General features: G+C 41.6%; 50 protein-coding genes (1 of these 50 cut by a window edge). 33 read left to right on the forward strand and 17 right to left on the reverse strand.

Annotation, left to right across the window (positions count from 1 at the left end):
• The 9 genes from hscA to GQS54_RS10695 all read right to left on the reverse strand — a co-directional run.
• Nucleotides 1-1,258: the 5' portion of a Fe-S protein assembly chaperone HscA gene (gene hscA / locus GQS54_RS10655; protein WP_166423967.1), read on the reverse strand. The gene continues 611 nt to the left of window position 1, outside the view; 1,258 of the gene's 1,869 nt are visible here — the first part of the coding sequence; the start codon lies at nt 1,256-1,258; the stop codon falls past the left edge of the window.
• A gap of 21 nt (nt 1,259-1,279) precedes the next feature.
• Entirely contained in the window at nt 1,280-1,807 is a 528-nt protein-coding gene (gene hscB, locus GQS54_RS10660) for a co-chaperone HscB (protein WP_166423968.1), read from the reverse strand.
• A 115-nt stretch (nt 1,808-1,922) separates the two neighbouring features.
• A complete protein-coding gene (iscA, locus tag GQS54_RS10665; RefSeq protein WP_006992096.1) occupies nt 1,923-2,246 on the reverse strand; it encodes an iron-sulfur cluster assembly protein IscA in 324 nt (107 codons plus the stop codon).
• Nucleotides 2,247-2,269: 23 nt separating this feature from the next.
• Nucleotides 2,270-2,650 carry a Fe-S cluster assembly scaffold IscU gene (gene iscU / locus GQS54_RS10670; protein WP_158769132.1) on the reverse strand — a complete coding sequence of 127 codons (381 nt, stop codon included), beginning with the start codon at nt 2,648-2,650 and terminating at the stop codon, nt 2,270-2,272.
• A gap of 62 nt (nt 2,651-2,712) precedes the next feature.
• A complete protein-coding gene (locus GQS54_RS10675; protein WP_166423969.1) occupies nt 2,713-3,936 on the reverse strand; it encodes an IscS subfamily cysteine desulfurase in 1,224 nt (407 codons plus the stop codon).
• A gap of 16 nt (nt 3,937-3,952) precedes the next feature.
• Nucleotides 3,953-4,438, reverse strand: coding sequence for a Fe-S cluster assembly transcriptional regulator IscR (gene iscR, locus GQS54_RS10680; RefSeq protein WP_166423970.1), 486 nt, complete (start codon nt 4,436-4,438; stop codon nt 3,953-3,955).
• Between the two features lie 126 nt (nt 4,439-4,564).
• Nucleotides 4,565-5,368 carry a serine O-acetyltransferase gene (cysE, locus tag GQS54_RS10685; protein ID WP_166423971.1) on the reverse strand — a complete coding sequence of 268 codons (804 nt, stop codon included), beginning with the start codon at nt 5,366-5,368 and terminating at the stop codon, nt 4,565-4,567.
• A 2-nt stretch (nt 5,369-5,370) separates the two neighbouring features.
• Complete coding sequence (gene trmJ / locus GQS54_RS10690) at nt 5,371-6,093, reverse strand: tRNA (cytosine(32)/uridine(32)-2'-O)-methyltransferase TrmJ (RefSeq protein ID WP_166424016.1); 723 nt, start codon at nt 6,091-6,093, stop codon at nt 5,371-5,373.
• A 206-nt stretch (nt 6,094-6,299) separates the two neighbouring features.
• Nucleotides 6,300-6,683 carry a VOC family protein gene (locus tag GQS54_RS10695; RefSeq protein ID WP_166423972.1) on the reverse strand — a complete coding sequence of 128 codons (384 nt, stop codon included), beginning with the start codon at nt 6,681-6,683 and terminating at the stop codon, nt 6,300-6,302.
• Between the two features lie 183 nt (nt 6,684-6,866).
• Here GQS54_RS10695 and suhB point away from each other — a divergent pair, with 183 nt between their 5' ends.
• Nucleotides 6,867-7,646 (forward strand): inositol-1-monophosphatase, encoded by a 780-nt coding sequence (gene suhB, locus GQS54_RS10700; protein ID WP_166423973.1) that lies wholly within the window; start codon nt 6,867-6,869, stop codon nt 7,644-7,646.
• Between the two features lie 215 nt (nt 7,647-7,861).
• On the opposite strand, the gene secF is transcribed toward suhB, so the two are convergent.
• The 6 genes from secF to GQS54_RS10730 all read right to left on the reverse strand — a co-directional run bounded on the left by secF (nt 7,862) and on the right by GQS54_RS10730 (nt 13,977).
• Nucleotides 7,862-8,803, reverse strand: coding sequence for a protein translocase subunit SecF (gene secF / locus GQS54_RS10705; protein ID WP_166423974.1), 942 nt, complete (start codon nt 8,801-8,803; stop codon nt 7,862-7,864).
• 10 nt (nt 8,804-8,813) lie between these two features.
• On the reverse strand, nt 8,814-10,658 hold the full coding sequence (secD, locus tag GQS54_RS10710) for a protein translocase subunit SecD (protein WP_166423975.1): 1,845 nt from the start codon (nt 10,656-10,658) through the stop codon (nt 8,814-8,816).
• 76 nt (nt 10,659-10,734) lie between these two features.
• Nucleotides 10,735-11,073 carry a preprotein translocase subunit YajC gene (gene yajC, locus GQS54_RS10715; RefSeq protein WP_158769124.1) on the reverse strand — a complete coding sequence of 113 codons (339 nt, stop codon included), beginning with the start codon at nt 11,071-11,073 and terminating at the stop codon, nt 10,735-10,737.
• A gap of 30 nt (nt 11,074-11,103) precedes the next feature.
• On the reverse strand, nt 11,104-12,216 hold the full coding sequence (gene tgt / locus GQS54_RS10720) for a tRNA guanosine(34) transglycosylase Tgt (protein ID WP_166423976.1): 1,113 nt from the start codon (nt 12,214-12,216) through the stop codon (nt 11,104-11,106).
• A 179-nt stretch (nt 12,217-12,395) separates the two neighbouring features.
• Complete coding sequence (gene queA / locus GQS54_RS10725; RefSeq protein WP_166423977.1) at nt 12,396-13,436, reverse strand: tRNA preQ1(34) S-adenosylmethionine ribosyltransferase-isomerase QueA; 1,041 nt, start codon at nt 13,434-13,436, stop codon at nt 12,396-12,398.
• 232 nt (nt 13,437-13,668) lie between these two features.
• Nucleotides 13,669-13,977, reverse strand: a complete 309-nt coding sequence (locus GQS54_RS10730) for a DUF6471 domain-containing protein (protein ID WP_166423978.1) — start codon at nt 13,975-13,977, stop codon at nt 13,669-13,671.
• A gap of 186 nt (nt 13,978-14,163) precedes the next feature.
• On the opposite strand from GQS54_RS10730, the gene GQS54_RS10735 reads away from it, so the two are divergent.
• From GQS54_RS10735 to GQS54_RS10775, 9 genes are all read left to right on the forward strand, one after another.
• Nucleotides 14,164-14,553: a YjfI family protein gene (locus GQS54_RS10735; protein ID WP_158769120.1), complete on the forward strand. Its 390-nt coding sequence runs from the start codon at nt 14,164-14,166 to the stop codon at nt 14,551-14,553.
• A 15-nt stretch (nt 14,554-14,568) separates the two neighbouring features.
• Entirely contained in the window at nt 14,569-15,249 is a 681-nt protein-coding gene (locus GQS54_RS10740; protein ID WP_166423979.1) for a PspA/IM30 family protein, read from the forward strand.
• A 140-nt stretch (nt 15,250-15,389) separates the two neighbouring features.
• Nucleotides 15,390-16,439: a potassium channel family protein gene (locus GQS54_RS10745; protein ID WP_166423980.1), complete on the forward strand. Its 1,050-nt coding sequence runs from the start codon at nt 15,390-15,392 to the stop codon at nt 16,437-16,439.
• 1 nt (nt 16,440) lies between these two features.
• Nucleotides 16,441-17,088 (forward strand): YjfK family protein, encoded by a 648-nt coding sequence (locus GQS54_RS10750; protein WP_166423981.1) that lies wholly within the window; start codon nt 16,441-16,443, stop codon nt 17,086-17,088.
• Between the two features lie 28 nt (nt 17,089-17,116).
• Nucleotides 17,117-17,533 (forward strand): DUF350 domain-containing protein, encoded by a 417-nt coding sequence (locus tag GQS54_RS10755; protein WP_166423982.1) that lies wholly within the window; start codon nt 17,117-17,119, stop codon nt 17,531-17,533.
• A gap of 8 nt (nt 17,534-17,541) precedes the next feature.
• Nucleotides 17,542-18,156 (forward strand): DUF1190 family protein, encoded by a 615-nt coding sequence (locus GQS54_RS10760; protein ID WP_166423983.1) that lies wholly within the window; start codon nt 17,542-17,544, stop codon nt 18,154-18,156.
• A gap of 8 nt (nt 18,157-18,164) precedes the next feature.
• The gene (locus tag GQS54_RS10765) at nt 18,165-19,328 is read left to right on the forward strand and encodes a glutathionylspermidine synthase family protein (RefSeq protein WP_166423984.1); all 1,164 of its coding nucleotides are present in this window, start codon (nt 18,165-18,167) and stop codon (nt 19,326-19,328) included.
• A 67-nt stretch (nt 19,329-19,395) separates the two neighbouring features.
• Nucleotides 19,396-19,974 carry a rhomboid family intramembrane serine protease gene (locus GQS54_RS10770; RefSeq protein WP_166423985.1) on the forward strand — a complete coding sequence of 193 codons (579 nt, stop codon included), beginning with the start codon at nt 19,396-19,398 and terminating at the stop codon, nt 19,972-19,974.
• Between the two features lie 113 nt (nt 19,975-20,087).
• The gene (locus GQS54_RS10775; protein WP_166423986.1) at nt 20,088-20,786 is read left to right on the forward strand and encodes a VC0807 family protein; all 699 of its coding nucleotides are present in this window, start codon (nt 20,088-20,090) and stop codon (nt 20,784-20,786) included.
• Nucleotides 20,787-20,948: 162 nt separating this feature from the next.
• Here the strand turns inward: GQS54_RS10775 and GQS54_RS10780 are convergent, their stop codons facing one another.
• Nucleotides 20,949-22,238, reverse strand: coding sequence for an alkaline phosphatase (locus GQS54_RS10780; RefSeq protein WP_166423987.1), 1,290 nt, complete (start codon nt 22,236-22,238; stop codon nt 20,949-20,951).
• A 467-nt stretch (nt 22,239-22,705) separates the two neighbouring features.
• Between GQS54_RS10780 and GQS54_RS10785 the strand changes: the two genes are divergently transcribed.
• From GQS54_RS10785 to GQS54_RS10795, 3 genes are all read left to right on the forward strand, one after another.
• Nucleotides 22,706-24,307 (forward strand): isocitrate lyase, encoded by a 1,602-nt coding sequence (locus tag GQS54_RS10785; protein ID WP_166423988.1) that lies wholly within the window; start codon nt 22,706-22,708, stop codon nt 24,305-24,307.
• A 266-nt stretch (nt 24,308-24,573) separates the two neighbouring features.
• The gene (locus GQS54_RS10790) at nt 24,574-25,518 is read left to right on the forward strand and encodes a LysR family transcriptional regulator (protein ID WP_166423989.1); all 945 of its coding nucleotides are present in this window, start codon (nt 24,574-24,576) and stop codon (nt 25,516-25,518) included.
• Nucleotides 25,519-25,623: 105 nt separating this feature from the next.
• Complete coding sequence (locus GQS54_RS10795) at nt 25,624-27,795, forward strand: malate synthase G (protein WP_166423990.1); 2,172 nt, start codon at nt 25,624-25,626, stop codon at nt 27,793-27,795.
• A 270-nt stretch (nt 27,796-28,065) separates the two neighbouring features.
• Here GQS54_RS10795 and GQS54_RS10800 read toward each other — a convergent pair whose 3' ends face one another.
• Nucleotides 28,066-28,848, reverse strand: a complete 783-nt coding sequence (locus GQS54_RS10800; protein WP_166423991.1) for a serine protease — start codon at nt 28,846-28,848, stop codon at nt 28,066-28,068.
• A gap of 112 nt (nt 28,849-28,960) precedes the next feature.
• Here GQS54_RS10800 and GQS54_RS10805 point away from each other — a divergent pair, with 112 nt between their 5' ends.
• The 20 genes from GQS54_RS10805 (at nt 28,961) to GQS54_RS10900 (ending at nt 55,621) form a co-directional block, all read left to right on the forward strand.
• Nucleotides 28,961-29,977, forward strand: a complete 1,017-nt coding sequence (locus GQS54_RS10805) for an NAD-dependent epimerase (RefSeq protein ID WP_166423992.1) — start codon at nt 28,961-28,963, stop codon at nt 29,975-29,977.
• Nucleotides 29,978-29,987: 10 nt separating this feature from the next.
• Entirely contained in the window at nt 29,988-30,743 is a 756-nt protein-coding gene (locus tag GQS54_RS10810) for a YdcF family protein (protein ID WP_166423993.1), read from the forward strand.
• Between the two features lie 93 nt (nt 30,744-30,836).
• Nucleotides 30,837-31,676, forward strand: a complete 840-nt coding sequence (locus GQS54_RS10815) for a patatin-like phospholipase family protein (RefSeq protein ID WP_166423994.1) — start codon at nt 30,837-30,839, stop codon at nt 31,674-31,676.
• Nucleotides 31,677-31,707: 31 nt separating this feature from the next.
• Entirely contained in the window at nt 31,708-32,517 is an 810-nt protein-coding gene (locus GQS54_RS10820) for a PEP-CTERM/exosortase system-associated acyltransferase (RefSeq protein ID WP_166423995.1), read from the forward strand.
• 350 nt (nt 32,518-32,867) lie between these two features.
• Nucleotides 32,868-33,707 (forward strand): PEP-CTERM sorting domain-containing protein, encoded by an 840-nt coding sequence (locus tag GQS54_RS10825; protein WP_166423996.1) that lies wholly within the window; start codon nt 32,868-32,870, stop codon nt 33,705-33,707.
• A gap of 222 nt (nt 33,708-33,929) precedes the next feature.
• Complete coding sequence (locus GQS54_RS10830; protein ID WP_166423997.1) at nt 33,930-35,555, forward strand: FAD-binding protein; 1,626 nt, start codon at nt 33,930-33,932, stop codon at nt 35,553-35,555.
• 143 nt (nt 35,556-35,698) lie between these two features.
• On the forward strand, nt 35,699-38,455 hold the full coding sequence (gene prsT, locus GQS54_RS10835) for an XrtA/PEP-CTERM system TPR-repeat protein PrsT (protein WP_166423998.1): 2,757 nt from the start codon (nt 35,699-35,701) through the stop codon (nt 38,453-38,455).
• A gap of 181 nt (nt 38,456-38,636) precedes the next feature.
• Nucleotides 38,637-39,629 carry a GNAT family N-acetyltransferase gene (locus GQS54_RS10840; RefSeq protein ID WP_205967716.1) on the forward strand — a complete coding sequence of 331 codons (993 nt, stop codon included), beginning with the start codon at nt 38,637-38,639 and terminating at the stop codon, nt 39,627-39,629.
• Nucleotides 39,630-39,638: 9 nt separating this feature from the next.
• Entirely contained in the window at nt 39,639-42,263 is a 2,625-nt protein-coding gene (locus GQS54_RS10845; RefSeq protein WP_166423999.1) for a hypothetical protein, read from the forward strand.
• Between the two features lie 30 nt (nt 42,264-42,293).
• Nucleotides 42,294-43,250, forward strand: a complete 957-nt coding sequence (locus tag GQS54_RS10850) for a glycosyltransferase family 2 protein (RefSeq protein ID WP_166424000.1) — start codon at nt 42,294-42,296, stop codon at nt 43,248-43,250.
• A gap of 12 nt (nt 43,251-43,262) precedes the next feature.
• Nucleotides 43,263-44,378 carry a glycosyltransferase gene (locus tag GQS54_RS10855; protein ID WP_166424001.1) on the forward strand — a complete coding sequence of 372 codons (1,116 nt, stop codon included), beginning with the start codon at nt 43,263-43,265 and terminating at the stop codon, nt 44,376-44,378.
• Nucleotides 44,378-45,373, forward strand: a complete 996-nt coding sequence (locus GQS54_RS10860) for a polysaccharide deacetylase family protein (RefSeq protein WP_166424002.1) — start codon at nt 44,378-44,380, stop codon at nt 45,371-45,373. The genes GQS54_RS10855 and GQS54_RS10860 overlap by 1 nt, the downstream gene beginning before the upstream one ends.
• 8 nt (nt 45,374-45,381) lie before the next feature.
• Nucleotides 45,382-46,449: a GNAT family N-acetyltransferase gene (locus tag GQS54_RS10865; protein WP_166424003.1), complete on the forward strand. Its 1,068-nt coding sequence runs from the start codon at nt 45,382-45,384 to the stop codon at nt 46,447-46,449.
• Between the two features lie 57 nt (nt 46,450-46,506).
• Nucleotides 46,507-48,408: an asparagine synthase (glutamine-hydrolyzing) gene (gene asnB / locus GQS54_RS10870; protein WP_166424004.1), complete on the forward strand. Its 1,902-nt coding sequence runs from the start codon at nt 46,507-46,509 to the stop codon at nt 48,406-48,408.
• Nucleotides 48,408-49,448 carry an acyltransferase gene (locus GQS54_RS10875; RefSeq protein WP_346766568.1) on the forward strand — a complete coding sequence of 347 codons (1,041 nt, stop codon included), beginning with the start codon at nt 48,408-48,410 and terminating at the stop codon, nt 49,446-49,448. The genes asnB and GQS54_RS10875 overlap by 1 nt, the downstream gene beginning before the upstream one ends.
• A complete protein-coding gene (locus GQS54_RS10880) occupies nt 49,438-50,565 on the forward strand; it encodes a glycosyltransferase (protein ID WP_166424005.1) in 1,128 nt (375 codons plus the stop codon). The genes GQS54_RS10875 and GQS54_RS10880 overlap by 11 nt, the downstream gene beginning before the upstream one ends.
• Before the next feature lie 11 nt (nt 50,566-50,576).
• Nucleotides 50,577-52,448 carry a DUF5672 family protein gene (locus GQS54_RS10885; RefSeq protein ID WP_166424006.1) on the forward strand — a complete coding sequence of 624 codons (1,872 nt, stop codon included), beginning with the start codon at nt 50,577-50,579 and terminating at the stop codon, nt 52,446-52,448.
• 255 nt (nt 52,449-52,703) lie between these two features.
• Nucleotides 52,704-53,630: a polysaccharide pyruvyl transferase family protein gene (locus GQS54_RS10890; RefSeq protein ID WP_166424007.1), complete on the forward strand. Its 927-nt coding sequence runs from the start codon at nt 52,704-52,706 to the stop codon at nt 53,628-53,630.
• A gap of 51 nt (nt 53,631-53,681) precedes the next feature.
• The gene (locus GQS54_RS10895) at nt 53,682-54,653 is read left to right on the forward strand and encodes a glycosyltransferase (protein ID WP_277344132.1); all 972 of its coding nucleotides are present in this window, start codon (nt 53,682-53,684) and stop codon (nt 54,651-54,653) included.
• Between the two features lie 152 nt (nt 54,654-54,805).
• Nucleotides 54,806-55,621 (forward strand): Stf0 family sulfotransferase, encoded by an 816-nt coding sequence (locus GQS54_RS10900; protein ID WP_166424008.1) that lies wholly within the window; start codon nt 54,806-54,808, stop codon nt 55,619-55,621.
• The last annotated feature ends 59 nt before the right edge of the window (nt 55,622-55,680 follow it).

Raw genomic sequence — 55,680 nt, forward strand, 5'->3', positions numbered from 1 at the left:
TAGTGGTATTGCGATGAATAATCTTTTCGACCAACCCACCCATGGTTTCGATACCGAGCGATAAAGGTAAAACATCTAATAGCAGCATCTCACCATCAGGTTTGTTACCCACCAAAATATCGGCTTGTATTGATGCACCAATTGCGACCACTTTATCTGGGTCGATTGAGGTCAATGGCTCACGTTCAAAAAAAGCGCCTACCTGCTCTCTCACGTAAGGAACCCGAGTAGAGCCGCCAACCATTACCACTTCTAACACTTCAACTTTGTCGAGTTCAGCATCTTTAATGGCTCGACGACAGGCACGTAATGTATTTTTGACTAAATCGGCTATCAGTCCTTCAAATACATCACGACTGATTGATATTTCTCTGGTTTGTCGGCTGTCATCTTCGAGCTCAATCGTTACAGAAGTGCTGTCACTTAACGTCTCTTTAGCGATCTTGGCTTTATCTAATAAAACTCGGTGCAAGCGCTTCGATAATTCACCCGTTAAAGAAAGTTGCTGACGAAAGTAAGCGACTATCTTATGGTCAAAGTCGTCACCACCTAAAGCAGAATCGCCGCCTGTTGCGAGCACTTCAAACACGCCTTTACTGAGGCGTAAAATCGATATATCAAACGTGCCACCACCAAGATCATAAACTGCGATTACACCCTCTTGAGCCGAATCTAATCCATAAGCAATAGCGGCTGCTGTTGGCTCATTAAGTAAACGAAGCACTTTTAAGCCTGCTAATTGAGCAGCATCTTTCGTACCCTGTCGCTGTGCATCATCGAAATAAGCAGGCACAGTGACAACCGCGCCACTGAGCTCCTCGCCTAAGCTTTGCTCAGCACGTAAACGTAATGCGGTTAAAATATCAGCAGACACTTGAACAGGATTAACCTTACGTCCACCCACATTCAACAGGGGAGAATTTAGATTTGATTCATCAAAATCGTATGGCAAATCTGGATAGCTGTTGCGAATATCTTTCAAGCTACGCCCTAAAAACCGCTTCACCGATACAACCGTATTGGCAGGGTCTAAACTTGCATCACGTTTAGCTTGCTCTCCTACGATGACACTATCGTCCCTGTAACTGACGACCGAGGGCAAAAGATGTTGATTGTTAGCATCACCTAAGGTTTCAGCTTTACCGCTGCGTACAGTGGCAACTAATGAATTCGTTGTGCCTAAATCGATACCTACCGCAATTTTTCGCTGGTGAGGAGCCGCACTTAGACCTGGTTCTGCAATTTGGAGAAATGCCATAATAAAAGCCGTTTAATTAGTTCAAAAGTCGCTTAGTGCGTCTTCTTTGAGTTCAATTTCGTGACGTAACTTATATAGAAATTTCAGTTTACGCACTCGATTTGCAGCACTTTCATTTGCTGCATCATCTGTCTCTTCAAGCAAGGAACCTAGTTCACTCAGTAGCGTTTTGATATCCTGAGCAACTTCGTCGTCCAACTCTTCTAACGCCGCTAACGGCTCATCAGTGTGTTGGGCATCTTCAAGTTGCTCGCGCCATTCCATTTGCTGCATCAAAAATGCACCATCTTGCATGGTCTTTTGCTCGTGCTGCAATTCGACCCCACGCAATTCAAGTATATGTTCAGCGCGGCTAAGAGGTTTCTTAAGAACTTGATACCCATCGTTTACTTGAGAATTTTTTTGTAACGCAATCAGCTTGTCACGATCACTGGCAGTGGCAAACTTATCTGGATGAGTGAGCTTCTGCAGCTGTTGATAAGTGGCCACTAAAGCGGTGGTATCAATGACAAATGAAGGCGTTAAGTTGAATAGCACAAAATAATTCATATCAATCAGCGTCTTTTGAGTTTGGTCTAGGAAGGTGTCAACAGCCACGCTGTTCAACGTCGTGCTACACTAGTGTGGTATATGAAAGCAGGCTCAAAGAGCCTGCTATTTGTCACTATACGTTGAAACTTTCGCCGCAGCCGCACTCGCCGTTCGCGTTAGGATTATTAAATTGGAATCCTTCATTTAAGCCTTCTTTGGCAAAATCCAACTCAGTACCATCAAGATAAACCAAACTTTTTCCGTCGATAATAATTTTAACGCCATTATCTTCGAAAACATGGTCATCTTCGTTAAGCTCGTCAACAAATTCCAAAACGTACGCTAAGCCAGAGCAACCGGTGGTTTTTACTCCTAAGCGCAAGCCTAGCCCTGAGCCTCTGTTTTGCAGAAAGCTAGATGCCCGTTGTGCCGCAGCCTCAGAAATTTTAATCCCCACAATGGTCTCCTTTTCTGTAACGTTTACTGATGTTTCTTTTTATAATCTTCTACTGCAGCTTTAATGGCATCTTCAGCCAAAATTGAGCAGTGAATCTTAACTGGCGGTAAGGCAAGCTCTTCAGCGATATCGGTATTCGAAATCTTCACCGCTTCGTCAATTGATTTACCTTTAACCCACTCGGTAACCAAAGAACTAGATGCGATAGCTGAACCACAACCATAGGTCTTGAATTTTGCATCTTCAATAATACCGTTTGGCCCTATCTTCAATTGCAATTTCATAACGTCACCACATGCAGGTGCGCCTACCATACCCGTAGCAATACTAGGGTCGTTCTTGTCAAAGCCACCCACGTTACGTGGATTTTCGTAGTGATCGATTACTTTTTCGCTGTAAGCCATGATGGTTACCTCATTAGTGAAGGCATTTGCCTTGCTGTAAATTCTATTGGTTGATTAAAATATTAGTGGTGAGCCCACTCAACAGTACTTAAATCAACGCCTTCTTTGTACATATCCCACAATGGAGACATGTCACGTAATTTATCAATAGCGTTACGTACTACGCTAATAACATGGTCAATTTCAGCTTCAGTGGTAAAACGACCAATCGTGAAACGAATTGAGCTATGCGCAAGTTCATCGTTTAAGCCTAATGCGCGAAGCACATAAGAGGGCTCTAAACTAGCAGATGTACAAGCCGAACCAGAAGATACGGCCATATCTTTAAGCGCCATAATCAATGACTCACCTTCTACAAATGCGAAACTTACATTTAGGTTGGCCGCAACGCGATGCTCTATATCACCATTGATGTAAACAGCTTCAATATCTTTAATGCCATCCCATAAGCGATTACGAAGCATCAAGATACGTTCGTTTTCAGTGGCCATTTCTTCTTTAGCGATACGAAATGCTTCACCCATACCCACGATTTGATGAGTAGCCATGGTGCCTGAGCGCATACCACGCTCATGCCCGCCGCCATGCATTTGCGCTTCTAAGCGAACGCGAGGTTTACGACTAACGTAGAGCGCGCCTATGCCTTTTGGCCCGTAGGATTTATGGGCAGAAAACGACATCATATCCACTTTTAGCGTTTGCAAATCAATGGCGACTTTACCCGTACTTTGCGCAGCATCTACGTGAAAGAGAACTTTATGTTCACGACAGATTTCGCCAAGCGCGGCAATATCTTGAATCACACCAATTTCGTTGTTTACGTGCATTACGCTAGCAAGAATAGTGTCTGGGCGAATGGCCGCAGTAAACTTTTTGATATCAACCAAACCATTCGGTTCAGGATCTAAATAAGTGACTTCAAAACCCTCACGCTCTAACTGACGGCAGGTATCAAGTACCGCTTTATGTTCAGTTTTAACCGTGATGATATGCTTACCTTTTTTACTATAAAAATGCGCTGCACCTTTAATCGCAAGGTTATTTGATTCTGTAGCACCAGAGGTAAAAACAATCTCACGAGGGTCAGCGTTAACTAAATCAGCGATTTGATTACGCGCAACGTCAACGGCTTCTTCTGCTACCCAGCCGAAACGGTGTGAACGAGATGCAGGATTACCAAAGTTGCCTTCGTTGGTTAAACATTCTGCCATTTTGGCAGCAACGCGAGGGTCAACTGGGGTGGTTGACGAATAATCTAAATAAATTGGTAACTTAAGGTCGCTCATTGTTTACTCCGCTTATTTATTGCAAACTCACTTCGATTTCATGGCTGGCAATATAATTAAGATGTTTCGTTTTATCTTGTCTATTTGCGACTAATTTCACGTCATGCTGTGCCATGAGTTCACCAAGGGTGATGCCATCAAGAAAATTACTGATACGCTCACTCAAGTCTTGCCACAAACTATGTGTCAAGCAACGCTCACCACCTTGGCAATCGGACTGTCCTTGGCAACGAGTCGCGTCTACAGACTCATCTACTGCTCTAATCACTTCACCGATAGGTATTTCACTTGGTTGACGCCCAAGCTTGTATCCGCCACCAGGGCCGCGAACACTGTCCACTAGTTTTTCTCTACGGAGGCGTGAAAAAAGTTGCTCTAAATAAGATAACGATATTTCTTGGCGCTCAGATATATCAGCTAACGACACGGGACCGCGCTGTGAATGTAACGCTACATCCAACATTGCTGTAACAGCGTAACGACCTTTAGAAGTTAATTTCATATTGAACACCTAGCTAAAAACTTGTGGCTATTGTCCCAAACCCGACTAATTTAGTCAAGTATTTATCCTACTGTTTTAGTCAAGTATTATGTGCTACTTCAAACATACCATTTTAAACCAGTCCCCCTAAATTTGTGGGTCAAAGGATGCACTTGCAGTTTCCTTTTCGGCGGGTGTTAAATGCTCATCAAAACTATCTATTTCAAGCGTGGGCAACGATTTCCCACATACGCTTCCCCCCATATTGTTAATTTCTTTACACATCTCTTCAACTTTCGTATCAATTAGATGAACATGATCGAGCATCAGCCCAATCGCATTAGCTACCGGGTCTGGGTTTTCGGTAGATACGGCATAAGCATCGAAACCATATTTACGGGCAATTTTTGCGCGGTGTCCGTTCTGCTCAGTCTTTGCAGCTGGCATAACAATGCGTCCAGGGATCCCCACCACGGTCGCGCCTGCAGGTGCATCTTTGACGACTACAGAGTTTGAACCCACCTTGACACCTTTATGCATGGTGATTGGCCCAAGAATCTTAGCACCCGCTCCGATAACCACATTATCTTCTAGGGTTGGATGGCGTTTGCCGGGTGTCCAAGCGGTTCCACCTAAGGTCACTCCGTGATAAAGCGTCACGTCATTGCCTATTTCAGCCGTCTCACCGATCACAACACCCATGCCATGATCGATAAAAAAACGTCTACCTAACTTTGCACCGGGATGAATTTCAATCCCCGTAGCCCAGCGGGAAAAGGTGGATAAACTGCGGGCTAGCCACTTCCAATTGGCTTTCCAAAGACGATGGCTAAGACGGTGGATCCAGATCGCGTGGAGACCAGGATAATTAGTGATAATTTCAAAACGATTGCGCGCCGCAGGATCACGATGAAATACACTGGTAATATCTTCTTTAATGCGTTCAAACATGATTATTTGCTGTCTTTGCTGGTCTTTTCAATGGAAGCTAAAATGCCGCGTAATATGTTCAGCTCTTGTGTTTCTGGGCGAGCTCGATTGAATAGACGCCGTAATTTACTCATGACCATACCCGGATGTTTGGGAATGATGAAATTCGTTTTATAGAGGGTTTGTTCCAAATGGCTATAAAAACCCTCTAGATCTTCCGCTAATGGGTATTCCGCCTGAACTTGTTCGCGACGAGTTTGATCTAAATGCGCCATGCGAATTTCGTAACATAATGTTTGAACCGCAGCCGCTAAGTTTAACGAACTGTATTCAGGATTAGCAGGAATACATACGTGGAAATGGCACTGCTGTAACTCATCATTACTTAACCCATTGTTTTCACGACCAAATACCAGGGCAACAGGATAGTTGGGGACTTCAGCCACCAGCTTTTCGCCACATCCTCGGGGTTCAAGCATAGGCCATGACAACGTGCGAGAACGAGCGCTAGTGCCGACAACTAACCCACAGCCAGCGACAGCTTCAGCAACGCTAGATACAATTGTTGCATTGGCTAACACATCCCCAGCACCAGCTGCGAGTGCACTAGACTTACCATCAGGAGGTGCAACAGGGTCAACCAAAATCAACTGACTCAAGCCCATCGTTTTCATGGCCCGAGCAGCCGAGCCAATATTGCCTGTATGAGATGTGTTAACCAAAACGATTTTAATATTTTCAAGCATAGCGAGCAATTGTCTGACGTTGTTGGGGATTTTAGGGCGCGCATAATAGCACATTTTATCGTCTGCGGTAGCGCAGGCGCGGGGCACAAAGCAACACTTTTAGACACACTGAGGTATTTGGATAAGTGCTAGTTAACAATACACGCGCTTACCTCGCAGGTTTTCCTGCACTACTACCTTAAGAAACTGACGCTCCCGATCAAATGTCAGGCTTGATATAATTCCAACGGTAGTCCGTCGGGATCCGCGAAAAACGTAAATGCCTTGCCGGTATATTCATCTATTCTAATCGCTTCAACTTCTATCCCTTTGGCAGTTAACTTAGCAGCACACTCTTCAACATTATCGACAAAAAACGCTAAATGGCGTAACCCCTGCGCTTCCGGTCGGCTAGGACGAGATGGCGCATCTGGAAATGAAAACAGTTCAATTTGCCCTCCATCAGGAAGTGCTAAGTCTAACTTGTAGGATTCACGTTGGGCTCGATAATTTTCGGCAATAATGGTCAATCCTAAAATGTCAGTGTAAAAATGCTTTGAACGTTCATAGTCTGAACAAATTATCGCAACGTGGTGTATTCCGTTAAACATGTAACTTCCAATCAATAATTATGAAGATAATACGCTAACATAATTTTTATCCAAGACAGATTATCATTGCTAATTATCTGTATTTTGGTAAACTGCGCGGCGATTTTTTGTTCAGCGTTAATGTAATTCTCTAACGCTGGCAAATATGTATCTTAACGTTCTTTTAAAATTGGTGGTTTTACTATGCATCCTATGCTGAATATAGCAGTGCGCGCAGCGCGTTCTGCGGGCAATGTCATTGCTCGTGGTTTTGAAAATCAATCTGAATTGATGATTGAAGCCAAAGGCAGTAACGATTTTGTTACGCGAATTGACAAAGAAGCAGAGCAAGCAATTATTCACAAAATTCAGCAATCTTACCCAGATCACTGTTTCGTTGGTGAAGAAGGTGGCGTAGTTGAAGGTAGCGAAAGTGATTATAAATGGATCATCGACCCGCTAGATGGCACCACCAATTTTATCAAGGGAATCCCCCACTTCGCAGTCTCGATAGCACTTATGCATAAAGGCCGCTTAGACCAAGCAGTGGTTTTCGATCCAATTCGTGGTGAGTTGTTCACTGCAAGCAAAGGCGCTGGCGCGCAACTTAACGGTTATCGCATTCGCTCAAGTAAAGCTAAAGAACTAGGTCAAACCATTCTAGCTACCGCGTTACCTTATAAGAACAAAGAATCGTTACCCACTTACTTAGAAAGCTTCCGTAAGATATTTTTCCAAGCTGGCGATATTCGACGCAGTGGTTCAGCCGCGCTTGATTTAGCCTACGTTGCTGCAGGCCGTTATGACGGTTACTGGGAAAGCGGTTTAAAGCCTTGGGATATCGCTGCCGGTGAATTACTGGTGCGTGAATCAGGCGGATTAGTCACCGACTTTAAAGGTGGCAACGACCCAATCCAAAAGGGTGAGATTGTTGCTGGAAGTGCGAAAGTAGTTCAAACTTTGGTTAAACACTTGAAAGGTTAATTTAGCAGAACGATTTAGTTTAATAAAAGCGAGTCTTATGACTCGTTTTTTTATGTCTAGAGGTTATTGAAGACCTCTCTCCATGCCCAATTTAGTCCTTCGTTCACCATATATCGACGTTAATGTCAGCCCAATAAAAAAGCCGCTTAATCACTTAAGCGGCTTGCAGATTTTGTACTGTAAATCTTTACCAGACGAATCTCATATATTTTAAATTACAGCATAGAATCTTGGTCAGCACCTTCTTTTTCAATCTCGGTTGGCATCAAGTCTTCACGACTCACCCCTAGCCAAAGTGCCACTAAACTGGCGACATAAATTGAAGAGTAAGTCCCGATAATGACACCAAATAATAAGGCTGTTGCAAACCCATGAATGGTTGCCCCACCTAAGAAGAACAATGACATTAACACCAATACAGTAGTCATAGACGTAATAATGGTTCGATTCAATGTTTGCGTTAATGAAATATTGATAATTTCTTCAGTATCGGCATTACGTATTTTACGGAAGTTTTCACGGATCCTGTCAGAGACAACTATCGTATCGTTTAATGAATAACCGATAACTGCGAGCACTGCGGCCAAAACCGTTAAATCAAATTCCAGATGCAAGATAGAGAACAAACCTAGGGTAACAATAACGTCATGGGCCAAAGCAATAACTGAGCCCAGTGCGAAACGCCATTCAAAGCGCATAGCGACATAAACTAAAATACAGAGTAAAGAAACCAGCATAGCGAGTCCGCCCTGCTCTGCAAGTTCATCGCCAATATTAGGCCCTACAAAGGCTATACCGCGTTTCTCAGTGCCTGGTACAGCAGCCTGTAATGCATTGACGACACTGTCACCTATTTCGACATTTTTCACGCCTTCAATAGGCGCAATACGAATAAGTACATCTTGACTACTGCCATAGTTTTGAACAATGGGTTCATTGAAACCAGCCTGAGTTAAATCAGCACGAATGGCATCTAAATCCGCAACGCCTTCATAACGCATTTCAATTTGTGTACCACCAGTGAAATCTAGCCCCCAATTAAGTTGATTAACGCCTAATGAGACTAACGAACCAATGACCAGTAGGGCTGAAAATATCGCCGCAGGAACGCGTAACGACATAAAACCAACTGTATCTTTCATATTTAACAATTGCATATTACGGCTCCTATATTGATAAAGTTTTCAGGGGTTTACCACCACACCATGCATTAACAACTGCACGGGTAATAAAAATTGCGGTAAACATTGAAGTAGCGATACCAATCATTAACGTAATCGAAAAGCCTTTGATTGGGCCTGTACCGACGGCAAACAAAATCAAGCCCGCGATAAAGGTCGTAATATTGGCATCTAAGATGGTAGAAAAAGCACTGTCGTATCCATGGTGAATAGCCTGTTGTGGGCTTCTGCCTTCACGCAATTCTTCTCGAATACGTTCAAAAATAAGCACATTGGCATCGACGGCCATACCGACTGTCAATACGATACCTGCCATACCAGGAAGTGACAATGTCGCCCCAGGGATCATCGACATAATGCCTACTATCATCACCAGGTTTAAGGTCAATGCTAAGTCAGCCACCAAGCCAAATGCTTTGTAATAGACAAGCATAAATATAAGCACTGCAACAAAGCCCCAAATAATGGCTTGTTTACCTAATTCAATATTCTCTTTACCTAGACTAGGGCCTACTGTGCGCTCTTCAACAATTTGAATCGGTGCAATCAGTGCGCCAGCACGCAGTAATAGCGCTAAGTTATGGGCTTCCTGCGGTGAGTCTAAGCCTGTTATGCGAAAGCTACTCCCTAAACGCGCTTGAATCGTCGCTATGCTAATAACTTCGCGCTTAGCTTCGAAGATCAGCTTATCGTTTGCATCACGCTCACCCGTTGCTTTGTATTCAATAAAGACAGTAGCCATAGGTTTACCGATGCTGTCTTTGGTAAACTGAGACATTTTGCTGCCGCCCTTAGAATCAAGGGAAATATTAACCTGGGGGATACCATATTCATCGGCGCTAGAATTTGCATCAATAATATGATTACCGGTTAAGATAATTTTCTTCTTGAGTAGTTGTGGCTGTCCGTCTTGGTTCAACACCAATTCAGAGCCTGGCGGCACGCGTCCAGCGACGGCGTCACGTACGTCGTGATCTAAATCTACCGAGCGAAATTCCAATGTAGCGGTAGCGTTTAGAATTTCCTTCGCTCTTGCAGTATCTTGGATACCGGGTAATTGAACAGCGATACGGTCAACACCTTGCTTTTGAACGCTCGGCTCAGCAACACCCAGTTGATTTACGCGGTTACGGATAATCGTTATATTTTGTTTAACCGCGTAGTCACGAGTTTCCGCCAGTTTTTGTTCTGACATACTTACGACTATGCGCAAATCATTTTTCTCAGTAAAAACTAAGTCACGATTACGATTACGCAAAAAGAACTCTGCTTTATCTAACGTATCTTGATCACGGAAGAATATTTCGACTCCACCTTCTACTTGGCGAACAGTACGATAACGAATACCTTCTTCACGCAAAGCACTTTTAAAATCTGAAACCATGTCTTCGAAAGACTTATTGATTGCAGAATTCATATCGACTTCCATTAGGAAATGGACACCACCACGTAGATCGAGCCCTAATTTCATTGGTTCGCCGCCTAATGCAGCCAACCAAGCTGGGGTATCAGGAGCCAAATTCATAGCCACGTAATAATTATCACCTAGCGCACGCTCTAAAGTTTCTCTGGCAAGAAGCTGACTATCTGAATTGGTTAAACGAACGAGAATTTGCTCGTTGTCCAACACAATACTCTTAGTCTCAATACTCTCGGTGGATAATGTTTCCGTAACCTTGCTAAGCAAAGCATCATCGACGGTTGCGTTACGGCCCGCAGAAATTTGTACTGCATAGTCCTCGCCGTACAAATTTGGAGTGGCATATAGAGCACAAATACCGACGATAAAAATCAGTACTAATAGCTTCCATAGCGGAGTTTGGTTTAACACGTGAAAATCCTTCCATTTTGACTGTCGTAACATAAATAAAGCGGGCAATCGCCCGCTTTATTTAACGTAACTCATTTTAAATCGCTTTCATTGTGCCTTTTGGCAACACAGCTGAAATAGCAGATTTTTGCACGACGATGTTCGTGGTATCGTTTAATGCGATTTCTAAAAAGTCTTTCTCTTCAGAAACCTTCACAATGCGCCCAACCATACCACCTTGGGTCAACACTTCATCGCCTTTACTCAATGAAGTAACCAAATTTTTATGATCTTTTACACGTTTGGCCTGTGGACGATACAACATAAAGTAAAAAATCAATCCGAATACACCAAGCATGATTAGCATTTCGTATCCGCCGCCTGTTGCACCACCAGGTGCCGCCTGTGCATATGCATCAGAGATAAATAAGCTCATAAATTCCCCATATAATGTTAAGTTTTGTAGTTATAGTGCCGGTACCGGCAAATCTTTTTGCGCGTAAAATTCAGCAACGAAGTCATCGAGTTTTTGCTCGGCAATGGCATCTCTTAATCCCTGCATAACACGTTGATAATAACGCAAGTTATGCACCGTATTTAAGCGCGCACCTAATATTTCGTTACATTTGTCCAAGTGATGTAGATATGACCGCGAATAGTTTTTACAAGTGTAACAATCACATTTATCGTCCAAGGGTCCGATATCTGTTTTATGTACCGCATTGCGTATTTTCACGATACCACTGGTAACAAATAGATGTCCGTTGCGTGCATTACGTGTTGGCATAACGCAGTCAAACATATCAATGCCACGACGCACACCTTCAACCAAATCTTCTGGTTTACCCACCCCCATCAAATAACGCGGCTTATGCGCCGGTATTTTGTCTGCAGTGTGATCTAATATCCGGATCATGTCTTCTTTCGGCTCACCTACTGAGAGGCCACCAATTGCATAACCATCAAAGCCGATATCTTCTAAGCCTTTTAAGGATATGTCCCGTAAGTCCTCGTACATGCCACCTTGAATAATGCCAAATAAGGCCGATGGGTTATCACCGTGCTCAGCTTTGCTGCGCTTGGCCCAACGTAAAGAAAGCTCCATCGAAAGACGCGCTTCACTTTCCGTGGCGGGATGCGGCGTACACTCATCGAAAATCATAACAATGTCAGAACCTAAGTCTCGTTGCACTTGCATCGATTTCTCAGGGGTCAACAGTATTTTTTCACCATTGATGGGCGAACGAAATGTCACTCCCTCTTCAGTTATCTTACGCAAATCACCTAGGCTGAAAACTTGAAAGCCACCAGAGTCAGTTAAGATTGGTTTTTGCCAATGCATAAAATCGTGCAAATCACCGTGAAGCTTAATCAGTTCGGTACCTGGACGCAGCATTAAATGAAAGGTATTACCTAAGCATATATGGGCTCCCGATTCATCGAGCTCTTCTGGAGTCATTCCCTTAACTGTACCGTATGTGCCTACAGGCATGAAGGCTGGGGTTTCAACAACGCCCCGGTCAAATTTAAGACGACCGCGGCGCGCCTTTCCATCTGTATTGTCTAATTCAAATTGCATAAATACTTCCTGCTGATAGGTCATGCCCATCAGCGTTTTCTCGTCTTAGGTGATTTTCAATGCCTAACAAGCGAGTTGCTGACAAAAAGTGGCCGGATTATATACGAATTGCGCTAACGAATAAAAACTAATAACGCACTATTTTCTGTCGTGACCTTGTGATGCTATCGATTGATACCTTATGCCTGATTTTTCTCAATAAACATGGCGTCTCCATAACTGAAGAAACGATACTGTCGATCGATCGCTTGTTGATAAGCGTCCATCACATTCTTTTTACCGGCAAACGCACTGACAAGCATAATAAGCGTCGACTCAGACAAGTGAAAATTGGTTAACATGGCATCAATCAATTGGAATTGATAACCTGGATAAATGAAAATATCGGTATCACTGAAAAAGGGAGCCAGCTCAGTTCCATTTTTTACAGCAGCTTGTGCCGCTGACTCAAGGGACCGTACAGACGTGGTGCCTACTGCTATCACTCGCTTACCAGCCGCTTTAGTTTGAGCGATGGCGTTGATAACACTTTCGGGTACCTCAGCATATTCAGAATGCATCTTGTGTTCTAAAATGTTGTCTACACGAACAGGCTGGAACGTACCGGCACCAACATGCAGTGTCACAAACTCGCTATTGACCCCTTTGTCTTTTAATTGCTTGAGTATACCTTCATCAAAATGTAACCCCGCGGTGGGTGCCGCCACAGCTCCAGGCTTCTGGTTATAAACCGTTTGGTAGCGCTCTTTGTCGGAATCTTCATCAGGTCGGTCGATGTAAGGAGGCAATGGCATATGTCCATATTGCTCAAGGATCTCAAGAATAGGTTCAGGATTGAGCAATTTCAGTTCAAACAAGGTGTCTTGACGGCCTACCATCTCCATTTCAACGCTGCCTTCAAGCAATAATCGCGTTCCTTCCTTTGGAGATTTACTCGCACGAACATGCGCCAGCACATGATGCTCATCAATAATCCGCTCTATTAATACTTCAACTTTCCCCCCCGAAGCCTTTTGCCCTAACAGACGCGCCGGGATCACACGGGTATTGTTAAATATCAGCAAATCACCAGGATTGATCAAATCGACCACATCAATAAATTGTAAGTGCTCAAGGCCATCGGCAGTTAAATGCATTAAGCGGCTAGCGGTGCGTTCCTTGGTTGGGTAACGTGCGATCAATGCTTCAGGTAAATCAAACTGGAATTCGGAAACTTTCATATATTGTCCTGGGAAACGTAGCCCGTTATTTTACGTATAATAATTAATACCTGCAATGGCCTTGGTATACTCAAGTCCCCTTGTGACTTTGACTAAAGCGATTAAAATAATATCAACAGTTTAAACATTATTGACGTTTCTCCTAACTGTTCTTTTGCCCAACGATTATTGCGTTGGGCTTTTTTTTGCCTGTTTTTCAGACATTGTCGCTATTAGCGCCCAAATAGATTTTCTATTGTGGGAGATCTTGCCCCATGTCACTGAACATATCTACGATATCGTCGCGTTCGATACGACGCATATTCAACACATACATGATTTGTAACAACAAATCAGCGCCTAAAATTCCCTTATTAACTTTATTGCGCAGGTTATCCGCGCTTTGATTCACACCAATTGTCACTAACCGTTCACTGAGATCTTGATACTTTACTCCGCGCTTAGACATTTCAGCTTTCACCAGACGCTGTACCACTTGCCGCCAATCTGCTGAGGCACTATTGTTCTGTTTTGCTGTCTGACCATCTACGATATTTTGCATAATTGCTCCGTCGACACAAATGTGACGTATAATTTACATTAGTAATGAATAGACTTCAAATGTTGAAAATAATATTTGACTATTTGTTTTCCAACTGACTACACTAAGCCCGTGTTTCGTCTTCGACCACAAATTAATTTTGTGCCGTATTCGGAAAATGGTCATTAGACATACAGGAGAGTAACCATGACATGGGATCTTAACCAACTTGAGACCCTTTTTAGTGACAACCAAGATCTCGTTGTTACCCGTGAAGAAAATTGTTTATTAATTGCCAACAGCGACGGTGTTGATGCGTGGTTAGCCATTAGCGGCGAACAAATACTTGTAGAGTCTCTATTGTTTTCATTAAGTGAAGTGAAAGATAAGCATGCATTAAATGAAGAAATTTTAAAGTCTCACATGATTTTTCCATTAACCACAGTGGGTATTTCAAATGTCGCGGGCGATGAATATTACACAGCATTCGGTTCACTAAGCTCACAATCCAAACCTGAGAGCGTAATGATCGAAGTGCAGACATTGTTTCAAAATGTAGAAGCATTTTTAGATGCTTATGCAGAACATTTACATTAATCGAGGAGTGACAATATGTCAGTTTGGAGAAAATTAGTGACAGCCGTTAAAGGCGGTGCCACAGAAGCGGCGCAATCAGTTGTAGATAGCCAGGCCATTCGTATCCTTGAGCAAGAGATCCGAGAAGCAAAAGATGAATTGCGCAAATCAGACCATGCTCGCACGCAAATTTTAGCCAAGTGTAAACTCGCTCAACAAAAAGTGACTAGTTTGCAATCTTCTATCGAGCAGTACGAGGCCCATGCGCGTAAAGCGATAGATTCTGATCGCCAATTGGCACTAGATTGCGCACAAAAGGTCAGTGACTTAAAAGCCGAGCAAGAAGGCGAACAAAAATATCTTGATCAATTTAAGCAATCTGAAAAGCAACTGGCCACCAATATTGGTCAGGCTAAAGGTAACTTACGTCGACTAGAACAACAGGTTGACATGGTAAAGGCCACTGAATCTGTGCAAAAAGCGCAAGTTGCGGTTTCTTCACGCCATTTAGGTGCCAACAGTAAGATGAAAACGGCTACTGAATCATTGCAACGTATTCAAGACAAACAAACATTGCGTGATGCAGAATTGCAGGCGGCACAAGAATTAGCCACCGAAGAGTCAAGTGATGATTTAGAAAAACGTCTTTCTCAAGCAGGCATTAAGGGCGGCCAAACGTCAGCAGATGATGAGCTTAGCCGTATTTTAGGTAAATAATACAACGCTATACACAGATCCTCAAACTGCTTTGAAAGATTGGGGATCTGTTAATCCTTTCCATACATTCAGACTTACATTGGCTAATGGCCATGGGTATGAAAGAATATCCGAAAATAACAATAACCTGAATTTACGCCATGTTTTTAAAAATACGTAAAATGCTGGCTCAGTATTTTACTGAAATGCGCTGGTACACTTTACTGCTCTCTTTGAGTATATACGCCGTTTCAACTTGGTGTTTAATGACATTGGCGGGTGAAAACGCATTAACCAGCTCCACTGATTTTATCTACTGGTTAGTTGTGACTGCTTCAACCGTTGGTTATGGGGATTTATCTCCCACCACAGCGGCTGGCAAATACATTGTTTCTTTGTATGTTATTCCTGTCGGGTTAAGCTTTTTCGCGTTAGTCATTGGCCGGGTGGCATCGTGGGTATCATTTCAGTGGTTAAAAGGAGTAAAAGGTTTGCAAAGTCTATCGGTATCGAATCACATTCTAGTGCTTGGGTGGAATGAGCAGCGCACATTAAGGCTATTAGATTTATTGTTGCGGGAACGCGACGCAGTCGATGAGCGCCCAGCAATTGTATTGTGCGTACGCGCCGATATCATTAATCCAATGCCTGATAAAATTGAGTTTGTTAAAGTTAACAGCTTTAGTAATGATAAAGACATGGACCGAGCCTGTATTGCAGACGCAAAAGTCGTGTTAATGGATAACCCTGAAGATGACTTGACGATGACCACAGCACTGTATTGCAGCCAACGAAATCCAAATGCACAAATGGTCGCGTATTTTACTGATGAAACCTTAGCTAATTTACTTCGGCGTCACTGTCCAAATGTAGAATGCACTCCTAGCGTAGCGATTGAAATGCTCGCGAAATCCGCATTTGATCCTGGCTCGAGTGTATTACATCACGACTTACTCAGCGTGACAGAGGGTCAAGCACAATATTCAAGCACCCTGCCCCAAGATACAACCCCCGTTGATGTGCGAGCGGCGTTTAATCAACTAAAAGCCCTTTATAATGCCACTTTGATAGGAATAGCTAAAAGCGATGACCGATTGAATATTCAGGTAAACCCTGATTTGGACGGACAACTGTTCCCCGGAGATAAAGTATTTTACATCGCCAAGGAACGGATCAAAAAAATCGCATGGCAACGTTTTTCTAAGGAATAACATGTTTAGCAAATTATTTGGTAAAAAAGACAGCCCTAAAACTCCTAAAGCGCCTGAAATCATGGGGTTATACTTAGGCGGGTCGTTTCAAATAGATCCCCTGAAACTAAAATTAGTTGAACCTAGTCTTATTATCGATTCAGCGGCCACCTCGCATATTATTCAGGCGGTTGGCGAAGTAGATTTAGACACAGGCGGTAAAATTTTACGTTTTTACACCGATGACGATGCCTTCTTACAAGTCGTGCTGGACGGCGGTATGACTGAAAATCATATAACAGACGTTAAGTTGTGGTATTTCTACGAGACCAAAACAGTCGGTTCCGATTCCCAGTGGCAAGAGTTGATTAAAAATCAAATATCTCAAACACAATATTCATTGGAAGGTCATATCTACCAACGCGTATGGGATGCCGTTGGGGAATTATCACCTGCAGTGGCGATGACAGAAACAACTTACGAAGAAGATGGCGATACGAGTGAGACGGATCAGTTCGTTATGCTGTATGAGCGTGAAATTGATGATAATAACGTCGAAACCTTGCTCGTTAGCGGCGAAGAGAAACTAGTCGGACAAAATCTTGATCGCTGCTTTGTAATAAGCAGTGGTTTTAATATTGAACAAGCTGACATTAATATTAATGGTTAACAGCACGCATTAAACCTGAGGAAATAAAATGGAAACAATTCTAAATTCAATCGCTGGCCTTGGTCACTTTGCTGCTTACTTTGCGGTGTCAATCGTATTACTGTTTGTATTCAAAATTGTATATGCCTTTGTTACTCCGCACGATGAGTGGAAATTGGTCAAACAAGAAAAAAACTTAGCTGCCGCGATTGGCTTTGGAGGCGCAATAATCGGTTTTGCGCTAGCGCTTTCTAGCGCAGTGGCGAATTCAGCCTCTCTTGTTGATTTTGTCGTTTGGGGTGTAGTGGCGATATTTGCTCAGGTAATAGCCTTTTTATTATTGCGCTTTACCTTTATGCCAAAAATTGCCGAGCGCATTATTAATAATGAAATTTCAGCGGGTACAATTTTAGCGGCCATATCTATTGCGGTTGGCTTATTAAACGCCGCTTGCATGACCTACTAGGAGGGAATATGACTCAGCGTAAACGCTCATCAAATATTAACCTAGCATCAATGCGTAAAGGCTTTTCTGTTAAGCCTTTAGCCCTAGGTATTGCCGCCGTTATGCTCAGCGGGTGCGGTGAAGAAACCGAAAAAGCCACTGTTTATACTGGGGTAGACGACTGTATTACTAAAAATCCTGGACAAGCAGAATTATGTAAAACAGCGTATCAAGATGCGCTTGACGAAGCACAGCGGACGGGCCCGAAATACGCTTCTAGGCAAGTTTGTGAAGAAGAGTTTGGGGCAAATCAATGTAATTATACGCGCAGCGACAGCGGTTCATTTTTCATGCCCTTTATGGCCGGTTACATGCTCAGTAACTTGCTATCACCAAGGGGTTACAACACACAGCCCATGTTTACTTCATTTTCACCTTACTCGTCGTATCGCCAACGTTGGATGGGCGCAGATGGCAGTGACTATGGAGACACCCGCCGTCGCAATATGGACGTCAGTAAGAATGCGTTTAAATCTAAACCCGCCGTTACCAAAACCATGAGCAGAGGTGGTTTTGGCAGCAGCGTTCGCGCCAAATCGAGTTGGGGCAGTTCCACTAGAAAATCTGGCGGTTGGGGCGGTTAGCCCTTCTTATGTTCCGTATTCCAATTAAGCCAAGGCCAAATTGGCAGCGCAAAGCAGCTGATTTTGGTTTTAAATTTCATACCATGCACGGCGAGCCCTACTGGGACGAATCTGCCTATTATCAATTTACCTTGGCCCAAATAGAGAATGATATAGAGCAGCCTACCGCAGACATTCACCAAATGTGTTTGGCTGTGGTAGAGCGTGTTATTCACGATGATGCCCTGCTTGAACGTTTTCAGATCCCCCAATCATTTTGGCAACCGATAGCCGATTCTTGGAAGAATCGCGATCCTAGTTTGTATTCACGGTTGGATTTCAGTTATGACGGCAGTGGTCCTGCCAAACTATACGAAAACAATGCTGATACGCCCACCTCGTTATACGAAAGCGGTTTTTGGCAATGGTTGTGGCTCGAAGAACAGGTCAACAAGGGCTTGATCCACAAGGGTGCAGACCAGTTCAATTCATTACAGGAGAAACTGGTCGCTCGCTTAGGTTACATAGCTAAGCATTATCAGCTCGATTTTATGCATTTCGCCTGCTGCAAAGACACAGATGAAGACCGAGGTACGGTTCAGTATTTACAAGACTGTGCGCGCGAAGCGGGCATTGCCGACTATTTTGTTTATATCGAAGATATCGGTTTAAGTAAAAGCGGTGCATTTACAGATCATGATGACCAAATAATCGAGACGCTATTCAAACTGTACCCTTGGGAGTTTATGCAGCGCGAAGAATTTTCTGAGCATATCGGTCCTTCTGGTAGTCATTGGATCGAACCCATATGGAAGTCGATATTATCGAATAAAGCATTAATGCCCATGTTGTGGAAGATGTTCCCACAACACCCAAACTTACTTGCTGCGTATTTTGAAGACGAGTTACATTTAGCCACGGAAAGTAAGCTTGTTAAGAAACCGATATTTTCTCGTGAAGGAGCAAATATTAGTGTGCTTGAAAATGGTAAAACAATACTCGAAGCACAAGGGCCTTATGGAGATGAAGGTTTTATTTATCAGGCCTATTCTGCGCTACCTAAATTTGGCAGCAATCACACATTAATAGGTTCTTGGTTAGTAGATGACCAACCTGCAGGGATTTCGGTGCGTGAAGACACCTCACTTATCACCCAAGATATGTCTCGATATTTACCGCATATTATTTTGTGACAATTTGACATCTCATTTATCACAGGTTTAGGTCAAAATAGATATCCCACTTTACTAACGCAGTTTTATGAATAGCAAAACCATTTTTTCGTCTTCTTCTCGATTGAGTCAACAGCTTAAAATCGTCAGCTGTATATTTGTTGTAATTACCGTAATAGAAATTATTAATCTATTAACCGGTCGAGTATTGAACCAATTTGGCAATATCCCTCGTTATGTACCTGGGCTGATTGGCGTACTGATAGGGCCGTTTTTACATGGCAGTTTCAGTCACTATCTATCGAATATCGTACCCCTGTGTGTGCTCAGCTTCCTGATGCTGCAATACGGGAACAAACGCTTCTTCGGGGTCACCTTATTTTGCATCATACTAACCGGCTTATTGGTGTGGTTATTTGGGCGTTCAGCCAGTCATATCGGTGTGAGCAGTGTTATCTACAGTTATTTTGGGTTTCTGTTGCTTGCAGGGTTTTTGAGCCGTAAATTTAGTCTCATTATTATCTCGTTATTGGTGGCATTTTTTTATGGCGGTTTAATATTTGGTGTATTACCCGCTCAAACATTCGTTTCGTGGGAAGGACATTTATTTGGTTTTATTTCGGGACTTATCGCTGCAAGATTGTGGGCGAAAAACGCCCGCTTGTAAGTGTTTCATGCAGTAACCCAATATGTCGCTAAATTAACCAAAGGTAGTGCTAGAGCACAAGGGGTAACTCCCCTATAATCAAAACTGCAGTTTAAAAACAGATCAAGGCCAAAATGAGTAAGCAAGCCCCAAAAAAGCAAAATGGTTTTTTCGGAAACCTCGCATTTAATATAATTATCCCCGTTGTGATCATGAGCAATTTAAGCTCAGATGAATACCTTGGTCCAGCGTGGAGTATTGTCGCCGCGTTAATTTTCCCTATTGGCTATGGCCTTTGGGATCTAAAAGAATCTGGCAAGGTAAACGCGTTTTCAATATTGGGGATTGTTAGCGTTATATTAACCGGCGGAATAAGCCTGTTAGAGCTGCCAGCACAATATATCGCCATAAAAGAAGCGGCAATTCCTGCTGTGATCGGTATTGCCGTACTCATCACCCAGCGCACGGCTAAACCACTGCTGAAGGTGTTGGTATTAAACGAGCAAATCGTCAACTGGGAAAATTTAAATCAGGCGCTCGAGGCCAAAGGCACTAGCAAAGATTTTGAAGCGAAAATGGCGATTAGTTCTTATATAGTCGCGGGGTCGTTTTTTCTCTCTTCATTTTTAAATTACGTGCTAGCAAAGGTGATTTTGGTTAGTCCGCCAGGTACTACCGCTTATACCGAAGAATTAGGCCGCATGACCGCCCTTAGTTATCCGGTGATTGTAATTCCAAGTATGATTATGCTGATGGGCGCGCTGTGGTACTTATTTGCCCAAATCAAAAAATTAACAGGGGAAGAGTTAGAAAACTTCCTTGCTCAACAGTAATGACAACATTTATGTTGGCCAATACGCTGGCTTAAACAAAAAAACGCTGACAGATTTCTCTGTCAGCGTTTTTTTATTACTGAAATTTACACTTCAGTCGATTCAAGCAACATGCTCACAAACAATATACTCAGGTGAGTAACACCGAGCATTTAAAGCCTTCTATTCCCGCCCAAGCAGGGTAAATATATTGTCTGCCACTTGGGTATTATTAATAGAGCCTCGAAATTTATCACTGCCCGGCCCTTTAGCAAATACAGGAACATCCACACCGGTATGCCCGCCTGTTGTCCAACCAGTGTTAGTGCGCAAGTCGAGCAAGGTTTTCACGGTTTGATAAGCTACTTCTTCATCTTCAGTATCGATACTTTCAATTGCCGACTTTTCTTCACCCGTTAGTGTGAAGCCTAATAAGTCACTGGCCAACGGTGCCTTATCCTTAGCTTTCATTAACTGTTTAGCAATAGAAAATGGTGATGCTTTAAGATTCTGCACCCATTGTGGCTCCCACTTATAGACGGTATTCGCCCCTATCGTAAAACCGCCTGTGCTGTGATCTGCTGTTAGCACAACCAAAGTATCAGGATGAGTATCAACATACTCTTCTAGCCATGTCATGGTGCTAGCTAAATCTTGCATTTCGCCCATAGCCGCGCCCACATCATTAGAGTGACCCGCCCAGTCAACCTGACTCGCTTCAACTAATAAGAAAAAGCCTTTGTCATTTTCTAAATGTTTAACCGCTGTTTCAGTTAATGTTTGTAGGCGTTGTTTATCTGGCATATCCAGTGCCCAATTCAAACCTTGATCAGCAAACAACCCTAACAATGGCTTTGTTTCATCGGTGTCTTTTAAAGCAGCGATGTTATCAACGTACTCGTAACCAGCAGCGGTAAATTCAGCGATAAGATTACGATCGTCTCGTTTAAAATACTGCCAGCCTCCCCCCAACATAACATCGAGAACAAAGTCATTAGCCACTTTACGATCAAAGTAGCTATCGGCAATTTCGTTATAATTTTTTCTACTTTCGTTGTGAGCTGAATAACCAGCAGGCGTGGCGTGATTAATTTGCGAGGTCACCGCAACCCCCGTTTTCATGCCATGTTCTTTAGCCCATTCAAGTACCGTTTTCACTGGCTCTTTATCAACATCGACGGCAATAGCGCCATTGTATGTTTTGATGCCCGATGACAAAGCTGTCGCGCCCGCAGCGGAATCAGTCACATATCCCGACACAGGTGCTGGGTAGGTACTTGCCATTCCAACCATCAAACGATCGAAAACAGTTCTTTCAACTTCAGGCGTATTACGGTCGTCCGAGAAATAACGATACGCGGTGGTATAAGCCGGCCCCATGCCATCACCAACAACCATGATGACATTTTTAGGTTCTTGCGCTATTGCTCCCATACAGATGGTTGATAGCAATACAGTACTCACAAACTTCATTTCGATCCTATATTTTGCTTTATATTCAATCAATCGATTATACGCAGGGTTTTGTGACAAGCAGTAGCACTGTAGTAGGAATTTTGTAAATTCGAAGGGCTAATATGTAGCAAAATATGTGAGGGAAGTACGAAAGAGTGACGAAATAATTATTCACTTTTAGACAGTGAACCTGAAACAGCACGCTTCATCACGCAATGAGTAATAAGATGCGATTAATTTTCTTACCATTAATAAAAGACCTTCTAGAATATTAGCCTCAGCTCTCCAGTGAAAGACTCGCTTAATGACGCTTTTTCAGAAAATGAATAAAGCACACCAACTCGCATTCACAAAGTAAATACCAAGTATAAATAGCATTTCCTTTCGTTATTACATTTCTCCCAGTAGGATTCATTCATCGGTTAGCAAGCGCAACAATGCAAATGCTAATCAAACTTTACCCTACAAACATAAGGAACACCGTCATGTCTAATTATACAAATGACATTCAAGCCGCTCAAACACTAACGGCTGACAATAGCCAAACTTGGAACGCAATCAACCCAGAATACGTTGCCCGTATGAAGGCACAGAATCGTTTCAAAACGGGTCTAGATATCGCGAAATATACCGCAGGTATTATGCGTAAAGACATGGCGGATTATGATAAAGATTCAAGTTCATATACTCAATCTTTAGGTTGCTGGCATGGATTCATTGGCCAACAAAAAATGTTAGCCATTAAAAAGCACCATGGCACAACCGATAAGAGCTATTTGTACTTGTCTGGTTGGATGGTAGCGGCGTTACGTTCTGAGTTCGGACCTCTTCCAGACCAGTCAATGCATGAGAAAACGTCTGTTCCTGCACTAATTGAAGAGCTCTATACTTTTTTACGTCAAGCCGATGCAAAAGAACTAGGTGAATTGTTTAGCGCGCTTGATAAAGCGAAAGAAGCGGGTGAAAGCACACAAGAAATCCAAGATAAAATAGATAACTACCAAACCCATGTAGTGCCTATTATTGCCGATATCGATGCAGGCTTTGGTAATGAGGAAGCAACTTACCTACTTGCTAAGAAAATGATTGAAGCTGGCGCATGTTGTATCCAAATCGAAAACCAAGTGTCAGACGCAAAACAATGTGGTCACCAAGACGGTAAAGTAACCGTTCCACATGAAGATTTTTTATGTAAGATTAATGCCGTACGTTACGCGTTTCTTGAGCTGGGTGTAGATGATGGTGTCATAGTTGCGCGTACAGATTCCTTGGGCGCAGGTCTAACACAGAAAATCCCTGTATCTCAATCACCAAACGACTTGGCAGCTCAATACAATGCGTTTTTAGAAACTACACCGGTTAATTCTGTTAATGATTTAAAAGACGGTGACTCAGTACTTAAACTTAATGGAGAACTGGTAAAACCTGTTCGTTTACCAAACGGTTTATATAAGTTTAAAGCCGACACAGGTTTCGACCGCGTAGTGTTAGATTGCATAACCTCGCTACAAAACGGTGCTGATTTATTGTGGATTGAGACTGAAAAACCGCATGTTCAACAAATCGGTGATATGGTGAATGCCATCCGCAAAGAAGTACCTGATGCGAAACTTGTGTATAACAACTCACCATCATTTAACTGGACCCTTAACTTCCGTCAACAGGTGTTTGATGCATGGGTTGAAGGTGGCAAAGATGTATCTGATTATAACCGTGAGGAGCTTATGTCGGTTCGTTATGACACATCTGAACTGGCACTTGAAGCAGATGAAAAAGTACGTACTTTCCAAGCTGATTCAGCTCGTGAAGCGGGTATATTCCATCACTTGATTACATTGCCGACTTATCACACTGCTGCATTGTCAACTGACAATCTTGCGAAAGGCTACTTCGGTGAAGAAGGTATGTTAGCGTATGTTAAAGGTGTTCAACGTAAAGAATTACGTGAAGGCTTAGCATGTGTTAAACACCAAGCAATGGCTGGCTCTAACCTAGGTGATGATCACAAAGAGTATTTCTCAGGTGACCAGGCATTGAAAGCATCGGGTAAAGACAACACCATGAATCAGTTTGACGTTGCCGTTTAACGTCTAATTTTTAATAAAATCTAAAAATAGCAGGGAAACCTGCTATTTTTTTGCCTGTAAATCACCATTCACTTACAGAATGAAGTTGCCTTGAATATTCCATTTATATATAAAAAATATCATTGAATCGCTCCAAGTAACTAATTTTAAATATTAATTATCGATTAAATACAGCAACTTAAAATTTATTACATTCTTGCTAGCATCTTTTGCCCATCTGAGTACAATCGAGTTATTCAATAAAAAACAAAACGTGTATTAATATTATGAATATTGCTAAAGTCGATCTGAATTTATTGGTTTATCTGGATGTTCTTCTTCGTGAAGGCAGCGTAACCCGTGCAGCAAATCAACTGAGCATTACGCAACCCGCAATGAGTAACGGTCTAAAACGACTAAGGGATTTATTTAAAGACCCGCTTCTAGTGCGCACCAGTGACGGTATGACACCAACCAAGCGTGCCTTAGAACTGCAACCGGTCATACGCGATGTGTTATCCAAGCTTGAAGCATCGATTCAACCTGAGACAGATTTCGTTCCTGAAACCAGTAAACGCACGTTTAGAATAATGGCCAGTGATTATGCTGAGTCTACGTTACTACTAGAAGTTATTCGTCAACTGGCCAATGCAGCCCCAAATATTACACTTGATATGATCACGCCAAGTGACGTGACGTTCCATGATGTTGAACAAGGCAGAGTCGATATGGCCATTAATCGCTTTGAAGAATTGCCTCTGTCGTTCCATCAAAAGGTGGTGTGGTACGACAGATTTGCCTGCGTAGTGAGCAGCAATAACCCAATCGTTAACGACTTCACACTGCAAAACTATATCGACAGTAAGCATATTTGGGTGAGTAAAACGGGGTTTGGTGTAGGGGTTGGTATTGATCCTAATGAAGTACAAAAACTCGGATGGGTCGATGCCGAGCTGACTAAGATTGGCCAAAAGCGTGATATTCGTGTGTTTACCCGTCATTACCACGTTGCCTTACAACTGGCTAAAATTAAGAACCTCGTTGCAACCTTGCCCAGTAAAGCGGCGGCTCTTTATGAGAATGATCCCAACATTGTTATTCTTGACCCTCCGTTTGATATACCACCGATTGGTTTAAAAATGGCTTGGAGCGCCCTATTGCATCATGACGCTGGTCATATTTGGCTGCGCAGATTAATTACTGAGGTAGGTGATGCATTATCCGCTCAGTAAGCAATAAGTATTCACCAAGTAAATAGCTAGGATAGAAACCATAAATTAAACAAACTAAGGATTCCTCCGTAGACTTGAGGTATTGCCTAACTAGCGGAGTAAAATATGCAAGATTATATTCAACGGGGGCAACTTCAAGTTGCTAAGCAGCTTGATACCTTTATCGAAGAGCAGGCGCTACCAGGCAGCGATGTAACGTCATCGGTATTTTGGGCTAGGTTTAGTGAGATTGTGGCTGAGCTGACACCAGTCAATAAAGCCTTATTAGCCAAACGTGACACATTGCAGCAAAAAATTGATGAATACTGTCAAACTAGATCATCTTTAGTAACTGACGAATACAAATCGTTTTTGCGAGAAATTGGTTACCTAGAAACACCCCCTGATGATTTCGCGATCACCACAGACAAAGTGGATGCTGAAGTTGCCACAATGGCTGGTGCCCAACTCGTTGTACCTATTAATAATGCTCGCTTTGCTCTTAACGCTGCTAATGCTCGATGGGGCAGCCTATACGATGCGGCATACGGCACAGACGTAATACCTCAAGACAATGATACGACTCGCGCCAAGGGTTACGACCCTGTACGTGGACAACTGGTTATTGAATACGCCAGAAAGTGGTTGGACGTTATCGCCCCTCTGACTAAGGGCTCGCACTTAGATAGTCAGCACTACGACATCACATCAGGCCAGTTAGTTGTCACGCTTAAAGATGGCAATACAGCAGCATTAACGTCGCCTGCTAACTTTATTGGTTACTGCGGCGACATTAGCGCCCCGGCAGCGATTTTATTGCGCCACCATGGCCTTCACGCTGAACTTCAATTTGATAGGACACATCAGGTTGGCCAAAGTGATCCCGCTGGCATGAAAGATATTTTGTTAGAATCTGCACTGACCACCATCATGGATTGTGAAGACTCAGTGACAGCCGTCGATGCGCAGGATAAGACCTTGGTTTATCAAAATTGGCTGGGGTTAATTAAGGGCAACCTTGAAGTAAGCATGCAAAAATCTGGCAGTGCTTCTGTCAGGCGCCTCAATGATGATAGGTCTTATATATCAACCGACGGAAAACCTTTTTCCTTAAGCGGCCGCAGCATGATGTTCGTGCGTAATGTAGGTCACTTAATGACGAACGACGCCATACTGTTTGATGGAAAGCCTATTTATGAAGGGATCATGGATGCGGTGATTACAAGCTTAATAGCCAAACATGATTTACTCGGCAACGGCAAGTATAAAAACAGCAAAAATGGCAGCATCTATATTGTTAAGCCTAAAATGCATGGTTCAGAGGAAGTCGCATATGCAGACACCTTATTTAGCCAAGTAGAAGATGCACTAGCGCTACCGCGCAATACCTTAAAAATGGGTATTATGGATGAAGAAAGACGTACCAGTGTAAACTTAAAAGCCTGTATAAACGCCGCTAAAGCACGTGCGGTATTTATTAACACCGGTTTCTTAGATAGAACAGGGGATGAAATTCATACCTCAATGCATTTAGGGCCTTTTGCGCTAAAAGCTGAAATCAAACAACAGCCTTGGTTAACGGCTTATGAGTTGGCGAATGTTAAAATAGGCATAGATGCTGGGATGTCTGGCAAGGCGCAAATAGGCAAAGGTATGTGGCCAACCCCTGATAACATGGCTGATATGATGCAAAGTAAAACAGCGCATCCACAGTCTGGGGCGAACACGGCTTGGGTACCCTCGCCTACCGCTGCTACTTTACACGCGCTGCATTACCACCAGATAGATGTGTTTAATTTACGCAACGCGATTGCTGAAACACCCTTTGACGGTCTAGACGACATTCTTACCGTCCCGCTGCTAAAGAATCGAGCGGCGCTAAGTAAGCAAGACATTCAGCGTGAACTTGATAATAACGTGCAAGGCATTTTAGGTTATGTTGTCCGCTGGGTACATCAAGGCATCGGGTGCTCTAAAGTACCTGATATCCATAATGTAGGGTTAATGGAAGATAGAGCCACGTTAAGAATTTCCAGCCAGCACATCGCTAATTGGCTGTTGCACGGTTTGATAGATGAAAGCCAAATCAATGATTCAATGTTGCGTATGGCAAAGCTAGTGGATGAGCAAAACAGTACGGATGCTGAATATATTGCCATGATGCCCGACCCTATTCAGTCGATTGCATTTCAGGCAGCACAAGAGCTTATATTAAAAGGCACAGCGCAGCCCAATGGGTATACAGAACCGGTATTACATGCCAAACGCAGAGAGATGAAGCAAAAGCGTAATAGCTAACATCCTTTCAGTAGACTAAAAGCTTGATAGCGTATCAATTGAGACGCTATCAAGTCCTATTTACCGCTATAATTGTATTACTCACTTTTATCACTCTAAAATACTTCATATGCAAGGCTGTGATGGCTTGTAACACACAAAACATCGACAGTTTATGTAGCATGTTTCATGCAATCTAAGGCTATCACTATCAACTTTTAAAGGAATAATGCGTTCCAAGCGAAGATAAATTCAACGTTTTATTGAGTATTTTAGATTCTTCGTACCTTTTCAGTCCACAGTAAATCCTTTACTTTTGCCCAATGCTCTTAGATATCTAACGGGTATGGCATAACTAATTCCGCTGGGTTTCTCTAAGACAGCCTCTTTCGTTTCTTTTATGAATACTTTGTTGAGTATCCCAAGCACCTCTCCTGATTGGGCATCATAGAGTGCGCTACCGCTATTGCCCGGATATGCAATCATGTCTAATTGATAGATCATAAACGGGTTTTCCAATCGATTGCGCATGGTCATCGTCAATTGACTAGAATTAACGCTTGGGATTACATCCGGCGTTAATGCTGCAATGATGCCTCTGTGCGTCGCTGGGTATAAACCTAAAATAGATCCAATGGGAAAACCTGTCATCAAAATGTCTTGACCGTCATCAGCATAATCATCGGTACTAAGCACCATAGCTGGTAATTTATCGCGAATTTTAAGTATCGCCAGATCATGCACAGGGTCTTTCGCTATCACTTCCGCTTTATGGATTTTAGGTTGCCGCCCAGTACCCGAGAATACTATGTGATATTGAACAACTTGTGGGTCGAGTGCTTCAGACACCACATGATAATTAGTTGCTATAAGTGTGCCATCGCCGAAAGCAAAGCCACTTCCGCGAAGTTGATGGGTACTCGAAGACATCGCATCATAAAGACCGACTCCCACAATCGACGGCTTAATTTTTTTTACTAATTTGGTTTTCTCTGTGGCGTTAGTCGCACCGCAAAAAACGATTAAAGAAAAAACAACACAAATGATTTTATATACACAGTTTTTCGTTATCATAATGGACTACTTATTTTTCGTAAGGCTGACGTGAGCAAAATACCGTTGTAACGGCAATAGCATAACGTGATGTTTACCTAAAGGTTATACACAAAATATTAGGATTAATGAAATGAAAATATTAGTCACTGGCGCAGCTGGTTTTATCGGTTTTCATGTTTGCCAGGTGTTGTTATCCCGCGGAGATGAAGTGGTAGGTATCGATAATATTAACGATTATTACGACGTAAACTTAAAGTTGGGCCGCCTGGCTGAACTTGAATCTCATCCCAATGCAGCAAATTTTAGCTTTATAAAACTGGATATTGCACTTCGTCCAGAAATGGCAGCACTTTTTGCAAAACATAAGTTTGATAAGGTGGTGCATTTAGCTGCCCAAGCAGGTGTGCGTTACTCCATTGAAAATCCACATGCGTATATAGACAGCAACATTGTTGGCTTTACCAATATACTGGAAGGCTGTCGTCACAATGCAGTCAAACACTTAGTATATGCGTCTTCAAGCTCAGTCTATGGTGCAAATGAATCTATGCCGTTTTCAGTATCAGACAACGTCGATCATCCTGTGTCCCTCTATGCCGCAAGCAAAAAAGCCAATGAATTAATGGCCCATACCTATAGTCATCTTTACGACTTACCGACTACGGGATTACGTTTCTTCACCGTTTATGGGCCGTGGGGCAGACCTGATATGGCCTTGTTCAAATTTACCAAGGCGATATTAGAAGACGACCCGATCAAGGTCTATAACTTTGGTAATCACAGACGTGATTTCACCTATATCGATGACATCGTCAGTGGTGTAATTGCCACTTTAGATAATACAGCGTCAGGTAACAAAGATTGGAATGGTAAAAAACCTGACCCAAGCACCAGCAAAGCACCTTGGCGCGTGTATAATATAGGTGCACAGACTCCAGTCAATTTGCTCGATTTTATTACAACCTTAGAAGGTGCTTTGGGCAAAACGGCAGAAAAAGAAATGCTGCCGATGCAACCTGGAGATGTGCCTGATACTTATGCGAACGTCCAAGCACTTATTGATGATGTGGGTTATAAACCAAAGACACAACTCAAAGAAGGCATAAGCAACTTTGTAAATTGGTATAAAGATTTTTATAAAATATAAGAGATGTTAAATGCTGCAATCATTGGCAAACAGTCTAAGTTCTCCCCTTGTCCACGGACCGTTGCTGTTTGCCATTTTGCAGCTTCTTTCACGACTACCCATTCGTGGGACTCGCATACTTAAATGGCTATCGTATATTCCACTATTGTGGTTAGGATTCTGCAGTTTAATTTATCCGAGCGTGATGTTAATCAAACCCTTAGAAGATCAATACCCCACCATTACACTATCTTCCCCTTTGTGGCAAAAGGCCGATGGGATCGTAGTATTAGCGTGCAACCACTTTGACGATGATGCGTTACCTTTTGTCAGTAAGTGGCCACAATGCAGCCTACAGCGTAATTTGCATGCCGCTCTGATGTATCAGAAAAAGCAACTGCCAATTTTTTTAGCAGCCGGGATTATCAATCAATTAGACACAAAATCGCAAGCCCAGTACAACAAAGAATTTTTGATAACCTTAGGCGTTAAGGCGAACGATATACATATATTCCCCGAAGGACACGACACTGAATCGGAAGTAAATGCATTAGCACCGCATCTGAAAAATAAATATATTGCATTAGTATCCTCAGCCAGTCATCTGCCGCGGGCTGCGGAGTACTTTAGACTTCACCAAATTTCAGTCCTGCCTATACCTGTTGAACACCTCAGTCGCAAAAACGTATCCTTTGTGTTGGGTCTGCCAAACGGGCTAAGCTTGTATCGTAGTGAAAGAGCTATCCACGAGTACTTAGGTCTAATTTACCAACGATATTTAAAATGATAAAACCGCTAACATATGTGATTGTAAATGGGATTTTACGTTATTATCCCGTATATATTTGACGTTAGGCAAAGGATGAACAAGGAACGAATCATGAATTCAATAGTGCCTATATTTTCAGGTGGAGGGACGCGTTTGACCGTCCATATCGGTGTGTTCGACGCATTACAGCAACTCGATATCCAATTCCAACATATGGTGGGTGTATCTGGTGGATCTATTGTGGCGGCGTTGTTTTGCTGCGGTGTTCCATTACCTGAAATCAAGCGTTTAGCAATGGATACCGACTTTAAAAAATTTAAAGGATTCTCACTTTTTAGGCTATTACGCCAAGGTGGATTAAGTTCGGGGGACCAATTTGAAGCATGGATGGACGCGCAACTTAAAGGCTTAACCTTTGCTGAAATTGACAAAGATCTGCACATACTCGCGACTGATGTAAACGGTGGTGGCCCTGTCGTATTCAGCCGTAAAACCAGCCCTGAACTGAAAATATCAAAAGCAGTAAGATTCTCTATGTCCATTCCGTTATTTTTTAGCTTTCAAACCTATAAAAAACATGTGCTTGTTGACGGCGCTATTTTATCCGAAGATGCTTTATATCAAGACTGGGCCGGTGACGGATCGCCCGTTATGTGTTTTAAATTAAAAAGTGATCATGTAACGGATCCAAATTTTAAAAAAAGTTGGCTGCCATTACGGCAATATGTGATGATGCTTATCAGGACCTTCATGACTGCAATGTCTCGAGAGTACGTACACGCAGAGTATTGGCGTAACACCATTATTATTAATACGGGAAAGTTATCACCGGTTGATTTCAATATTACGGCTTTACAAAAAGAAGAGTTGTATAACATCGGGTTTAATACCGCTTTCGAATTTGTACCTAAAAGAATGCGGCTTTATACCGATACACAACTAAGGAACTAGATGTGGAAAACAGTTTTAAAGATATAAGCCTATGAAACAACTTCGAAAATATGCTGATCTCCCCTTTATTGGGCCAGTAGTAAAAAAATTAATGAATTTGGTGGTAAGTCAAAAAGCTAACCAAATATCTAAACATTTCGCTGAGTACCTTAGTCCTGTTGTCGCGTTGACAGACGATTTGAGAGGCGAATGCTTTAAAATTAGACATAAAGTGTATTGCGAAGAACTAAAGTTCGAAGATGTTCGTGTTGATGAAATGGAGACGGACCAATTTGACAGTCATTCCACCCACTGTTTAATTAAACATATCCCCACTGGCGAATATGCCGGTACCGTCAGAATAGTTCGTTCTGACAGTGAAGAGCAGCTTTTACCGATAGAAAAATACTGTATTAGTTCAATTGCTGAAGACGCCGTGCATCCCAGTGATTTTCCGCGTAGCGAAATATGTGAAATATCACGACTTGCGGTACCCGCCCAATTTCGTAAACGGGCAACAGATAAATTCAAAGGTTCTGCTACAGGTGCCATTAACGAACACGTTTATTCAGAAAGAGAACTTCGTTGTTTTCCGTTTATTGCAGTCGGGTTGTATTTATGCGCCGCATCAACATCCCGTAAGCACGATATAAAACATTGCTTTGTTATGATGGAGCCCAGATTAGCGCGCAGCTTAAGATTCGTAGGTATTCCATTTCAGCAGGTAGGCCCAGTAGTTGAATATCATGGCAAACGCGCACCTTATTATATTAGCCGACACCTGCTAATGAGCGGGCTGACACCCGGGTTCAAGCGCATGTTGAAAAACATCGAAAAGAAAGTGAATACCCAATTCAATTAATCTATATGCACGGCCTATTGCTTAGGCTGTGCAGAATGTCAAAAAATTTTACACCGCCAAATTTTTCAGCAAGTATCGTTCTACCCCCTATACCACGTAGTGTTACGGAAATTAATCTACCCACTCGTTGATGATTTTTAACGAAGTTGTAACCTAATAATTAAATACAACACCTACATTACAACGGGTTGCGGCAAGGAAAATCGCCGTTGTCAGTAAAATTTACATTTCCTAATACTTAAATTCGAGAAAATACTTATCTCATTGTTATTTAAGTTATTTTCAAACTTGGCACAACTAATGCTTTATCATTTACAGCAGTATCTCTGGCCTCATTTAAGGAATATCACATGACAAATTTAGTTAAGAAAACAAAATTAGTAACACTAGCCGCTCTATTAGCATTTGGCGCAGCAAGTCAAGCAAGTGCAGCAACTATTACTTTCGGTGGCCAAGCTGCTACTGACGGTTCTGGTGTAACCAGCAGCCGTATTGATGCAAGCAACCAAATTACTGCATTAACTGTTTCGAACGGTTACTTTGTTGAAACATTCGATAGTGCGACTTCTTATCCAATAGGTGCTGGTGGCGACACTCAGTATAATATTGCAGGTTCTTCAGCTGGTTGCCAAGTTAACTCGCCTTTGGGCATCACGCCAAGCGCACTAGGTGTAGTTGGTGTTCGTAACGATTCAGTTCCTAATGTTGCCGCTGCTCCAGCTGGTGACACCACTTGTTATGCATACACAACGCCTGAAACTATTGGAACAGATAGCTTTGTTGATATTGACTACTCAACGTTCTTAACTAACATCGGCACTATCGATGCTAGCCTTGCGGGTTCAACTATCGATTATTTGGGCTTTTACTGGGGTTCAGTTGATACTTACAACAGCTTCCAATTTTTCTCTGGCGACACTATGGTAGCTGAGATAACTGGTCCTGAATTATTAGCACAATTTAATGGTACCTCAGGTAACCAGAGCTCACCTGCATCTAATACCTACGTAAACATTGATTTCTCTTTTGCAGAATCTTTTGATAACTTCCGCGTTGTATCTTCTGGTATCGCTGGTGAGTTTGATAATATCGTTGTTGGTTTGACTCAACGTGTACCTGCACCAGGAAGTTTAGCTTTCTTAGGTCTTGGTCTTTTAGGCCTAGGTCTTGGTAGAAAATTTAAAAAATAAGGTTTAATTACTTTATTTATAAAAAAGCCGGCTTGCCGGCTTTTTTTATAACCAAAATTCAACACAGTCACCTTACCTTTATTCTCTTTTGTACCCATGCGTAATCATTATTTCCATCGAATTAGTTGCCCGCCATTTGAACAACAAATATTTCATTTACTCTCGCTGTGACTCTTTTGTGTAGTAGACTTCCCCTTTGGCTCACGTTATTTTGGATTAAAAATGGATTTATTGAACTTGATCAGCGAGGCTTTGCTAAGCACTGAAGCCGTACTTTTTGAAAAAGAAGATGCAACGCAGCGTTACGGAAAAACAACGTTCTCAGAAGATGTTGTCATTGATTTCGCCGTTCAAGTAACACACGAATCAGCCATTCCCAAGTTATTACGTTTAGCGAACGAACGTAAATTTTATATATATCCTATTAGCACAGGAAACAATTGGGGTTATGGTTCGGTTCAAAATACACCTATTAACGGCCCAAGAGTGGTGGTTGATTTAGGCCAAATGAAAGCCATCGTACCGACCAATAAAAAAGCGGGATTAATCACCCTTCAGCCCGGCGTGACACAACAAGATTTATTTGATTATTTAGAGAAAAATAACTGGCCTTTTATGGTACCGGTAACAGGTGCGGGACCTCAATGCAGCGTGTTAAGTAATGCATTAGAACGAGGCTATGGGATCACGCCACGGACTGATCATTTCGCTTCAGTAAATGCGCTAAAAGCCTATTTACCGCACCCAGAATTGTGTAGTCAAAAATTTGAGTCTGCCGTGTCCAATCTAGACGGCTCAGGATTAGACGTCATAGACAAAACCTTTAAATGGGGATTAGGCCCCTACATTGATGGACTATTTACGCAAAGTAACTTTGGCATAGTCACTGAAATAACGATCCGCTTAGCACCAAGGCCCGAACACTTTAGTGCTTTTTACTTACAAGTCTTTGATGCAGATAAATTTTCAGATGCAGTAGCGTTAATTGAACAAACACTGCTTGATTGTGAAGGCATAGTAGGTTCAATTAATTTAATGGATCGTCGCCGACTTGTTTCCATGGTTGCACCGAATCCAAACGGGCAAGGCACACATAAAACCATGACCGAGGATCAAGTTGAATCAATTGCATCGGCCAATCGGCTTCCACAATGGATGATAGTAGGTACGATATACGGATCAAAAGACGTTGTAGCCGCCACACAAAAGATATTTAAACGTCGAGCCAAAAAAGTTGGCCAAGTAAATTTTTCAAATAGTTGGCTTATTCATATCGCCAAATTTGTACTTGGTCTACCTCTGCCCTCTTTCAATGCGCTGGAAAATATCCGCTCGCAACTTAATACGTTAGATGAAGGCACCGAAATTATGTTGGGCAAACCTAACCAAGTGGCCCTACCATTAGCTTATTGGCGCAACCCCAGAGTAGAGGCAGACAAATCAAATGTATTGCTGCCAGATAGAGATAAGTGTGGTTTACTCTGGTATGCACCGCTTATTAGAATGGCCCCTGAAGTACTGTTAGATTTTGTTAACTTTATTCGCGCGACAACGCCTAAATACGGTATCGAGCCGTTAATTACCTTTACCAATCTTAGGCACGATTGTATCGATTCTACAGTACCGTTAGTATTTGATATTGAGAACCCAGAAGCAGTGACTGCAGCACATCTATGTTTAAAAGAGCTATTTACCGAAGGATGTAAAAGAGGTTTCGTACCTTATAGAATGAATACAGCGCAACAGGCCTCATTACCTTCAGATAGTATATTCTGGAAGACAACATCCCTATTGAAAAATGCTATCGATCCAAATGGTATATTGTCGCCAAATAGGTATAACCCTTAACAAGGTCAAAATGGTGGTAGAGCCGTCTTGATAACTGTCTATTGTTCGCGAAGACATTATGCAATAGAGTATTAATACTATTGTATTATAAGCGACTACTAACTGAGTAGTCCTGTATCTAATATTAAATTAATGGAGTTAGTATGCGCATCAAGTTACTTTCATATTTTGTTGCTTTATCAGCGTTGACACTAACCGGTTGTGATAGCAAAACAGCGGAAGAATATATCGCTGCAGCAAAAACCCAGTACCAACAGAATGATACCCAAGCTGCTATTATCGACTTAAAAAATGCGATTGCGTTGGCTCCGCAAAATAAAGATGCTAGGGCTAACTTAGGGCAATATTATCTTGAAGCCGGTTTCTTTGATGAGTCTGAAAAAGAACTGCGCAAGGCGTTAGAATTAGGCGAAGAGAAGGATTCTATTTACCCGTCGCTCGTCAAGGCAATTTATTATCAAAATGACTTCGACCGTCTTATTCGATTGACACAAGACTTCAATAGTGACGATCCGGAAGTCCAAAGCAGCGTAGATTTGTTCACTTTTCTAGCGATTTTAAAAGATGCATCCAACGATGACGTTATTAACACTGATTTTTCAACGTTAATCGGTGATGATAAGATATTAGCGCAAGTCTATTATGACTTTTCCCAGGGGAACTTCTCTCAAGCCAACGAATTTTTGTCTGATTTTCAGGATTTGACGCACAACAAAATTGAAAAACTGATCGTTACAGGCCTAATCAAAGCACAATTAGAGGAATACGAAGCAGCTATTAATGCCTTAGAACAAGTGGTAAGTTCGTCACCTGAATACTATGTTATTCAATTTCAGTTTGCAGAAATATTGATAAAAGCCGGCAATATCGAGAAAGCTAAAACGCTTATTAATGGACTTTTAGAAGTTAACGCCAACAGCGCGTATGCCAAATTACTTATGGCACAAGTACATATTAACGAAGAGGAATATAAAAAAGCATTTGATGCGGCAGAATTTGCTATACAAAACGGCATCGATACCACTCAAAGTAATTTGCTTGCCGGCATCAGCGCGTACAAAATTGAACGCACTGAAAGCGCCTATAAGTATTTATCGAAAGCCTCCAGAAATATCCCCCGTGACCATATTGCTAACCGCTTATTAGCCGATGTTAAGATTAGATTAGGCGAAACGAATAATTTAGCTGAGTTACTCGAAGGCCTTTCAGGTCAAGATGTGCAGAAATCGGCGTTGCTTGAAAGTGCAGCGATGATTAAATTTCGAGAAGGAGATCTAGAAGAATCCAAAAATCTATTTGCTCAAGCAAAAGAAGGTGCGCCTGATAACGCAGTCACACTGTTGCGCGAAGGCTTAGTTAAATTATCTGCTGGAGACTTATCTGGAATCGATAGTCTTGAATCTGCGATTGAGTTAGACAACACATTAAGTGACGCTTGGAATTTACTTGCTCAGGCACATATGCAAGCAAAAGAGCCTAAAAAGGCGTTAGCGGTTGCCTTGCGCTGGCAACAAATAAATCAAGTAGACGGCTTAGTGCTTGAGTCCTATTTGCTGCAACAAGTAAATGATGACGCTACGGCGCGCAAAAGGTTGAATAAAGCACTTGAATTAGCACCAGATAACTACCCAGCAATGCGCTTTTTAATGTTAATGAATGCGCGCGAAAAGCGCTTTGACGAAGCACGAGCTTTGGCTGAAACGTTACTAGAATCGTCCAATAATGCTGATGGTAAATTTCAACTTATTCTCACCCTGATTAATCTAGCCATACAACAAAATGACCTTAAGTCTGTCGAATCTATACTCCAGTCATTGGTAGAAAAACAAGCAACTGACGATAAAAACGAGGCGCTAGAACTCAAAGTAGGATTAGCCACGATTTACAACTACCAAGGTGAGTATCAAAAAGCGTTAGATATTTTGAAAGGAATCGAGGTCAAGAATGACTTTTTTGTTTTGTCTGAACTTGGTCAAACATATATCGAAATGGATGATTTCAAAAATGCTAAATCAACCTTTCAAACGCTGGTTAGTGCGTTTCCAAGAAATACTGTTAGTTGGAATAAGCTCATTAATCTGCTTAATCAGTATGGTTTGCATGCAGAAGCAGCCGAGGTTGCTAGCAGTGCTGAGGCCGCTATTCCTCGCGACCCGCGCCTTACGGTACTCAATATACGAGCATTGATTAGAGCTGGGGATATTCGTAAAGCTAAGCAAAAAATTGATAAAATGAAAACCCAAGGCAATAGCTCTCCCATGTTTGAACTGTTTGAAGGAGAGATCGCTTTACACGATAAGGAATACGAGAAAGCAAGCAAACTGCTTCGACACTATTATTCAGAAGACCCTTCTTGGGACACAGCCATACCGCTAGCAAAAGCCTTAGCGAAATTAGGTCAAGTTCCCTCAGGCGGAAAATACCTCGTAGAACAAACAGCTAAGAGTCGAGTCAAATTTAAAAATATTCATTACATAGCGGAATATTATGCACAAAACGGTGAGCTTGATTCGGCAGCAATATATTATAAAGGCTTACTAGATCTGAATCCCAAAGACTTCGTGACGCTAAATAACTATTCTGCTCTTGCGATTGAACAGGGAAATGTCGCTCAAGCGATAGAACTCGCTCAAAAAGCAATTCAGATATACCCTGAATCTCCTTATGCTATGGATACATTAGGCTGGGCTTTATTTCACGATAAGAAATATGGTGATGCATTAACCTATATTAAAAAAGCCCATGAAGCTTTACCACAAAATAATGAGATATCACTTCACTTAATTGAAGTGCTAATCAGTACCGGCAGTAAAGACAAAGCCAAGGCGTTATCAAATCGACTAAAACCAGCTAATGACAGAGAAAAACAAATACTGTCTCGCTTGAGTGCTAGTATTTAATATACCGCTGATACAGGCCTTGTCATACCTAATAGCAAGGCCTTATTTATGGCGCTGACAACGAGTAAATTTTATTCTTAATATCGAACATTATCCGCTTGAAGATATCGGACGGCACGAAACGTTATGGAAAACGCTACACAAGCAATCTGATGGTTGTGTATTTCTAAGCTGGTCGTGGATGAGCGCATGGATAAACAGTTTGCCATCAGCACCAATTGTGTTGATAGCGTATCAAGATGACGTTTGTGTCGGTCTGGCTTTTTTTACTCAACGCATCGAAAGAATATTCCTTGGAATAAAAATTAAGCAATTATGGTTGCACAGATGCGGTGAGCAAGGGCTGGATCAAATGTGGATTGAACATAATGACTTTCTACTTCACAGCAGCCACAAACAGAGTATTCGTGAAGCTATGACCACATACTTACTCGAACATCAACATCTGTGGCAGGAATTGCATATTGGCTTATCTAGGGTAAAAACGCTGGGCGAATTCCAGCACGTATTACCCTATTCTCGTATAGATCTTAGCTCTCCCGACTTTGAGGTCAACTTACGAGATAAAATGCATGTAGACGACTATTTAAAAGATCTATCAAAGAATACTCGCGCACAAATAAGGCGTACAGAAAAAATACTCTCCCAGGGTGGCAGTTTGTCCCTTACCATCGCAAACACAGATGAGCTAAAACGCAGTTATTTACAAGATATTGCTGCCCTACATAAAGATAAATGGCAAGATACAGAATACGGCAGCGGTTTCGATAACCCTATTTTCGAACATTTTCATCAGCAACTAATATTTGACGCAGAAACAAGTAATGTGACTAGCCTCTATTGTTTAAGAGTAAATGACGAACCATTGGCATATATTTATATATTGAAAGAAGGTAACGCTTGGTATTTTTATTTATCCGCTATTAAAAATCATACGGATAACCGTATAAAAATTGGTTTACTCGCTCATACGTATATCATTAAAGAAGCAATAGAGCAGCAAGTAACTAAATATAGCTTTTTAGCAGGTGAAGCGCGTTACAAACAGTCTTTGTCAAATACGCCTAGCACTATGCAAAAGATGGCATGTTTCTATCAACCCTCATTATTAATGCGTTCAAGAGAAACTCTTCGGCATTTTAAACATGCCCTACAAAAATCATTTAAAGATTAGAATAAGCAAATGAATAATAACCCTCAATGGATTCACTGCATCCCTTTAGAATTGAGCTTATCAAAAGATAGCTCTTTAGATGGCGACATTTCAACCAGCATACCGTTACCCCAAGGCGCACTTTTTGATTTGCAGCATAGTCAGCTATTAAACGATACAACGCCTATCAGTTGTGGCGCCCGCATCCTCGCCACATGGCCCGATAAGAGTGTTAAGTGGATCCACCTGACATTTTTCGCTCCCGCGTCAGCCTTTGAGATTAAATTACCTAAAACGCAATTTAAATTCGTTATCAGCCAAAATAAACGCTCTGAATCACAGTCAATTTCAAATAGTCTTGTTTACTCACAAAGTGAGAATCAGACCAAAGTAAACAACGTACACCATATATTTACATTAGATAACGCTAACGGTAATTTTTCATTAAAATCTAAAATGAAAAATAAATTTGAGCAGGAGTCTGTTAAAGGCCGCCTAATATTTAAAGATGCCTCTAAGCTTGGTTGTGCAATATCCTCATGTAACGTCCAAGTCCTTGAAGTTCCTAACTTGCTTGATGGTTCTATTTTCGCTTTGCAGCTTGACGTTGATATTGACTACACAGACACAAGCCAAAATACTCATTCGCTTATTCATGCTAAAAATATTTTTTCCTTCACGGCTGATCAAGATGCCATAAAATTAGATGTAACGTTACACAACCCTAAGAGTGCCAAGCATAGCGGAGGAAGTTGGGATTTAGGCGACCCTAACTCATTTAATTTTTCTGAATTAAGTGTGAATTTTTATCGCGAAGAGATTTGTCCTGTTAGCTATCGTTTAACTCCTGATAATGAATGGCAAACCCCCGCACAATTTCCGATAACGATTACCCAACATTCAAGCGGCGGCGACAACTGGCAAAGTCCTGTGCATGTTAACCATCAACAAAAAATTCCATTTGAAATAAAAGGCTACAATGTTTCGTCGCAAAGTGCAGTGATTGAAACGGGCTTACGGGCGACGCCTCACGTTCACTTTGCGCACACATTTAACGTAACCGTGGTGCAATTTTGGCAAAAGTTCCCGAGCGCAATCGGTATAAACCAAGACAGTATTTCTGTAGGGTTTTTCCCCGAGCAAATAAATAGCAATTATGAGCTTCAGGGCGGCGAGAAAAGTACACATACCCTATGGTTTTCGGCCAATGAAGATAAAAACGCCCTTGATTGGACGCATGTTACGCGCAGCATTAAGCCTAACGTTGCACAATATGCCAATAGCGATCTGCCTTTGTATACCGAATATGCCAAGCAGGATTCTGAGCTCCAGTTGTTAATAAACAATGGGTTATGCTCTGATAACAACTTTTTTGAAAAACGAGAAAAATTAGATGAATATGGTTGGCGAAATTTTGGTGATTTATACGCTGACCATGAAACAGCTGAGCATGATGGGGACGCTATTTTTGTCTCACATTACAACAATCAATATGATCCTATTTATGGCTTTTTACGCCAGTTTTTACTAAACGGTGATCGTCGTTGGTATGCCCTTGCTGATGACTTGGCTAAGCATGTAAAAGACATCGATATATATCACACCACGGATGATAAATCAGAATATAACGGTGGTATGTTTTGGCATACCGACCATTATTTACAAGCATTTACCTCTAGCCATCGTTCTTACTCTAAACATCAGAGTAAAGGTGCTTATCAGGATCATGCAGGCGGCGGAGGGCCCGGTGGGCAGCATTGTTATACATCTGGCTTAACGCTTTATTATTTGCTTACCGGTGATGAGGCTGCCAAACAAGCAGTCATAACGCTAACAAACTGGATCACATACGTATATGAAGGCGGCAATACCTGCTTTGAACTATTGCTTGCCCTTAAAAATCGTAACGTACTAGGTTTGAAAAACCATTTCAGCGGGCAATATCCTCTTGACCGCGGTACTGCAAATTATCTTAATGCATTGTTAGACAGTTACATATTGACAAGCGATACAACGCTTTTACACGCAGTTGAACACGTTATTTGTCATACCGTTCATCCGGATGAAGATGTGTCATCGCGTAATTTAGAAAATGTCGAGGAAACCTGGTTTTATACCGTATTTCTGCAATCCGTTGTGCGCTATCTTGATATAAAGCGCGCGGCTGAAGATTTCAATCAAGCATTTTATTATGCACGGGATTGCCTGCTCAACTATGCAGACTGGATGCAAGTAAAGGAATATATGTATTTAGACAAGCCGGACATTCTTGAATATCCGAATGACACTTGGACAGCTCAAGATTTACGTAAAGCCCATGTATTATCTGCCGCGTACTTTTATTCCAATAAATCTGCAGAGCAATATTTGAACACAGCATTGACCATCGAAAACCAAGTGGCATCACGCTTAGCACAGAGCAAGACTAAAACCTATACGCGGATCATGGTATTGCTTATGCAAAATGATGGGCCAACACGTTATTTCAAAGAAGCTGAGCTCATTCATGAACTCAGCTTACGTAAAAAAGACTGGTCCACGCCTAGTTACGAAAAAGGCTCATTCACCACCCAGTTACTGAAAGCCTTCAGCAAACGTTTACTATCAGTTTCAATAGCTGATGAAGTAAACTGGCTTAAGAAAAGGCTAAGATAAGCAATGACATTTTTAGGATCGCTACACTAGATGCAAATTTCGTTTATTATCCCCCATAAGGGGCGGTTTGAAATGTTGATTCAAACCATTGAGTCTATTGCAAAACAGTCTTTTGACTTGACTCAAGTCGAAGTGATTGTCGTCAGTCAAACGCCTGAAGTGCTAAATCAAGCCCTATCAGACAACCCTAGACTGCACATTAAACCTTTCTTACGTCAAGAAAGTGAGACCATTTCCGCCCTTAGAAATTATGGCGTTACACAATCATCTGGCAGGTACTTAGCGTTCCTTGATGCAGATATATACTTGTCTGAAAACTGGATAGAGGAAATGCAGAGTACGTTAGCCAGCGACACAAAACGTATTATCGTCAGTGCCATGCAAATATGTAAATCGGATGCCCCACCATTAGAGAAGATCCGCACTAGCCTAAGTAATGCTGAACTTGATGTGAATGTGGCCTTTTTGCCTGGTCGCAATTTATTTCTAACGCGTGAGGCATTTGCGGAAATTGGCGGGTTTCCTGAGCACTTAGTGACGTGCGAAGATTATTACTTTACTGATAAAGCCGCTAAACTTGGCGCGTTATTCTATACTTCTTCAGCAACCTATATACACCTTGGCGAAGACAAAACGCTTAAAGGGTTGTTTAACAAGGAAATATGGCGTGGTCAGTCAAACTTACAATCAATTGAAGGGAGGCATATTCCACTTCGAGAATGGCCAAGCTTTGTTGTACCACCAGCGATATTCTTATTTATCATAGCGAGTTTCTTACTGTTAATTTTTGGTCTACGGAGTCTCGCCATAGGTAGTTTGTTGATTGGGCTATTTCCTGTAATGGTATACAGTGTAAGATTGCAAAATATTAATAATTTGCCTGTTTCCTTTTTTCAAATATTTTCATTTTATATTGTTTATTTTCCTGCTCGAGCGATCGGTACCTTTGTCGGTCTTTTCAAATCAATTCGTATTAAGAACTCCTAAGGCTCTGTATCCATGACCCGTAAACTTAAAGTACTTCAATTTATTTGTCCTACCGGCTTTTACGGTGCAGAGCGTTGGGTACTGGCCTTAGCAAAACATTTAGACCCTAGCAGTGTAACGTGTGATTTAGCCGTAACCATGGAGCCCGGACAGAAGCCCTTAGAGCTGCTGAGCGAATATAAAAACCTTCACTTAAATACCCATATCATTGATATGAAAAATAAATTTGATTTAGGCGCCGTCAGTAGACTCGCAAAATTAATCCGCGAACAGAAAATCGATATTATTCATACCCATGGCTATAAATCAGACATTATCGGTGTGCTAGCAGCAAAGCGTGCAAACATTAAATGTATTGTTACGCCTCACGGCTTTGAAAATGCGAAAGACTTCAAACTACGTGCTTTTATTTGGTTAGGGTGTCAGTCGATGCGTTTCGCTCACAAAGTGGTCCCCCTATCACAACAACTTATGCGCGACGTTTTAAAAATGGGCGTGAAACCAGAAAACACCTTGTATATTCAAAATGGTGTTGACCTCTCTGAAGTTGAAGCAGAACCCGTTCCGCAACGCGCCAATCCTGAGTGCAAACGTATTGGTTTTGTCGGTCAAATGATCAGCCGTAAGAATATCCGCGACATACTGGATGTATTCAGTGAATTACACAAGAAACACCCAAATACCGCACTTATTTTACTAGGGGATGGTGATTCGCGCCAAGCCCTCGAAAAATACAGCAACACACTAGATTGCAAAAATGCCATTGATTTTCTAGGCTTCAGAGATGACAGACTAAGCCTACTCAAGTCTTTTGATTTATTTGTTATGACCTCCACGCTTGAAGGCATTCCTCGTTGTCTAATGGAGGCCACAGCCGCAGGTATACCAGTGGCAGCATATGATATTCCAGGAATTGATCAGCTAATTAATCATGAGGAAACCGGATTACTAGCAGCATTAGGAGATAAAGAGCGCTTATTAGAGTATTGGGAGAAACTCCTATTCGAACCATCATATGCACGTGAAATTGCTGAAAATGCCAAACAATTCGTATACGATAATTACTCGGCTCAGCGCATGGCTTCACAGTACAGCGAGTTGTTTGCAGATATGACAAAGGACAGTTAATGCAACAAGGAAAATCAGCGCCAGTTATATTCGTGTTATCCATTGATACGGAAGAAGAATGGGATTGGTCAGGGGCATTCCCTCAACAAAATGTAGACGTTAATAACGTTAATCTTTTGCCTCGCTTTCATCAACACTTGGCAGATCTTGGCGTGCGCCCTACTTATTTTGTTGATTACGCCGTTGCTAACTGTCATGACGCGGCGTCTAAAATGCGCGCTATTGCAGAGCAGAAAAATTGCGAAATAGGCGCACATTTACACCCTTGGTGTAATCCGCCTTATTTTAGCCCTGCGACTGATGAAAGCTCACATGTGATTAATCTTCCAGTGGAGCAGGTATCGCAAAAACTAGACGCATTAATGCAACTTATTCACCAGCAGTTTGCCGTGCAAGCCAAGTCATTTCGTACGGGGCGCTGGGGGATCGATTCTAAAGTACTTAATTTGCTGGTAAACGCTGGCATAAACGTTGATTCCAGCATTTATCCATTTTATAACAATGATTATTTCAGTTGTCATAGCGCACCGTCTTTGCCCTACTGGCCAGATTTAAATGATCCATTAAAAGAGTCTCAGCAAAAAGAAATTTATGAGTTGCCGGTTACCGTCGGTTTTAATCGGCCAAATTTTTCTTTTTGGAATAGTATTCATACTAAATTTGCTAGCCCGCCGTACAGTTGGACCCGTTTTAATGGTATTGCTTGGCATACCCAGTTACTGCGAAAACAATATTTGTGTCCTGAATTGTCAACGACTGAGGACATGCTGTCGTTATGTGAAACAGTTATAGGCAAGGGTTACCCAATATTGCACATGTATATGCATAGCTCGAGTTTGCTAGATAACAACAACAGTTTACTCGGCAACCAAAACGCCTACGAGTTTATTAGTCAATCTGTAGCGGAAGTAATTAAGACCCTAAGCGCTAAATATGCATTAGATTTTTGTACAATTTCTGAAGCCGCAGCCAAATTACAGTTAACTAAAGAGTAAAAGAATAAATGACGGTTCAAGTTCGCCTGGCAACCAATAAAGATGAGCCGCTTTGGAACAATTACGTTAATGCTCACCCCAGAGCCACGGCCTATCACCGTTTCGGATGGCTAAAAAGTGTCGAACAAGCCTATCAGCACAAAAATATTGCTGCCATCGCAATCAAAAATAATCAAATTGTCGGTATATTACCTTGTATTCAAATGCAGCGTCCTTTGCTACGTCCTACTTTTTGTGCTCTACCTTACTGTGATTTAGGTTACGCTCTGGGAGACGATAGCGCGATTGTCGAACGGTTGACCCAATTTATCAATCAGCAACTTTCGGCTGCCAAAGGTCAAAAATTCGAGTTTAGAGATTTGGTTGACGAGCCTGGTGAAGATTCGCAGATGGAGGGGCAAAAAGTACGTATGCTGCTATCCTTGCCAGAAACCAGTGAAGCGCTAATGAGTAGCTTCAAATCAAAATTACGCAGTCAAATCAGAAAGTCCGAAAAAAATGGACTGCGATATGAAATATATAAAAACGGCCAAGGACTTGACGATTTTTATCAAATTTTCGCTATTAATATGCGTAAATTAGGCTCACCGGTGCATAGCAAAGAATGGTTCAAGCATTTGTTGAACAACTATCAGGGTAACTACGTTTTATCTGTTGTATACAGTGATGATATACCTGTTGGTGCCGGGATAACCCTATCAAATAATCAAAGCACAGCTATTCCATGGGCCTCTACTGTCGCTGAATACAATAAGCTGGCGCCAAATATGCTGCTGTATTGGTCATTGCTCAAAGAAGCTTGTGATAATAATATGCGTTCGTTTGATTTTGGAAGGTCCACCTTCGGCGAAGGAACATTTCGCTTTAAAGCTCAGTGGGGGGCAGTGCCTCAATTATTAAACTGGTATAATGCAGCAAATCAAACCAGTCAAAATTTTGCCGTTCAAGATAATGATGAACGAGAAAGCGCCGAGAAAGGTCGACTAAGACCTTTAGTTGAGGCGATATGGTCAAAGCTACCTTTAGCCGTAACCACGTCAATCGGACCTCGGATCCGAAAACATATCAGTTTGTAAAATAATTTAATTAATTGCTGAATAAAAAACGACATTAACAACAAGGCCGAAAATATTATGTGTGGTATCGCGGGGTTTACGCAATTTAATGGAAATATGGGCAATGAACAAACCCTCAAGAGAATGGGAGATAGCATCTATCATCGTGGTCCAGATGCTGGTCGCGAATACTTAGACGAATATGTTGGTTTGGCCCACCGCAGATTAGCGATTATCGATCTCTCAGAAGCCGGTATTCAACCCATGTATTCTTATGATGAAAAATATATTATCGCCTTTAACGGCGAAATATATAACTTCAAGGCGCTGCGCGACCAACTGTCTGATGAAGGCTATCCATTTCGCACTCACACCGATACCGAAGTAATACTCGCACTCTATGCTATACATGGCGAAAAAATGCTAACCATGATAAACGGTATGTTTGCTTTTGCCCTATGGGATACCACCACAAAGCGTTTGTTAATTGCGCGAGATCGAATCGGTAAGAAACCACTTTATTACCTTAAGACGGAAACTCAATTTGCCTTTGGTTCAGAAATCAAAGCCTTGCTGACCTTGCCTAATGTATCAAGAGAAGTGCGTCTTGATGCGGTGCATGACTTCTTTGCTTATCAGTATGTACCCGACCCAAAAACGATTTTTACCGATATCCATAAATTACCACCAGCCCATTTTATGTGGGTATCACAGGACGGCATTCAAATTGAGCAGTATTGGGATGTCTCATTTAAACACGTGAGTGATAAGTCCCCGGCTGAACTCACGAGCGAGTTATATGCGTTGGCGACTGAGAAAACCTGTTCGCGAATGGTCAGTGATGTGCCCTTAGGTGCTTTTTTGAGTGGCGGCATCGACTCAAGCGGCGTGGTCGCCATGATGGCATTAAACAGTGATAAGCCCGTTAAAACCTGTTCCATTGGCTTTGATGAAGAACGTTTTAATGAAACCGAATTCGCCCAAATTGTGGCTGATAAATACCACACTGAACATCATGAGTTTACTGTTCATCAGAATGTAAAAGATAATTTAGAGGAAATCGTTGCTTACTTTGATGAACCCTTTGCGGACCCCTCTTTAGTCCCGACGTATTTTGTTTCACAGTTGGCGCGCTCACAAGTCACTGTAGCCATTGCTGGCGATGGCGGCGATGAGGTCTTCGCCGGTTATGAAAAGTATACTACCGACGCGTTAGAAAATAAGTTACGTCAGCGCTTTCCTGAGGCTCTGCGTAAAAAAGTGTTTCCTAAGCTGGCTAATTTGTTTGCAAAAAGTGAGCACCCACTGTTTAGAAAGGCCAAGTCTCTGTTAACAAGTCTGAGTCTAGAGCCGGCCATGGGGTTTTACATTACCAACTCGATGATCGATGACCGCTTATGGCAAAAACTAGCAACAGCTGACACGAAAGATAAACTCGGTGCGTATCATCCTAGCCAAGTCACCCTGGAAAATTACAACAAAGCGGACGGCCCTGATCACTTATCGAAAATTTTGTATACCGATATGAAAACATACTTACCTGGTGGGATCTTAGTAAAAGTCGATCGCATGAGTATGGCTCACTCACTAGAAGTGCGCGCCCCCTTGTTAGACAAAGACATTATTGAATTTTCAGCGACGCTACCTTCGGATTTAAAATATAACCAAGGTGAAAAGAAGTTCATTCTTAAAGAAGCGTTCAAACCAGTGTTACCTGACGATATTTTATATCGTAAGAAGATGGGCTTCTCAGTTCCTTTAGCTACTTGGCTTCGTAGCGAAATCAGAGACTTAACTGAAGACTACTTATTCACTAAATCTCACGGGATCCAGCAATATTTCGATATGGACGTGGTCAAGGACCTTTGGCAGCAACACCAAGACAAAAAAGCCGACCATAGTACGGTCTTGTGGAGCATGCTTATGTTCCAAATGTGGTGGTTCCGCTATATACAGCTAGATACTGGAGCTGAACAGTAGTGCAAGGTAGGATCTACTATCTCGATGTATTAAGAGCATTAGCCATAATGATGGTGTTTACTGCTCATAGTGTTCTGAGCTTCGGCGCACCTTCGAGTATTTCCGGGTTACAGTTCGGAGGCACAGGGGTTGATCTCTTTTTTTTACTATCTGGTTGGTTAATTGGTTCTCAATTATTTGCGGAAAAGTCAAAGTTCAATAATATCGATATAAAACGCTTTTGGGTTAGACGTTGGATGCGAACGCTACCAGCTTATTACGTCGTTTTGTTAGCAACAATTATTCAATTGGTGTTAACAAAGGATTCATTTAAAAGCCCTCTTCCCTATTTTGCATTTATTCAAAATTACGATTATCCATTGACCTATTTCTATATAAGTTGGTCGTTAAGTGTAGAAGAACAATTTTATTTAGTTATTGCTCCTCTTTTAGTAGTTGTATTTAAGTTTAAAGCATCTATTCAATCTATAGGACTGCTTACTTTGCTTATTACCCCTTCTTTGTTTAGAAGTTTGGGTTGGTTCGACTCGTTGGTTGAAACACATGTTCGGTGGGATTGTTGTCTTATGGGGGTATTTTTAGCGCATAGTGCACATCATTATTCTCATCAATGGGCAAATATGACTAAATTCAAGATACCAATTGGGCTAACAGGATTAACGGCTTTTCTATGTTTCTTTTATTTTCGCTGGAACCCACCGTATCAAGATTATCAAGATCCTAGCTTTCTGATATTAGCACTGACATTTGGCTGTTTAGTATTTTTTGCTGTCAATACTCCAGTGCTGACAAAACCTTTCGGTTATCAACTTATAATGCATATCTCAACACGTTCCTACTCGATATATTTACTTCACCCCGAGGCATTAGCGATATGTCGACGTTACTTCGCAGAGCAAGGTTTTCTCGTGCACTTTGCTGCTGCTTTAATCATCACATTATGTATAGCTGAAGTATTATTTAGATTCATCGAAATGCCATTTATTAATATGCGCAACAACTTTACATTCTCTGCCAAAAGACAAAAAAATGACCATTAATATCCTTCATCTTACGTACGACATGCGTATCGGTGGCACTGAACAAGTAATCAAAAACTTGATATTAGGTGCCGACAAAAGCCGTTTCACTATGTCGGTATTGTGCATCGAGTCTCCATTGGGACCTTTCGCAGAGGATTTAATTGCCGAAAACATTAACATTAGCGCGCTCTCGCGTAAACCTGGTTTTGATGTCAGCCTAATAGGTAAAATTCGTAAACATATTATTGAACACAAGATTAATATTATTCACTGCCATCAGTACACACCTTATGTTTACGGCGTATTGGGTGCACTACTAACACCTGCAAAAGTTATTTTTACCGAGCATGGCCGTTTCTATCCCGACTCTACCACTTGGAAACGCAAGTTAATTAATCCACTGTTGCATAAATTTACCGCTGCCACCACTGCAATTTCAGCAGCCACACGAGATGCATTAGTTGAATTCGAATATTTACCTCACGGCGATATCGACGTTATTTATAATGGCATTATCGGCGTTGCTGCGGATACTGAACGCGTAGCTAAATTGCACGAAATGTTTGAATTACCCGAAAACTGTGTTTTATTTGGCACCATCGCACGTCTCGATCCTATTAAAAACCATAACATGATGTTACGCGCATTTAAGCGTGTTATTGATGCAGGAATAAACGCGAAGTTGTTAATCGTGGGGGATGGCGACGAACGAGCAAATGTTGATGCTGTCATCGATGAGTTGGGGATATCAGAAAATGTCATAATGACGGGTTATGAATCCAAACCGCATAATCATTTAGAATTGATGAATATCTATTTGTTACCTTCCTTGAGTGAAGGTACATCCATGACGTTATTAGAGGCCATGTCACTGGGTAAGCCATGTATTGTAACAAACGCGGGGGGTAACCCGGAAATAGTCCTGCACAATCAAACAGGGCTGGTTACTCCAAACAATGATGAACACGCCTATGCAAAGGCGATGATCATGTTAGCTAAGGACCACGCTCGACAAGCAGCGTTCGGTATCGCTGCCAAAGCGCGATTCGAGGAAGTATTTAGCATTAATAATATGACCCAAGCATATCAAGCATTGTACTGGCAATTAGGTACCAATCATGTCGAAAATAAGTAAAAAATAACGAAATGAATTTAATAAAAAATGTAAAGCAACACTGCGCCTACCTATTTGGCTCATTTGTCGCTCACAGAGCACGGGTAAAACAGATTGTTGATGCTAGAGATTATGCATCAAGGATGCGCCACTTCTTGCACCACGTTAAAACGGAAGAAAACGTACCGGAAGATGAACCTGTTTTTATTTTTTCAGCTGGCTGGCGCTCTGGTTCAACACTCCTGCAACGTCTGTTGTCTTCATCTGAATCACTTTTGCTGTGGGGAGAGCCCCACGATAGAAGTAATATAATTCAGTCGCTGGCGTCGACTATAGAGCCTTTTAATGATAACTGGCCCCCGCGGAAATACATTGCCGATAACGAAGAGTTCAAGCAAAACGCGGATAAATGGATAGCCAATTTTTACCCAAGCGAAAACCGGATATTAGCTGCTCATAGAAGCTTCGTTCGCACACTTTTTTCCCCTAACATTGAAAACGAAGTGAGTAAAAGATGGGGAATCAAAGAAGTTCGTTACGGTTTGAAAGAAGCGGTATTTTTAAAAGCCCTTTTCCCAAACGCGAAATTCCTGTATCTGCGGCGCGATCTTAAAGACGCTTACTTTTCTTATAAAAACTTTAGCCAGCATATGAACTGGTATGCGAAATGGCCAAATAGTACCGTTTTTACACCTTATGCCTTTGCGAAACACAGAGCGCGTTTGGTCAAAGAATTTAGTCATGCGCAAAAATTAACAGGCGGCTTAATTGTTGATTATAATGATATAGTCTCAAACAATGAAACCCTTACTAACATCGAAAACTACTGCAATATAAAAATAGATCGAGGCGTATTAGAAAAGAAAGTAGGCAGCGCTTTAAACCAAGAAAAAGCAGGTAAACGCAAAGCCTCGATCGGCTCGTTTGAGTCTTGTTTACTGAATTTGGGTGATGTGAGAGGTAGCAAACCGCCTCTTAGATTCAGTCTAATCAAACGGGCACTAAAATTTATTGAACAACGCGCATATACTCCCTCAACGGCACAAAAGATACGCGTTAATTTCGATAAAAACGGAGATAAATTAGAGACGCTAAATACTCAGTATTTAAGCAAAACCTATCTATCAATGTTCACAACCGATGATCGTCCAGATTTTACGAATATCAACGATTTATTTATAGACTGCGGGGAGCCAGATAAACAAAGCCAGGACGAATGTTTAGGGGTGATTTTAGAAACGAGATGCCATCCATTATTAGAAAAAGTAGTGGTAGATTTTGTTAAGCGAACCGGTTACAAAGTCCAATTATTCCATGGAAACCTTAATTTGAGTTTTATTCTGTCTACTCAAATTAAACAACTCATTGAAAATAAGAAAGTCATATTGACCCCGCTTAATATTGATGAGGTAAATGGCAAAATCTACAATGCGATTTTTCTAAGTCACACATTCTGGACGTTATTGCATGGTCGTCAAAAAATATTCGTATTTCAAACTGACTCATTACTCTGCCCATCATCAAACGTCCCACTTAGTGAATTTATACAATATGATTATGTTGGCTCATGGTGGCCTAGGTTGAGGCCTATTGGGATAACAGTAGATGGCGGTAATGGTGGCTTAAGTATAAGAGACTGGCAACAAAGTGTAGATTGCTTAAAACGATTTGATCCGATTTGTTGGCCAGGTGGAGAAGATGGTTACTTTGCCTTTCATATTGATTTGATGGGTGGAAAAGTCGCCCGTGGACAAACTTGTGCAAGGTTTAGTACGCAATACCGTTTTTTATTTAAAAGTTACGGATGCCATAAAATTTCATGCCTGAATAAAGCTGACAAGAAAAAATTTTTACGGTATTTCAATGCTGCCTCGGTACTGATTGACGATGGCAGTACAACATAACATTAATGTGTTTAGCCAGCGCAATCCAATCATAGGTAGTGGTATTAGTAGTGGTATTAGTAGTGGTAATCCTATCCATAGGGTTACCCTCAAATATATAGAATGCGAGCCCTATCCTTACTTACTGAGCTTACATTTATTTAATCTCACAAATGAAAAATTCGTTATATAATAGTCATCTTGTTAGATATGGTGCCATTTTGAGTACCTATTGCAGTAAATAATTATTCTCTACAATTAAGAGCGAAAGAATTAATGAAGCTTTTCTATTTTGAAGCACCTGAAGGGAATGTTGGAGATGATCTGAACAAGTGGCTATGGCCACAAATTTTGGGTGATAAATTAGATGACAATGAAGAACATCTGGTTATTGGGATTGGAACACTGTTAAATCACAAAATCCCTCCAGCAAAAAAATATACCGTTCTGACCTCCGGTGTGGGATATGGTGACATGCCTAATTTATCCCAAGGTGATTGGGATTATGTGGGTCTTAGAGGACCTTTGAGTAAGCAAAGTATGTCTGTCACAGAAGATATTTCCCTCTTGGACGGCGCTTATTTACTCCCCCACTTTCTGAAAAGTTCAAGAGTTATTAAACACAAATTTGGTTATGTGCCCCATGTAGATAGTGTCATTAATGGACTTTGGGAAGAGACCGCGAAGATTGGAGAATTCAAATTAATAGATCCAAGATGGCCGGTTGAAAAATTCATCAATGAATTGCTAAGCTGTGAAAAGGTCGTAACAGAAGCGATGCATGGCGCTATTATGGCAGACGCTTACGGGGTGCCTTGGCAACCGACTAAAGCTTATGATTATATCAATGATTTCAAATGGAATGATTGGGCCGGTTCGTTAGATATGAAGATCGCTTTTAATATTATTGAGCCTACTTGGAAAGGTGATCAAGGTGAATCGATAAAGCGCATCCTAATAAATAACGTTAAACGCACATTAAAATTTGCAGGGCTTGCGTCAGCAGATTGGACTCCCGTACAACCAAGACAAAGTAATGCTGATCATTTGAAGATGGTTGCTGATAAAATTAATTTCAACGCCTCTAATCTACCGTTCCAAGTTTCTGATAAAGAATTGCGTAAAGAAAAAACAGCACTGCTTATTAAGAGTATTGAAGATAAATTCGCAGTTAGCATTGGCAAATTAGATTCAGATGTATGACTAAAAAAACGCTGTTCTGGTTATTATCGAACTACGACTTTGAGATCACTAATGCAATCAACTGTTAAACAAAATGACATAAGCAGCCCCTTGAAAGACATGAAGATACCAGAACCAAACGAACCGTTAATCAGTGTGATAATTCCCGCATATAACGCGCAGCGCTATATTGAGTCCACTTTGGAGAGTGTGTTTAACCAAACCTACAGCAATATTGAAATCATCGTTGTCGATGATGGTTCAATAGATGATACCCCAGCAATATTGGCAACCTATGCTGAAAGGCTGCAAACGATTAAGACCAAAAATAAGGGCGTATCACACGCTAGAAATACTGGTATTGAAGCATCAAATGGATCGTGGATCGCATTTATAGATTCCGATGATGTTTGGGGTCCTACAAAATTAAATGAGCAGTACTCTTCATTAGGCGACTGCAAATGGTCGCATTGTGATTCTGTTTATATAGGTGAAAACCAGACCGGTGTCGTGAAGCGTTCAGACTATAGTCACATACCAAAGCATGATGTCTTCGAAGAACTTATCGTTGAAAATTTTATTACGACATCATCAGTATTAATACATAAAACGTTGCTTGATAAATTTGGTCGCTTTGACGAAAGTCTACAATGCTTAGAGGATTGGAAACTTTGGGTAGAAATAGCGCAAGAAAACCCACTCGCTTATTGTGATAAAGCACTATTAAAATATCGTGTTTACAGCGGCTCTACATCGCGAAAGGCTCGTTACGTCCAGCCGTTACATATTGAGTTGATAAATAATATATTTAAAGCGCTGCCAAATAATAAGGTTTATAAAAAACTAAAAATACGCGCTAAGACTAAGTCCTATACCATTTGCTCTTATATAGCCGAAGAAGCCAATGACTTCAGCTTTGCAATGAAATGCGCTTATCAAGCTTGGCTGCTCAAACCAATAAACATTCAAGCTAGCAAACGTTTATTATCGTGTATGGTTAATTATGTGCGATTTCCCAATAAAGGCGATGGAACAACAGATTAAATCACGCAAATCCACGATAAATTCCACACGAAAAATATTTACCTAAAACCATCCGAATTTTCGAGCTAATTTCTGTCCATCGGTGTAAGTTCACAAGTTGAAAACTGGGGTTTCCCCCATTTAATAATCTATAGTGAAAGCAGGAATCTTTAGTGCAATTTTATCAGAATCAGTTTTCTAGTGAACACGACAATCACTATGTAGGTAATCCTACAAAAGTGCTTATAGTCGCATCAACAGCGCGCAGCGGAAGTCATATGCTTGGGCACGCTTTGCACACCACAGGCTGCTTTGGCTTTCCTCTCGAATATACCAACCCTGCTAATTTTAAAGAGTGGCAACGCCTTCTTAAAAAAGAGACGCTTCAAGATGTATTGAACGAGTTACAAACACGTCGAACATCGGATAATGGTGTATTCAGTATTAAAATACATTATTCGCATTTAAAAATGTATGGTGGATTTAAAGGTTTGAAAGCGTTATTTCCAGATGCTTATTACGTCTTATTGTCACGTAAAGATGTCATGAAGCAAGCTGTTTCATTATCAATCGCCGCCCAAACTGGAGTGTGGATATCAGGCCAAAAAGCCAAGTCTGATAATCCTAAATACGATTATCTCGCCATTAAACACTTTCTAAAGAATACCATCCTTGAACAAGCATCTTGGCGATATACTTTAGCTGCTAACGGAGCTAATTTTCTAGAAATGAATTTTGATACGATTAAATCTGATATTCCAGGTGCAGTATCTCAAGTTGCGTCTTTTATGAAAGTCGATGTTTTGCCTGAAAAAATCCCCTTAACGCTCGTTACCCAGCGGCAGAGTAACGAATTAAATTCAGAATGGTTAACACGCTTTCAGCAGGACCATAAAGATGATCCATTGGTTAACACTTCTCGCTACTTATCCTTAAAGGCAAGGGTAAGAAAATTATTAGCTAGAGACCACTCATACGTAGGATCTTAAGGAAATTAGGGGTTGAATGCATGTTCTAAATCTGATCAGATGTTTATCGCCAAACAAAC

It is taken from the genome of Paraglaciecola sp. 20A4, assembly GCF_011378905.1.
Taxonomy (GTDB): domain Bacteria; phylum Pseudomonadota; class Gammaproteobacteria; order Enterobacterales; family Alteromonadaceae; genus Paraglaciecola.

What these genes read in the sequence shown, in the direction of transcription:
- GQS54_RS10880 (WP_166424005.1), top strand. Translation starts at nt 49,438, where the DNA reads ATGACCATTAATATCCTTCATCTTACGTACGACATGCGTATCGGTGGC.
- GQS54_RS10800 (WP_166423991.1), bottom strand. Translation starts at nt 28,848, where the DNA reads ATGATAACGAAAAACTGTGTATATAAAATCATTTGTGTTGTTTTTTCT.
- prsT (WP_166423998.1), top strand. Translation starts at nt 35,699, where the DNA reads ATGCGCATCAAGTTACTTTCATATTTTGTTGCTTTATCAGCGTTGACA.
- GQS54_RS10760 (WP_166423983.1), top strand. Translation starts at nt 17,542, where the DNA reads ATGACTCAGCGTAAACGCTCATCAAATATTAACCTAGCATCAATGCGT.
- GQS54_RS10675 (WP_166423969.1), bottom strand. Translation starts at nt 3,936, where the DNA reads ATGAGCGACCTTAAGTTACCAATTTATTTAGATTATTCGTCAACCACC.
- secF (WP_166423974.1), bottom strand. Translation starts at nt 8,803, where the DNA reads ATGCAATTGTTAAATATGAAAGATACAGTTGGTTTTATGTCGTTACGC.
- GQS54_RS10695 (WP_166423972.1), bottom strand. Translation starts at nt 6,683, where the DNA reads ATGTTTAACGGAATACACCACGTTGCGATAATTTGTTCAGACTATGAA.
- GQS54_RS10840 (WP_205967716.1), top strand. Translation starts at nt 38,637, where the DNA reads ATGAGCGCATGGATAAACAGTTTGCCATCAGCACCAATTGTGTTGATA.
- iscU (WP_158769132.1), bottom strand. Translation starts at nt 2,650, where the DNA reads ATGGCTTACAGCGAAAAAGTAATCGATCACTACGAAAATCCACGTAAC.
- trmJ (WP_166424016.1), bottom strand. Translation starts at nt 6,093, where the DNA reads ATGCTTGAAAATATTAAAATCGTTTTGGTTAACACATCTCATACAGGC.
- GQS54_RS10775 (WP_166423986.1), top strand. Translation starts at nt 20,088, where the DNA reads ATGAGTAAGCAAGCCCCAAAAAAGCAAAATGGTTTTTTCGGAAACCTC.
- GQS54_RS10855 (WP_166424001.1), top strand. Translation starts at nt 43,263, where the DNA reads ATGACCCGTAAACTTAAAGTACTTCAATTTATTTGTCCTACCGGCTTT.
- GQS54_RS10790 (WP_166423989.1), top strand. Translation starts at nt 24,574, where the DNA reads ATGAATATTGCTAAAGTCGATCTGAATTTATTGGTTTATCTGGATGTT.
- yajC (WP_158769124.1), bottom strand. Translation starts at nt 11,073, where the DNA reads ATGAGCTTATTTATCTCTGATGCATATGCACAGGCGGCACCTGGTGGT.
- GQS54_RS10815 (WP_166423994.1), top strand. Translation starts at nt 30,837, where the DNA reads ATGAATTCAATAGTGCCTATATTTTCAGGTGGAGGGACGCGTTTGACC.
- GQS54_RS10890 (WP_166424007.1), top strand. Translation starts at nt 52,704, where the DNA reads ATGAAGCTTTTCTATTTTGAAGCACCTGAAGGGAATGTTGGAGATGAT.
- iscR (WP_166423970.1), bottom strand. Translation starts at nt 4,438, where the DNA reads ATGAAATTAACTTCTAAAGGTCGTTACGCTGTTACAGCAATGTTGGAT.
- suhB (WP_166423973.1), top strand. Translation starts at nt 6,867, where the DNA reads ATGCATCCTATGCTGAATATAGCAGTGCGCGCAGCGCGTTCTGCGGGC.
- GQS54_RS10805 (WP_166423992.1), top strand. Translation starts at nt 28,961, where the DNA reads ATGAAAATATTAGTCACTGGCGCAGCTGGTTTTATCGGTTTTCATGTT.
- GQS54_RS10845 (WP_166423999.1), top strand. Translation starts at nt 39,639, where the DNA reads ATGAATAATAACCCTCAATGGATTCACTGCATCCCTTTAGAATTGAGC.
- GQS54_RS10765 (WP_166423984.1), top strand. Translation starts at nt 18,165, where the DNA reads ATGTTCCGTATTCCAATTAAGCCAAGGCCAAATTGGCAGCGCAAAGCA.
- GQS54_RS10860 (WP_166424002.1), top strand. Translation starts at nt 44,378, where the DNA reads ATGCAACAAGGAAAATCAGCGCCAGTTATATTCGTGTTATCCATTGAT.
- GQS54_RS10885 (WP_166424006.1), top strand. Translation starts at nt 50,577, where the DNA reads ATGAATTTAATAAAAAATGTAAAGCAACACTGCGCCTACCTATTTGGC.
- GQS54_RS10730 (WP_166423978.1), bottom strand. Translation starts at nt 13,977, where the DNA reads ATGCAAAATATCGTAGATGGTCAGACAGCAAAACAGAACAATAGTGCC.
- GQS54_RS10795 (WP_166423990.1), top strand. Translation starts at nt 25,624, where the DNA reads ATGCAAGATTATATTCAACGGGGGCAACTTCAAGTTGCTAAGCAGCTT.
- GQS54_RS10745 (WP_166423980.1), top strand. Translation starts at nt 15,390, where the DNA reads ATGTTTTTAAAAATACGTAAAATGCTGGCTCAGTATTTTACTGAAATG.
- GQS54_RS10825 (WP_166423996.1), top strand. Translation starts at nt 32,868, where the DNA reads ATGACAAATTTAGTTAAGAAAACAAAATTAGTAACACTAGCCGCTCTA.
- GQS54_RS10865 (WP_166424003.1), top strand. Translation starts at nt 45,382, where the DNA reads ATGACGGTTCAAGTTCGCCTGGCAACCAATAAAGATGAGCCGCTTTGG.
- GQS54_RS10820 (WP_166423995.1), top strand. Translation starts at nt 31,708, where the DNA reads ATGAAACAACTTCGAAAATATGCTGATCTCCCCTTTATTGGGCCAGTA.
- GQS54_RS10830 (WP_166423997.1), top strand. Translation starts at nt 33,930, where the DNA reads ATGGATTTATTGAACTTGATCAGCGAGGCTTTGCTAAGCACTGAAGCC.
- tgt (WP_166423976.1), bottom strand. Translation starts at nt 12,216, where the DNA reads ATGCAATTTGAATTAGACAATACAGATGGAAAGGCGCGCCGCGGTCGT.
- GQS54_RS10780 (WP_166423987.1), bottom strand. Translation starts at nt 22,238, where the DNA reads ATGAAGTTTGTGAGTACTGTATTGCTATCAACCATCTGTATGGGAGCA.
- queA (WP_166423977.1), bottom strand. Translation starts at nt 13,436, where the DNA reads ATGAAAGTTTCCGAATTCCAGTTTGATTTACCTGAAGCATTGATCGCA.
- asnB (WP_166424004.1), top strand. Translation starts at nt 46,507, where the DNA reads ATGTGTGGTATCGCGGGGTTTACGCAATTTAATGGAAATATGGGCAAT.
- GQS54_RS10850 (WP_166424000.1), top strand. Translation starts at nt 42,294, where the DNA reads ATGCAAATTTCGTTTATTATCCCCCATAAGGGGCGGTTTGAAATGTTG.
- GQS54_RS10770 (WP_166423985.1), top strand. Translation starts at nt 19,396, where the DNA reads ATGAATAGCAAAACCATTTTTTCGTCTTCTTCTCGATTGAGTCAACAG.
- GQS54_RS10810 (WP_166423993.1), top strand. Translation starts at nt 29,988, where the DNA reads ATGCTGCAATCATTGGCAAACAGTCTAAGTTCTCCCCTTGTCCACGGA.
- GQS54_RS10740 (WP_166423979.1), top strand. Translation starts at nt 14,569, where the DNA reads ATGTCAGTTTGGAGAAAATTAGTGACAGCCGTTAAAGGCGGTGCCACA.
- GQS54_RS10895 (WP_277344132.1), top strand. Translation starts at nt 53,682, where the DNA reads ATGCAATCAACTGTTAAACAAAATGACATAAGCAGCCCCTTGAAAGAC.
- cysE (WP_166423971.1), bottom strand. Translation starts at nt 5,368, where the DNA reads ATGTTTGAACGCATTAAAGAAGATATTACCAGTGTATTTCATCGTGAT.
- hscB (WP_166423968.1), bottom strand. Translation starts at nt 1,807, where the DNA reads ATGAATTATTTTGTGCTATTCAACTTAACGCCTTCATTTGTCATTGAT.
- GQS54_RS10735 (WP_158769120.1), top strand. Translation starts at nt 14,164, where the DNA reads ATGACATGGGATCTTAACCAACTTGAGACCCTTTTTAGTGACAACCAA.
- GQS54_RS10750 (WP_166423981.1), top strand. Translation starts at nt 16,441, where the DNA reads ATGTTTAGCAAATTATTTGGTAAAAAAGACAGCCCTAAAACTCCTAAA.
- GQS54_RS10785 (WP_166423988.1), top strand. Translation starts at nt 22,706, where the DNA reads ATGTCTAATTATACAAATGACATTCAAGCCGCTCAAACACTAACGGCT.
- GQS54_RS10755 (WP_166423982.1), top strand. Translation starts at nt 17,117, where the DNA reads ATGGAAACAATTCTAAATTCAATCGCTGGCCTTGGTCACTTTGCTGCT.